Below are 57,671 nucleotides of genomic sequence, written 5' to 3'. Positions count from 1 at the left end.
CCGCCCCGAGCGCACGATGCCATCGGCCGGGACGCCGGCACCGGGACGCACGAGTACCATGTCGCCCTCGTGCAGCTCGGCTATCGGTACGTCCTCGACGCGCTCGGCTGCGCCCTCCCCGCGAACGCGTGCGGCAGTGCTTGGGAGCAGCTTCGCCAGCTCGCCGAGCGCGCCCTGAGCCTGCGAGATCGAGCGCATCTCGAGCCAGTGACCGAGCAGCATGATCGTGACAAGCGTTGCCAGCTCTTCCCAGAGTGGCATGCCAGGGAAACCGAGTACGACCGCCACGCTGAATGCGAACGCGACGCTGATCGCGAGCGCAATCAGCGTCATCATACCGGGCAAGCGGTCCCGAATCTCGCGGACAGCACCCTCGAGGAACGGCGTCCCGCCGTAGGCGAACACCGCGGTGCCGAACACCGCCGGGATCCATCTCGCACCAGGAACGTGCGGCGCCGTGTAGCCGAGCGCGTTTTGAAGCATGTGGCCCCAGATCAGCGTTGGAAGCGTGAGCAGGAGCGACAGCCAGAACTTGTCGCGGAACATGGCCACGCTGTGACCGGCGTGTTTATCGTGGCCGACGTGCGCCGCGTGGTCACCGTGCATCTCACGATGGTCGGCGTGCATCGCGGATGCACTGGCGTCGTGCGTCGGATGTGCGGACTCGCCCAGTTCGCGGCTATCGCGAGCTCCGGCATGGTCGCCGTCGCCTGTCAGAGGCTTGGTGTCGCCATCTGGCGAATGTCGGTGGACATGCTGATCACTCATCGGCGACCTCTCAGTGCGGCTCAGTGCGGCGTGATCTCCAACCACGATGTTTTACGCATCGATAAAACAACGTAACACTACGGACCGCGCCTCATCCAGGCGCGTAATGGGCGACGGTTGGCCGGCGCTGGGTTAGCAATCGCGGATGACATCGTCAAGCTGGAGTTCGGGCGATTTTTGTTACCGTAGCTCGTCGTGCAGATGGCCAAACCAACGAGTGATTCGGGAACGTCGATGGCGAGTAATCGGCAGCGGAGGCGAAATTGAATACGGATGGGCAATTTGGTGGCCTAGCATTCTCTCATTGGCGAGTCCCCGATTTTTTTGTTGCTGGACTAGATAGGCGCGTCAACGCATGCCGTAACAAAGCGTTTCCCGAAGTCGGTAAGCTCGACCCACCAGAATTTCGTGTTCAACCATTCCATGGGTCGTAACTCGAAGTCGCCAAGGACGATGCGCACCTCACCCTCAATCCGCGCGCGCTCGTCGTTGGTGCCCAGCCCACCGAATCGTGGGTCGTTCATGAGTTGAGCGGCGCTCTCAGCGCATTCCGTTAATGATCCATTAACCAGCCTATCGCTGGTCCACGTTCCCTCATGAACGAGCCCTAAGCGCACAACATTGTTGACATAGCTGCCGAGCCGTTCTGGATATGTGAAGTTGGTGGGCGAGGTAATTGTCGAGAACCACGGGTCGATCACTCGCACCGTATTAGCTGCATTACTTGCTTCGCCGAACCCGTTTGGTGATATCGACAGGCGTACGCCCGGGAAGATACTTCGTGAGGTAAAAGCTGCCACGAGCTTCGCTTCGTCGGCAGTGAGTTGGCTGATGATCCCAACGAAGCTCGGATGAATATCTGTCGCGGTGCGCACGTTGATCGCACTTGCCAACAACTTCGCGTACATCTCGCGTAGCTCGGTCTGGTCAGCGACGAGCGCTGCGGATAGAAGTAATGGGCCAGCAACATAGGCGGCTGGCTCTACCCGTTGGTCTATTGGGACGTCCACGAGGCGCCGATCAACTGACTCGAAAAGACGGTCTAGACCGGCGTGCCCCTTATCTACAAGGAATTGTAGCGGACGGAGAACGAGCTGTGCCACCGATCCCAAAGTGTCGCCGACAGCTTGAGCGCTCGGACGAGCAATGTCCTTATAGACCTCGACGCCTAGCGCGCCAGTCTGTTGGTCACCATGGTTCTCTTCCCGCGGATTGACGTGCCCGGCCAACGATGGTCTCAGGTTGTCTTGCACCACACTCGTGTGCCTCATTGAGAGAGTCCCTCGCATTTGCTGCCTCTCAACAATCTATAGCGGATGATCAGCACTCTGCGGCGGGGCCGGGTGCAGCGCATTTCGATGCACGTCTGGAGGAGGCTGTCTTGCTTGCAAGCTATGTCACACGCAACGTCATGCTCCCGTCTCGGGTCCAATGATGTCCGGGTGATGGTTAGCAAGCGGCACAAGCTACTGGCGCCGGTCAGCAAAAGATGGCATCAACTACCAGACTCCCAACTCCGACTGGGAGAACAAATTGTTTCGGGTTAATCATCGCGATACTACGATGACACTACACTCCTGTTGCGCCAACCTGCGGCGCCGGCCGAGCCGATGTTATCATGATTGCCTCCGCTGGCGAAAAGCCCGTCGTGAGGAGTGCGTTGTAGAGTTCCCGATACATAACAGCGAGCAACTGCGCCGTTTTGGGGTCTGACACTATCGAGAGCATCACAGAGTGCATGCGCCGGATGCTGGCCTCCCATGTCGCAAACTCGTCGGTCAACATGCGTGTCCTCCTTAGTAGTGAAATATGGCGATCGCAGGATTTGTACGACCTGCAAACGGATGCTGCGCTAGACGTACTGAAATCGGTGGGCTTTCGTCGGAGGTAAGAGAACATGAGAGAACAACGGTGGGCTGCGCTAGTTCGCTACCAATAAGGTTCCTCCAAGTACCGGCAGACCGATTCCATATCACTGACGGAACCCGACATCAGGATCTCAATGATGCTCTTTCCTGGGAACCGTCGCATGTTCATCCGGCGGCGGACGAATTCGCGCATGTCCACCGACTTGGTGGAGTGGGCATAGCGGTGGATCCCGACTAGGTACGCTGCGCGTGCGAAGGTCGCTGGATCGAATAGCACGGCGGTACTGCGCTCCCAGTACCAAACAACCTGCGGTGTGAAGCCAAGCATTTTGGCGCATTCCGCATCCGATAGCCTCCACTCTGCTGCGACAACGAAAGCGACGCGCGGATCGCGAAGTGCCTCCGATAAGCGCGGCGCCATTGGATCACAGTTCTCAGGGACGGGATAGTGATGACTCATGGGGGTGTTGGGCTTGAGCTATTGCCGGCAATACCAGACGAGTCGTGATTGTCGTCCGGTCGTCTCATAAGCGCGAGTGCGTATTTCACTTCACCTTGGGAAACTGGAAGTAGCATGCGAACAATACAGGCTGCCACCCTACGTTCAGAGCCGCTTACGAGGGTATGCACTACGTCGAGTTGTGAATCCATCAGGTTTGATTTCATGCGCTTGGATTCTCGATCGCTTTCTAACGAGCTTGGTTCGTCAATCCGACAGCGGTCGGATGTACCGGTTACAACTCGATACCTAAGACAGTAGCCAGTTACGACCCCTCGGATTCAATCCACTGCCCACCCACACTCTGCCAGGCGTTCCACGACTCGACTTCGCATCGGTTCAGATAGCGCGCGTATCCGTCTGAGAGTAGCGCCACGAATCGCTTTGATTGCGCGCAGGTAGCGATGCTTCGCAGCGTCCGCGCTGACCCCTAGGGTGCTTCCAGACTCGGCCCATGTCGCCCCGTAAACGATATGCTCCCAACAGAGCTGAGCCATATCCGCAGGCAGCGTATCGTACACTTTACATACAATGGCCTGTAGCTCCGCATGTGCACTTTGCTCCTCGGGCAAGGCAGACGAGTCGATATCGGTCGCCCAATGCGTAAATGCTTCTGCACAGCCGACCATTACTTGCATATCCAGCGTTTCGAACTTGAGACGCTCGGAGCGCCAATAATCCGCAATGACATTACGCGTGATAGCGAGCGCCCATGCCATGAATTGCCTATCCGATGTGGCTCGACATTTCTTGATCCGCGACGCAATCCGAATTAGAGCATCGTGCACAATGCTGGGAGTATCCTCAAGCGCGCGCACGGTGTTTGTGATCCGGCGTCGTACAAACGCAACGAGTGGTTCCTCTAGTTTGACAAGCAGAGCGTCCATCTCCAACGCATTCGCTTGTGCGTGATGCACGAGTGACAGAATCCCAGCAGCATCGCCAACCGGATAGTTTGACTCAACCTGAGTTGCGACCCGTGTACGATGTCGGTGTCCCGATGCGATCGGCGCCCGGCATTCCGCTGCTTCTGAAATCCCGTACGCTACATCGATCGATGGCATTAGCGGCACCGGTACTCCTCCTCGCGTGCGATCGGCTGTGAACCTGCTGCCTTTTACCTTCAATCGCTTTATACAGAACAAACAGACGCATGGGTGGGACGGGGTGATCTTTGTAGTAATACCACTCATAGTGTGTAGACCGATAGTATGCACGTGTTGGATGCTTGATGGATGGCCCGAAACACTAAATCCACTACCTCCCGAAGCGCACGCCATCCCACCCCCAGGGGATCCAGCACCAAGCGCGGAGGCGCACGTGGTTCCCCGACCCGAAGAGAGTTGGGAAACGTTCTGCGAGCATTCAGAGAGCGCCTAGCAATTTCTCAGGAGCGACTGGGATTCGCTGCAGACCTCCACCGTAACTACATTGGCTCGGCCGAGCGAGGTGAGCGCAATGTGTCGTTCGAAGGATTGGCTCGGTGGCTTGACGCTCTGGGGGTTTCGTGGGAGGAGTTCGGAACGGCGATCGACGCATCCGTACCGAGGAAAGGGCGATGGTAGCTGGAGGGGCTGCCCAAGGCCACGGCCCTGGAGCGCTCTATATGCACTATGCACCGATTTGGATGGCAGGTTTGATTACGACGGTGTGATGTTCGCTGTGACTCTACTGCGATTCGATCGCGTCCCCTCATTTGCTAACATCCGGCGATCTCTGCAACTGATCTCTGCAACTACTACATACACGTCATGACTCCTCCGTGGCCACTCACCGAAGAAACACTGCGCGGCTTGATAGCAGAAGACGAATCACGTAATGTCGAGTTCAAGCAGTCGGACTACGATTTGGCAGTGTCCGAGCAAAAGGGCGAATTCGTGAAGGATATCCTCGCTCTCGCAAACGTCACTGAGCGCGAAAGGAACAGTTACCTCCTCCTTGGGGTGGAAGATCGGCGACACGGAGGCCGGATACTTGGGATTGCTGACTCACTCGACGCAGATAGACTCACACAGATCATCGTCTCCTACACGTCACCATCAATAGAAATGCGTGTAGCCCATGTGACGTTGGACGAAAAGACCGTCGGCATCATCGGCGTGCTATGGACCGAAACGCACCCTTACTACGCATTACGCGATATTGGGTCCACACTATCATCGGTCGTTTACACACGTCGTGGAGCGACGGTGGGTCGGCTCAGCCTTCAGGAGCTCGAATATCTGATCCGCGCAAAGGGAACAAGAACAGGCAGCATGGTAGCACAGGATCCCCTTCAATGTGGCTTCGTGGATGGCGGGCATTGGGCGGGTCCAACTGGACTAGTTCTCCGGATCGTAAATGTCGCCGATACCATCGTAAACGAGATCCATCTAGTCTTTGATGTCGTATCGAAGGCCGACGCATCGATCTTTTACAGAGCCACGATTTTTACTGGGATCGCGCTCGAGCCGGAAGCATCGCGAGAAATCGAGCTCGACTTGCGAACGCTCTCCATGATGAAAGATGGCAAACAGATTACCACGGATTCGTCGATCGGAAGATGGCTCGATGTAACAGCCCGAATCCGCTACCGTGACAGATTCGGCTTCCTCCGAGAGATTCAGTCGGCGACTTTTCTACCCAACTGGTAGTCCAAGGCTTCAGCGTACCGTCGACTAATTCGTCGCCTGTCTTCCACTGCCGACAAAAACTTGCTCGACGCATCACGTAGTGACTAACCGGCCATGCTGCCGCGCACCGCTGATATGCAATCGCAGCGATGTCCGTCACCTCAACCGATTGCTTCCACGGCCTGCAGCAATTTCTGCCACCAATGCAAAGAACTCGGCGCGGCGCTCAGGCATTGTGTCAAACAGTGCCAGTCGTCTCTGGAGCGTTGTTCTTCGACAAACGAGCCCGCGCTTAGTCCACACCGTTGGCATTTCCCCCCAAACTGAAAAAAGAGTGGCTGGAGTTGCACCGATTTCAAACGCATATACGAATGCTGCAGCAAGCGCCTGATTGCTGTGTGTGGGTCGTCCCCCTCTCTTTGCCGGCGATTGGCGCGTCGTGGGGCGGGGCATGAGGGGCTCAAGAGCAGCCCACTCCGTCGGAGACAGATAGTCCTCCGGATAGGGCAATTGTCGGCCGGTACGCGTCAATCCCCGCCGCTGGATCACCAGGAGAGCGTCCTCTAGGACGGCACGCTCGGCGATTTCGCCTTTTTCACGGGCGATTTCAAATCCAGTGAATACTGGTTCTTCGGTCTCGGCATCGGCATGCATCAGTGTCGGTAACCACTTGGCCATGAACCCGGCCACATCTTCTTTCCCCAAGCTCTCAAGACACTCGGCTAGCAATCTACTGTTCGGCTCAGCTTGTGTACGCAACCTTGGATGGGGCTCCCCATGCGCCGCAGCACGCCCACCCTCAGCTTTGGTTGTCCCCAACCTTTCAAACGCCTGGAACAACCGCGTGCGAACCAAGTCACCTGCCTCCCCATGTGCAAACGTTAACAGATTCGCCCAACTTCGATCCAGCTTCTGGAGCACCTGATCCGATGTCGAACCGAGCACAGTTCGATCATTAACGACAAGTGCGCGGATCATCCACGTGACGCGTGACCGGCCGGCTGAAGAAAGTCTCTTCGTCGCTGGTTCGATGAGCGATGGATGCTCCGACGAGGTCAGTGCGCCGAAGTTCGTTAGGGTTGACACGATTTCATAGCCGCGCGATCCGCTCAACACATCATCGAGCGATGAGCCATCAACGAGCCGAGCGAGAGTTGCGATCGTATCCCGTGAACTGCGGCCTTCGACATGGAGCACCGAATAAGCCATAGCGATACCATCCGAGAGCACGTCGTAGGCCTTCGTTGGCGCTCGATCCGAGAGCATGTTGAGACGCCGGAGACGTCTTTCGCGTTCCTTGTCCCCGATCATTTTCCATTGCTCCTCATCCAGTATCCGGACAAGCACAGGGAAGCTCAATGATTGAGCGGCGTCAGCGCCCACTCCCCAATAATCCAAGGTGGCAAACAACTCTGCCCGGTACTTCTCGTATGCCGCTACATGCCTAGCATCTCCCCGAAGCGCGGCGCGCTGCAGAAGGATGGCGCGTTGGTTTCCAGCAAGGACGTCTCCCTTGCCAAGGCAGATCGGCGGTCCACCCCAGGGAAACTTGGTGGGATCAAGAACATACACCCACTGAAGCAACTCGGTGGCAACAACAGCCGCTGCCGCTAGGCCGAACTGACCGGAGTACGCACGTCCCTGAAGCGCCCGCGGATACCTGGAATCCCGTTGTAAGCTGCCCCAATCGTGGGACGGGATCAATTCGGCCGCCTCAACAAGGGCATAAACCGCATTGACTTCTGTCTTGGCGCCGAAAAACACCTTGATCTGCTTACCAAATACGGCGCTATCCATCAGAGCCCAAAACCTCGAACAGGATGAGCCCAAAACATACCTCAAACCACCATACAAGGCGAGACTAGCTCTCATAACACGTTGAGCGGCAAGGATCTGCGCATCTACGGCAATTGTTGCCGAGCCGAAATTCCTTACCCGGCCACGACACACAACCCCATGTCGTAGGGCCCTCCGTTCCACAACCGTTGATCGGTATCCTCTGCTCCTCTGCTCCTCGGTCATTCAAACGCGACTGCGGCGATACGGCGCGTCGTTTAGTCGCGCGAGCCCGCCTTCCCCGGCTCTAATTCGTCCCAGAGCCTCCAGCCGCGCAGGCGCAGGGGCAAGGATGAAAAAACACCAGCCGATAGTAGATGCGCTTAAGCCGAAGTCCACCACCGCACCCAAGAAGGGCCAAACGCCCGCCTCCGCCGCATACGTCCCCGATCAACGTCCGTCAGCAGACGACGCAAACCGTCACGCGGCTGAGCTGGTACACGCTTGCGTAACTCGTTGGGAACGGCGGCGTGCCGACTTCCAATCATTCAGGTGCATGGTCGACGGAGGCTCACTGTGTGATGCTGTGATACATGATCTCGACGCTATCGGTCAGCGGCTGGCCGATGAATGCTCACCATCCAGAACCAATGCCGTCTCCAATACTGACTCCAAACCACGATTAGAAACGCCTCTCCGAGATCGGTTTTGGACTATGCCAGAGTCGGTGCGTCTGTCGGCAACCGAACTTGCCGCAGCGCTGGGGAAGTCACGCAATTGGGTTTACCGACACACAAGCCCCCGGACAGGGCTCATTCAACTCCCATCTCGCAAAGACACCGGTGGCGCACTTGTATTCATCGTCGGTGAGGTCCGTCAGTGGCTTACTGCCTACGAGCGCATTACGACCCCGCTTGAAGATGTTCTCCCCTTTGCTCAACAACAAACCGCAGACAGTGGCATGCGGGAGACAAACCGATGAGCCGGCGTCGAAAGACGCCGGGCTGCATAGAGCGACGGGGCAACGCATATCGGGTCTCGCTATGCGTTGCGGGTAAACGTTGCCGATTTACCGTCAAGACAACCAATCGCGCTATAGCTGAGGCAGCTGCGAGGTCGCGGTACGCCGAACTGACCAATAATGCCGAGCGTGCGGAGAAGCACCGCACATTATCACCGCAGATCGCGACTGACATGCTGTCGTTGATACAACGTTACGACGACTATGATTTGGCGACGCGGAAACCGCAAACTCAACGTTGCTACAGAACCTCTCTTACACCGCTCCGTGCGTTTTTCGCATCCCACGACAACCCGGATTTAAGGCAAGTCACACCAGCGCTCGTCATCGAATACGCAACTTGGCGACGGAATTACCATCCCAACGGCACGCCCGGAAGACCACCTGCGAAACCGCGTACCAAAGACCGCGAAAAGGAACTAACCAACCGCCCCAAACGCGCGACCCCGATCGCAGAGCGCACCGTGCGCAAGGACCTACGAATATTGCGCCTTGTATTTAGGCGCGCAGAGATGGAGGAATTAAGGCGCGACAACCCAGTATCAAAGGCGATGCCGCAACTCCCAAAGATTCCCAAATTTCACCCAGTGATCCTTTCAGATCAGGAGTTATCGACGTTGCTAGTCGCGGCCGAGCACAATCCAATGCTATGGTTCTACACGCTACTCCTCAGCGAGTCAGGAGTCCGATGCGATTCGGAGGCGCTATTTCTCCGCTGGGAAGACTTCGACCTCAATGATGGCATGATCCACATCGCTACCGGCCGCGATGTCAATGGGATCGCGCACACAATGTCGCGACCAGGCAACCACGATACCAAGACTGAGGAGTCGAGAGTCGTTCCAATCACAGCGCACTTGCGAAACGCGATTATTGAGCACCGACGTTTCATGGATCAGCGTTACGGCTCCGAGGAACTGACATCGCCTTGGGTATTTCACCATACCACTACCGACCGTGGTATCTCGGCTGGCGATCGGATCCAGTGTTTTCGCAAGCCATTCATGCGCGCCGCACGCATCGCCAAGATCCGTCACGGATTTCGGCAACACGACCTGCGCCACCGCCGCGTTACCACCTGGCTTGGGGCCGGCCACTCCGCCCAGATCGTTATGCAGGCGATGGGTCACGCCGACATCCGCACTACGATGGGTTACTACAAACTTATCCCGGCGCACATGCGCCCACTGCAGCAAGAAAGTATTCGCGCACTGATATCGTCACCCGAGCCACTGAAGTAGAAGTACAGCTCAAGTTGCGCCGGTGGTTGAGATCCTATAGGGGTTCTCCCGAGATTGGAACTTGGTGACTGATTCTTCGGACGCGGTAAGAATCTCCGCGTCCGAAGAATCACGGCCATCCGTGAGAGCTCCCATCCCCACTCCAAACTCGCGTTTCCGCCCTCCATTGCAGCAGACGCGCGAGCCACGCGCACCCCCCACTGCCGCGATCGATTGTTTTCAAGGCCCCGAAAATCAGTCTAACGCCAGCCGTAAGTCATTTAACGACAACGGCATCCACATCTTTTGCCTTCCGCCATTCCGTCGTTTAGCGGACCCGAAATGTTTCTTACCGTTGGAAGCAACTTTAGATAGGCCGTAAGTACGGCCTATCTAGTGTTATTCCCAACCAGATGACGACGGCTACGCCCTGCGAGATCCGTTTTGCTCCCAGCGCCGCGGTAACCACTCGCGCAGGTGCACTCACCGTGGAACCTGAACAGGTCACGGGAGCCGATGCCAAAGAGATACAGACACCCACCGGATCGACGCGCATGCCAGATGTTCCCCGTTGGCGCAAGCAAGGTCATCGATGTCGCTTCTGCGCCTACACTAGCCTCCGATTGGAGTGACGCTTGGAGCCTCGATGCGCTCCTGCGCCTCGGTACACAAGTGAAGGCGATCGAGAAACGATGGATGCATGAGGAGCGAAAGACCCTAACCCAGTCATTACCGCATGCACGTCCCGCGAATGCGTCTGATATCCACGACGATCTATCAGATGGCGGCGACGAGGACAAGCAACAGCGAGTCGATGATACATGCGACGACCGAGCGGTATCGGACAAGAGCACCGAGGATTTTCCAGAGGCGCCTTCGTGACTATCGCCGCTGCCCCGCCAATCAGCTTGATTCCGGTTGCAGAGCGACACATTAGCGCCGTACTGCTCGAAGCTGCAGCGGATGTAGGCAGTATCGCAGATACGGATCGGCGTGCCTTCCTGGACGCTGCGCTTGACCTCCGACGCCACGCCGACACGTTGTTGCGAGCATCGGAAGAATCGTAGGTCAACTTCGCCCGAAACGACGATGTCGGCGATCAACAGACTCGAATATCCAAAATCATTATCCATTCCAACACTTTGACCAACGTATTGAGGCGCAGCGTTATGACGACCATCAATCTTGATTCCACTTTCGCCTACCCAATCCCTAGAACCACGGAAGAGCGAAAAGTCGCCGCGGCAGCTCGAGGAGTCATCATTATCGGACGCCAATCAGATCCACGCCAAGCGAAACTCAACCTAGGAAGCCAAGCAGCTCAGGTTCAATTCTCGCTAGAAGAGACAGATGCTGCTGGTATTCCCAGAAGCTGGATTAAACTCGTTGCGGCATGGGGTGAAACCGGTACGACTCGCAAGCCGCGGCCGTTCTTCGAACAGATCCTTGCACTGGTTGTTAACAACCAAGTCGGCCTCATTGTTGTTCAGTACTATGACAGGACGGGCCGAAACCTCGCTGACGAGGGTCGACTGCTGGAAGCTGCTTCAAAGCACGGCGTATTGTTCCTAATCAATGGCGACCTTCTTGATCCCCGGAAGGCACGCGACCGGCGGTCTCTGGCATCTGACGCCGTCAGCGCAGAGTTTGATAACAACACACGCATTGAACGTTTTGCCGGTGCCAAACTCGTTCTAGCGCGCTCGCTCGCCTTTCGCACTCGCCTTCCAACAGGATTAGTGTGGGCGTCCCCGCGAGACTCGCGCTATGTCGAGGCGATGAAAAATGCTGGGTTACGTCACTGGCTGGATCGAACGCCGGATCATCGTGTCCGATCGACCCGAGATGCTACTACGCTCTACATTTTGCCGTGGCCTGACGCCGATGTTATAGCATCGTTAGAAATGCGATTCAAGTGGCTATTCGAGCTGCGCTCGTTAATTGGCGTGTACGAGCGAATTGACAGTGGTTATCCCGGATGGCCGACGGCTCACGTCGGACAGATCCCATACATCAAGCAAACCGCGTTTTACGACCCCGATACACCAGTGATCTGGAATAAGCTGGACCGGTACAATCTCAAGGCCAGCCTTAAATCGCTCGCGTACTATGGCATTTACAGCGTCTATTCGCATCAACTTGCCTCGACTGAGACTGTTGCTCGTCGCCAACGCCGGAACAAAAAAGGCGTGGCCTACGGTCGTGCGATCGCGATCGCACGACCACCGCTTCCGTCGGCCATAGAGTTAATCAACTCATCCGTGTCCCACGAACCCACCAAATAGCAAAGCGAATAGCAGCGCGAAAGCAGCCCGATCGGCAGTCCACAACCATGTCCGTCAGTTCCTTTCTTATATGGAGAGCCCGATGTCTGACACTGATAAACCAGGCGATGTAAACACTGGAAGTACGTTTGCTAGAGGGATATCGGATGAACTCGGTTCCGTTCGGGTTGGTCCCGCTACCCCTATCACTCGCACGGTTATCGAGCAGGCAGGGCCCGGCAGAGCTGATCTAATAGATGGGGATCGTCTCGTCTGGGAGGCAGAGGCATTCCCGAGTTTTGCTCGGTCCGACGATTACCGTCTCGCTCGGCAGATTATGGGGACGCCGGAACGAGAGCCATGGGCTCGTAATGGTAGTACACCCGACGCGGTGCTCGCCGAGGTGCGGTGCGGTCATTCCAATGGCAAGGGTGGTCGCTGCGGCCTTAGGCTCACGCCAATTCAAGTTAAAGGCAAGATCTTCTATCTGAGCACCAGATGCACTGAGCGTGAGCCGCGCCATCGCTCTCAGACGACAGGAATAATAGAGGATGTTGTCATCCGTATGGCAACGGACGCGTATCAAGCGGCTACGATGGAATCCGCTATCCGGAGTGTGCGCACACGCACTGCCTCTATGCAGCTAAAGGTGGAAACGCTCCAACGCGAGTTGGCATCAGCAACAGACCGTTGCAATGCCGCCAGCGATAAAGTTCTCGCCGCGGAACACGCCGATGATGCCGCGGAAGCGAACCATTGGAAAGAACAAGTCGTACGGTACCGCCAGCAGCGGGCGATCGCTCGCCAAGCCATCGACGAGGCTCAGCTTATCCTCATGGACGCGCAAACTCCGCGACAACTGGAACAGCGGCTCGCCATCGTCAACTCAATCGCGACACGTCTGCCCGAACTGTTGCAGCATGCGACGGGGAACAAAGCACGCCTCCGTGAACTCCTCGGTGTATTGGTACGAGACGTATCAGTTCTCCATGTCGCCCAGCACATACTCCTGGTCGAAGCGACGTTCCCAAACGGCAGCTCGACTCGCCAACTCGTCCTGACACGGCGGTTGGTTTCATCGCAGCCAGAACGCGCCGCCGCTCTGGCCGGCATTAAGAATGGTAGAGCGCCAGAGACTCTCGCTCGGGAGCTGACGGCCGGCCAGAATCGAGGCAGTGAATCGAAGATAATATCGGAGAAATCAGCGTTCACGCTCGCTCTACTGGGTCAGTACTTTGAGTCAATCCAACCACGAACCACGTCGGGAGAAACTCTCGGTGCGATCGCAGAACGCGTGCGAAGCGACCTTGATACAGTTCGCCGCTCTGTGTTTAGCGGTGTCCTGGGACCCGCATGTGTTCAGCCCGACGGTGCCCTTCTCATATCGCCGACAGAACGAGAGCTTGAGTCAGGATTCCCCGAGTACGCTCGGAGGAGATCGGAGGAGCGGGCTGGCTGGCAGTCAGGTGATGCTGTGTCGCGTCCGGTTCTCGAAAAATATTTCGGCATTCCAGCTGGAGCCACAGAGTATCGCCAGCGGGCAGACCCCTCACTGCGCACGGTTGATCTTACTGGTCGCTCCTACTATCGCCTGTCAGGCTTCGGTTTTCCCCTTGACTCCGAACGTCCTGATATCGCCCGAGACATGGGCCGGAGCACATATGCCTCCGCTGATATTGCCGCGGCCGTACTAGCTGCGGGCTATCCTGAAGCGGAGACAGGCAATTTCTACCCGAAGGCTGACCTTATTGGAATCCTCCGTCGCAAGGGCTGCCGCGCCGGATACTCAGCGGTACGCGATGCGAGAATATCAGGCACTCTACTATCCATCCCATGCCGCATCGGGTCGATCATTGGGCGCGGAGGGCGACGACTCAGCTATCTGGTGTGGTGCCCCAGGTCGGTGACAGACGATCCAACCGATGAGAATGTGCGAGGGTGGCTTCGCGGCAAGTGTTCTCCATCGACACCAGCGCGCAGGTAATCATGTGAGGCGTCCGCATGCGTTGGGACAGAACGAGCGATCACGCCGTGGTTTGTCATCGTATTGATGATGGATTGCTTCAGCTACGCGCAGCATGGATGAGAAGGCTATCTGTGTTGTAATGAAGGCCACGTCAACGCCGGTGAAAAACACCGAGTCTGATCGGTACAAGCACGAAAAGTTATGTCGAATCTTCAGTCGAATCTTCATGAGAATGGTCAGCATGCAGCGGATCCAACGATTGCGCACATTGCTCAGCCCATGCGATCCATTCATTGCGAGACATTCCCGCTAGAATTTTCGCGTCTGGTGGCTGCGCCGCGTTGCGCACTGCCGCGATAAACTCGCGCATTTGCTGTGCTTTGTTCCAGTCCGCCGCCTGGCGTTCAAATTCCATTTTCCGCGCAGCCTCCGCTGCCTCTCGCTGTAGCTCGAGTGCACGACGTTGTGCGGCTTCACGTCGTAGCCGTTCTTCTTCCTGGAATCGAAGGTTTCGCTCCCGATTTTCCGCCGCTACGGTCACCAAGCCGACAAGAAATGCATTCAACTGCCTCTCGATAGGGTCGCTCTCGGTCTCGTTCCAGCTCCGGTGGACACTGTGGCCCCACGAGTTGCGGATCACGAGTGAGAGTCGACCTGACGGGGAGCCGTAGTGCGTGGAGTGCGACAAGACGGTTCCGGCGGGATAGTGGCGCTCGCGTTCTATGCGCTTCTCCTCCTCAGAGCGCTGCCGGAGTTTTTCACGAATCCCAAACGGCACGCGTTGGTCTAGGATCGTGACGTAGCTCTTCTGGTCATCACCGGTGCCGAGCGACACAATCCAACCGCGTTTCTCGCACGCCTTCACGAATGCGTCCATGACACGAAGCGCTCTAGGCACGCTCGGTTTGGTGACTCGCACGTCGAGATACTGCTCGCGCCACATAATGACGTACTCGCCGGGCCATGGCTTCGCACGACTCAGGATTTCGTTCGTTTTCCGGACCAGCGGGTGCGGTGAGCGCAATTGGTCCGAGACCACGACCCGGTTTTCGGGCGCGCGCTCAAAAGCAATCTGCTCGTCGACTACCGTAGATGTCGGTGGTGGCGGTGGCACAGGACTGGTGTCGAACACCACAGGGTATTGCGAGAGTTGCGACGTCGGAGCAACCGCCGGCAACGGAATCCGTCGCACATGCTTGCCGGTCTCAATTTTTCGCCAGTAGCCGCGACCTGGGACAGGAATTTTGAACTTTCGGCAGCGCTTCGCGAGTGCGACATCGGAGAGTCCAAGCGTTGCGGCGACGGACCGGATCGGCTGACCCCACACGCGCTCATAAAGTTCCTCGCGAGTGAGCTGCACCAGATGGTCGAGAGACGGCGGAGCAGATAGAGGCACTCTCTGACAATACCACGAGCAGTCGCGGGGCGGAACGGGTCACTATGGGCCGCCGCCGCCGATGGCGTTACGCCTTCGGCGGTGAAGAGATCAGCCAAGCGCAGTTCGGCTTGACGGCGTTTCACTGTTTAACTGATACACTACACGGACACGCTCTGCCGATACGCTTCGGAGTGGCCGTTCCTCTTGCTTGGACGGGGACTTTCTCCTTGCTCTGCCCTGCCGCCCGATGAACCAAGCGGCCCCTCGGACGTCGAAGCCTGCATCCTTGCGGCAACGCTTGTAAGCTCCGAGGCGGGGGGGGGGGGGGCGGTCGCGACTGCGATTTATGGTGCGGCTACAAGACCCGGGCAAAGCCGAGGTCGCCGCTCATGAAGCGTTTGCTCGGCTTGAAGTGGGATCCTGCCTATAGATCTATAGTATATCACGGGTAATATACGGAGTATTTCCGTATTTCTTCCGAGTCTATTGCGTATATATCCCGTGGTCGATATTATTAAGAGGATTTCTTTTTCTGACTTGGAGGGCGCATGGCCCGATCAGCAACACAACGCCTCGACATCAGCGTGACGGACGCAGCGACGGTGCAGAAGGCGCAGCGTCTGGCGTCGCTGCTTGCAACTGGGAACGCGGACCTATTCCGCAACGCACTGGAGATGTTCGACTGGTGTGTACGTGAGGTTCGCGCTGGGCGGCACATCATGGCTACAGAGAGCGATCACGTGGAAGGCGCGCGTGAGCTCCTCATGCCGCTCCTTGAGTCGGCGCGTCATGAGCATGGCCCGCTCGTGCTTCATGCGGCCGCGTTTGATCGGATTGTGGAGATACTCGAGCAACCACCCGCGCAGCCGACTGAGGCTTTGCGGACGTTGATGGCCGAGGCCTACCTCGCGCCTTCTTACGCGGAGTAGGTGCAGGCCGTCGTCGACAGCCGGCGTGGCATGCCGACGACATCACTGGCAGTACTGAGACGTACGACATGATCATACGACCGATTGAGAAGTCGGATTCCAAGGGCGGGTTCTGCTGCGGCAGGCCCGCTCTCGACGTGTTCTTCTCGAAGCACGCATGGGACAATAACCAGGCGGGCGTCGCGCGCGTATTTGTGATGCAGGATGACGCCGGATTAGCGGGAGACCGCGGGGCTGTCATTGGTTACTACACGCTCTCAGCGAAGGAAGTGGCGCGTGAGCGCTTGCAAAAGCCGTTGCCCCGCTCACTTCCCAAGTATCCCCTGCCTGTCTTTTACATCGGGTATTTTGCCATCGCCGAGCAGTACCAGAGGCGAGGACTCGGACGGCAGCTATTAGCGGACGCGTTGCGGCGGTGTCTCGAAGCCACACAGGACATCGGAGCGGTCGGTGTACTTCTGGACTCGCTCGACGACCGGAGTACTGCATTCTACCGCAGTCTCGGCTTTGAGGAGATTCCGCGTGCTCCCGACACACCGCTCGACGGACCACAGCCAATGTTCCTTGTCATGGCGGCAATCGCAGCGGCGAAGCCGGCGTCCTCGTAGGAATGCTCTGGCTCAATTCGCAGTGTCCGAAGTTTCTAGAATTCGCTCGAAGTTGGGTACACCCAGGGTACATATCGCCGCATATGGACGCATCGCATCCTCATGGATCGCAAGAAGCCCCCACGATTGGCCCGGGCGTCGCGTGGTATTATCGGAGAGATTAGCAACGGATCGCAAACCCCGGTCGAAACCTGCAAATCTCCTATTCGTCGGTTCGATTCCGACCGGTGCCTCTGAGCAAGTGATTGTGCCTGTCCCTCAACTCCACCCCCAGGGACATGGCAGGCCCAATTTGGCACCATGGTCAAATATGCCCGTATAAACATCTGACGGGTGACCAACGAGGCTTTCGTTCGTTACTACAGAGATAGGCCACATGTGGCAATACTAGTAACTACGAAATGCCAAAGCTCCTTACGTCAACTGACAGATGCCTGAGGCATCCGTCCCGATCCGAACTGCGAGCAATTGCCGCCCGCATGCGCCCGGCGCGCTCTCGGCGCGGCTTTACGATGTTCGAGCTGGTTCTCGCGCTGACGATTATCGCAATCACGACCGCGATGGCTGCGCCGCGCGTGAACGTGATGCTGCGACACCAGAAGGTCGATCGTGCGAGTCAGGTCGTCGCTTCTGATATTCGCGCAGCATTTACATCGGCCGCCCGTGGTAGAGTCCCGGTTCGTGTCGACTTCGTTTTCACGAGCCGACGCTACGCGATCACCAATCGCGTAACCGGCGATACCATCATCCAGCGCGACCTGAGCACCGGAGATCTTGGCGTCGGCAGTCTGGACGGATCCAACGCGTCGCTCCAGGTATTCCCCAGCGGCATTGCGACTTCCCCCGACACCATCCGCATCGGTGATGCCGCGGCGTATGTTCGGCGCATCGCCATTTCTCGCGCCGGCGCAGTGAGGGTGCTCCCGTGAACCAACGTGGCAATCAACGCCTGATGAGCATCGATCGTGCTGGCTTCTCAATTCTGGAAATAATGATCGCGCTCGTAGTACTGACCGTCGCTGTGATGTCGCTGAGCACCGTTTCGCTCGCGGCTGCGCGTCAGGGCCGCCGCATATCGGGCCGCTCGTTCGAGATCGGATTGCTGACCCAGGAGATAGATCGTGCGGTCGCAGCTCCAATCGAGAGTCTCGCCGTCAAAATCGGACAGACACGGTTGGACACGCCTGTCGTGGCCGCCCCGTGGACTTACGCTCGTCGAGTCACGATCAGTGGTCGCGCAGATTCACTCACGGTTGGCGTCGCCATCCTCCCACTCAGTCCGTTGCAGCGCCCCGACAGCATCTCCCAGACAGTACTTCGTACGCGCTGACGGTAGCCATACAATGAAATCACCGCTTCAGTCCCGGCGTGGCGTCACGCTCATCGAGCTCATGATCGCACTCATACTCCTTGGGCTCGTTTCGACATCACTGATGCAGATCATTCGAAGCCAGATACATTTCGCCGACGCACAGGGCAGTGCCAATCAGGCACGGTACATATCACGCGCCAGCTTGAATCTGCTGCTCTCCGATGTTCGGATGGTGGACGCGGACAGCGGCATCGTTATGGCGACTCCGGATTCGTTCACCGTTGTGGCCCCCTATGCTACGGGGATCGTGTGTGGCACGAGCGCTAGCGGAACCGCATCAGTAATTGCACTGCTGCCCTACGATAGCGTTGCGTACGCCGAAGGAGGCTATTCGGGATACGCGTACATCGATACCACGACCACAGGCACTGCATTCCGCCAGGTATACCAGTACAAGTTCGGCGGCCCGCCACCCACCACGCTCGATTCCGCCACCGTCGCTTCGTCGGCGCCATGCAAAACGTCGAACGATGTAGTGCGCATCTTCCAGTCGAGTGCCGTCGCGGTTCAACCTGTCGCGCCGGTGCAGGCCCAGTACCAGGCGGCCATGCTGGTTCGGCGCATCACGTACGCGTTTCGCCCATCCAGTTCCGTGACAGGGTCTCGCGGACTGTTCCGAACCGTCCTCAACGGAACTCACGGCTCCGAGGAAATTGCCGCGCCGTTCGACACCAGCGCGCGATTCATGTTCTACCTCAACACAGGCGCCAAGAGTGCTTCGGTAGCGGGAGCTTCGCTGAACGCCATTCGTGGGATTGAACTGCAGCTGAACGGAAAGAGCGATCACACGGTGCAGGGAGCTTCGCGTCCGGAAGCCGCCCCAATGACGACAGCAATCTTCTTCAAGAACAGGCCCGTCAAGTGACCAACCATCGCGGATTGCCCAATCCCGTCACGCGGGGCCGTCGCGGCTCTGCGTTGCTGACTGCGTTGCTGGCCGTCGGAATCATCACTGTCGCTGTCATGGCCAGCCTGTCGCTTGTGGGCACGGAGCGCCGCTCGGTGGACGATCAGCAGCTCCAGGCTCGTGCCCTCGGCATCGCGCAACAAGGACTGGACGCATATCTTCGCCATCCTGAGAATCCTGCGTTTCGGCCCTCCCGCCCCATACACATGCCGCCGCTCGATAAAGATACGGCGTGGGTGCCGGTCAACGTCGCGGCTGGCGATACGGCGATCATCATTCCGCGCCTCTTCCATACCTCGACCGTGGCAACGAGCGACACGATGTACGTGATAAGCTCGCTCGGGCGACATGGTGGCGGGATGATTCGTGGAACGCCGATTGCGCAGCGCGCGGTCGCAGAGATCGTTACGTGGACCGGCGCGACGCTGCCGGTCAAGGCTGGATGGATGAGTCTCAGCGGACTCAACAAGAACGGTGCTTCTGGAACGCTTTCAGGTATCGACGACTCTCCAACTCCATGTCTGCCCGGCGGTAACCTGGCAGGCGTCATGGTTCCTGCGTCACCGGGATATACTGGCTCGACAACCCCGCTCTCAGGAAATCCGCCACTCGACAACACGACCCTCGGCGGTACACCTCAGACGGCTGCCGCGTACGTGGCCGGCCTTGGGATCGATTGGGCCGACTGGTCCCAGGGTCTAAACCTGCCGAACGTGTGGCGAACGTCTGATCACGGTGGTGCATTTCCAAGCTTCAGCGACCCGACGTACTATCCCATCGTGTACGTGAGCGGTGATGTGCCCATGCTTCCAAGCGGCCGCGGCCTGCTGGTTGTCAGCGGTAACATGACGATGAACGGCCTGACTACATGGAACGGCATGGTTCTCGTCGGAGGGACGGTGACCGCGAACGGAAACGACAACATCGAAGGTAGTGTGATCAGCGGTCTCAATCTGGTCACTGGATCACCGGCGGTTGCAGCCGGTTCGATCGGAAATGGAACCAAGACGATCGTGTACAACTCCTGCGAAGTCAAGAAGGCGCTGGCGGGTACTCATGCGCTCGTGCCGAGGCGAGGGACGTGGATGGACAACTGGAAGACGTACTGACGAACGACGTGATGCTGCCTGGTCAGTTCGGGAAGGATCGCGCGCGTCGGTTCAATTCCCGCCGGTTGCTGCGAACCGTCACTCGGTAGACGCAGTCGCGAATTGGACCGGAATCGAGATCCGCGCAACCGTCTTCTCGTCCTTCCGGCCGACGTCGAACGACTGTGCCGTACCAAACAACTGCAGCAAGCGGTCGCGCACATTCCGAAGGCCCACACCGTGAGACTCGTCAGGATCGCTGACCGGAGTTGCAGCTGTGGCTCCGTCATCCCAGACCGACAGCACGAGTCTGTCCTCGACACGCTCCGCGTGCACACCTATGGCTGCCGCCCCATCCGACGCCGCTCGGCCGTGCCGAATCGCGTTCTCCACGAGCGGCTGCAACAGAAAGCTCGGTACGGATACAGTCCTGAGTGATTCGGGAACGTCGACATCGAAGGCGAGCCTTCCACCAAAGCGCACCTGCTCGACGCCGACATACCGGTTCAGCAGGTTCAGCTCATCTTCCAGGGGACCGCTGTCAGGTGCGTCATCGCGAAGCGCGTCTCGCATCAACGCGCTCAACGCAAGCAACATCGTCACCGATTCCGACGATCGTCCAGCTCTGACGAGCATCGCGATGGTATTCATCGAATTGAATAGAAAGTGCGGATTGAGCTGCATGCGCAACATGCGCAGCCGCGCCTCCGCAAGCTGCGTCTCCAGTTGTGCAGCTGCCAGCTCGCGCTCGCGATACCGGTCGTAATACGTGAAGGCATAGATGGCTCCCACCACTTCGCCGTATATGAGCAGCCGGCCTGTGAATCCATTCGCGAGCGAGTCGACGATCAGTTGCCAGAGCGCGGGGGTCGGTCCGCTGAGACCAGTCCCAAGCACCGTACGCGCTCCCATCTCGAGCGCGGCTTGCAAGGTCACCCACGCCAGTGCGATCGCTACATGTTCGGCCACTCTCACCATGCCATGCGCGCGGTCGGGAAGGCGATGCAGTATCCACACGAGTGCGGGAGTCAGTATCGCTGCGGCGTACCAGAATGGCATCTCCATCACCGCGGCGTGCCGCCACGGCATCGGACTTCCTTCCGCAATCATCATTGAATGATGATGCGCGCTACCGATAAGGCCGAGTACTGTGGCGATGGAGAATGAGACAAGCGCAGCGGTGATCGCAGTACGATGTATCTTCACGTCCGTTCTCCCAGCGCCTCGAACAACGCCGATCTGTAAGTTCTGCCGATACGAACGCGAGCACCGTCACGCAACATGCCGACGTGCTCGCCGTGCGGGAGCAGGTCCACACCGGTCACGAAGTCGATGTTGACGAGCGCCGATCGATGCGCTCTCATGAACAGGGAAGGGTCGAGACGGCGCTCCAGCTCTCGCATGGTCATGCGCACGAGCAGCGCACGACCTTTGGAATGCACGCGCATGTAGTCGCCGTCCGCCTCGATCCATGATACGTCGGACAGCTTCACGACGACGAGCCTGTCTCCGACACGGGCGGAGATACGTGTGAGATAATCACAATCATCTGAAAGGCCGTCAGCGAGCACTTCCTTCAGTCGTGCATGCATGCGTGCGTTCGCACCTGTGTCGATCGCCGTTCGAACGCGCTCGACGGCCTCGGCGAGCCGTCGTTCATCTATCGGCTTGAGCACGTAGTCGATCGCCTTGACGTCGAACGCTTTCGCGGCGTAGTTCTCGTGCGCGGTTACGAAGACGACGTGTGGACGCGAAGCGGCGGGGATGGAGCGCACGAAGTCGATACCTCCTTCACCTGGCATCTCGACGTCGACGAACATCCCGTCGGGCAGAGCGCTGCGTACGCCGCGGCGCGCCGCTTCGGCGCTCGCAAATGAGCCCACGACTTCGACTGACTGCTCGGCTGCGAGCAGAGCGCGGAGACCATCACGCGCGATCGGCTCGTCTTCTACGACTATGAGACGCATGCAATACCAATATGTGGGAGACGCATTCCTCGCAAGAGTGAAGCTTGCACCGAGTCAGACCCTTCGAGAGGGTGCGATGGTTGCCCCGGGGACTGTCGCACCGACTCGTCGTGGAGGAGCGTCGTTCATCCACATCCCTGCGTTATTCATCGCATTTGCAATTGTGAGAGCCCGACACGGGTTGAATCATTGACTCCGATGCATCGACCACCCCACACAGCCAGATCATGATTCAATTCCTGCTTCTCGCATCGCTGTCAGCTATCGCCCCGACCAGCCGTCCAACACCCAAGCCGGACATACTCGTCACGGCGGCGTGGCTCCGTACCCACGTCAACGATCCGAATCTCGTCGTCCTCGATCTCACGATGTCTGGCATGGATTCGCCGGATCCGTACGAATCCGGTCACATACCAGGCGCGCGAAAGCTTGATTTTCATTCCATCTTCACGGGCGACGGCAGCAACGGTGCTCTGACGATGCAATTGGTGCCGGCGGATTCGCTTCGGAAGGTCTTCGAGACGCTTGGCGTGTCGGACGGGAGCACCATCGTGCTTTACAGCACGTCGCGATGGCTGAGCCCGGTCGCACGAGCCTACGTTACTCTCGACTACATCGGACTCGGCGATCGTACGCACATCCTCGATGGTGGATATGACGCGTGGAAGGCCGCCGGTGGAGCGTCTGCGATGACCGCCCCGAGCTTTGCGCGTGGAAGCCTTCACGTAACAACGCGCAAGGATGCGGTAGCGGACGGTGCGTACGTTCGAGCACACCTCGCCGACGCGAGCATGACGATCGTCGACGCACGCGCTCCCGAGTTCTACAACGGCTCGGCGAAAGGTCACAGCGCGGCTCGGGCCGGGCACGTACCAGGCGCCCGCAATGTCTATTTTCTGACCCTCGCCGACAGCGTAACGAACGTCTATCTCACACCGGAACAAGCCCGCGCCCGGTTTACCGCCGCCGGCGTGTCGCTGGACAAGCCGGTCGTCGTCTATTGCCACATCGGACAGACTGCCAGCGTCGATTACGTGCAGCTCCGGCGTCTTGGCGTGCCGGTTCGCCTGTACGATGGCTCATTCGAGGATTGGAGCCGCCACAGCGACTATCCGGTCGCCTCCGGCGTGGATCCGTAGCCGGATCCGGGTCACGCCGCCCTGCCCACGTAGTACCTTTCAACACGGTTGCTTGTCCGGAGCAATCAGAACGAGCCCACTCCGGCTCCTTCCATCCCTCCGCCGAGCCCTCGATGCCAATCCCTCTCGATCCAGCGTTCCCCGCCGACCATTCCGTCATAGACGAGTTCAACCGGCACGAAGAGAAGCGCGACTACTGGTACGGCCGCGCGCGCGCGATCGAGGAGCAGGGCGGCGGCAGCACCGCCGACTCCTCCCGAACGACCGCGCGGGAATACAGAAATCGTCTGGACAGCGATGACCGTCGTCTCAGCGACGCATACAGAAAGGCGTATGCGAGTGACATTCACCGCGTGCTCGCGGGCAACTAGCTCCGCGGGATTTCGATTTCGTTTCCCGTTCGCCGTCGTTTACAGTCCGCTCATCGCACGCTCGCGCAACTTCGGCGACATGCGGATTCGCTCGTGTTGACAGGCTCCGGCGTCCCGATTACGATCAGAGTACAACTGATTTCGTGGTGATTTGCCGCCAATTGCCGCCACGTAAAAAAATGAGCTAAAACGCGAGATAGCCCGGGCGACAACACGTAGCCCGGGCTTTGTCGTTGCCAGCGGTGAGTGCTCGGACAGACTCTCACTGGCGGTGCAGCGAATCGTGTTGGCGGCCTCACGGAACAACCGCCATGACACGCATCGATTCATTCGCAGCAAAGCCGATCGCGATCTACCACGAGCATCCGGACTGGTTCCGGCCGCTCTTTGCGGAGCTGGATCGCAGAGAAATTCCATATGCCAGACTGGACGCCGCCGCTCACACGTTCGATCCTTCCGAACGGACGGCACCGTACTCACTCGTCGTAAACCGCGCGAGTCCGTCCGCATATCTGCGTGGCCACGCGCAGTCCACATTCTACACACTGCACTGGCTTCGCCACGTCGAGCGGTTGGGCATTCCGGTCGTGAACGGCAGCGAGTGCTACTCTTACGAACTGTCCAAGGCGACCCAGCTCGACATCCTCGAGTCGCTCGGCTTGCCGTACCCGCGCTCGCGCGTGATCAACGATCCGGCGCAGGCTGTTCGCGCCGCCGAGGGGCTGCGTTATCCGGTGCTCGTGAAGGCGAACATCGGCGGAAGTGGCGCGGGTATCGTGAAGTATGAGACCGCTGAAGCGCTCGAGCGTGAGGTAGCGAGCGGGAACGTCTTTCTGGGTGTCGATGGAACCGCACTCGTGCAGGAGGCTGCACCACTCCGTGACGGTCACATCACGCGCGTAGAGACACTGGGCGGGAAATATCTGTACGCGATAAACGTCTTTCCGGCGACCGGGTCGTTCGATCTCTGCCCGGCCGACGCGTGCCAGACCACCAATGGCGTCGAGCTCGTGCGTGGGGCCTGCGCGGTGGACGCACCGAAGACCGGCCTCCGCGTCGAAGGCACCACTCCGTCTGCCGAGATCATCGCGCAGGTCGAGCAGATTGCGCGCGCCGCCAATCTCGATGTCGGCGGGGTCGAGTACCTCGTGGACGATCGCGATGGCAAGCACTACTTCTACGACATCAACGCACTCTCGAATTTCGTCGCCGATGCGGAGAACGTGATTGGCTTCGACCCGTTCGTGCGGCTCGTTGATTATCTCGCGGAGCGCGCGGGCTTCGTAGCGGAAGAGGTGGCATGATGCGGTATGGATACTGGATGCCGGTGTTCGGTGGCTGGCTGCGCAACGTGGAAGACGAGAACATGCAGGCGTCGTGGGATTACGTCTCGCGGCTCGCGCGCAGAAGCGAGGAGCTCGGTTACGACATCACGCTCGTCGCGGAGTTGCTGCTGAACGACATCAAGGGAATCAATGCACCGTCACTGGATGCGTGGAGTACCGCGGCCGCGCTTGTGGCGGTGACGCAGACGCTGGAGGTGATGGTCGCCGTTCGTCCGTCGTTTCATCCGCCTGCGCTACTTGCGAAGCAGGCCGCGACGATCGATCGCATCTCGAATGGCCGTCTGTCGCTCAACGTGGTCTCGGCGTGGTGGAAGGACGAGGCGCGACGTTACGGCGTCGCATTCGACGAGCACGATGACAGATACGCGCGCACGTCCGAGTGGCTCGACGTGGTGAGCGCTGCGTGGAGCGAGGAGAAGCTCGATTACAGCGGCAAGTACTACACGATCGACGAGCTGGTTCTCGAGCCGAAGCCCGTTTCGCGTTTGGAGCGTCCGCGCCCCACGATCTACGCCGGCGGCGAATCGGATGCGGCGAAGCGCATGATCACGCGACAGTGCGATGCGTACGTCATGCACGGAGATCCGCCCGAGCGAATCGCACCGAAGATTGCGGACATGCGTCGCTTGCGCGAGCAGGCCAGCGACGCGCTCGGCGTCGAGCTTCCACCGCTGCAATTCGGCGTTGCCGGCTACGCGATCGTGCGTGACAGCGAAGCTGAAGTACGCGAGGAGGTCGCGCGCATCACGACGGTATCACCTGGCACTCCGGGCTACGGAAACTATGCAGACTGGATCGCGAACACCAAGCTGGAGCAGCGCGTCAGCATCGAGGATTACTCCGTGTCGAATCGCGGTCTTCGTGCCGGCTTGACTGGAACGCCCGAGCAGGTCGCGTCCCGCGTGGAAGAATTCGCGGATGCTGGTGTCGATCTCCTGCTGCTTCAGAGTAGCCCGCAACTGGAAGAAATGGAACGGGTCTCCGCGCAGGTGATAACGGCCGGGGCGTCTGCCGCAGCTCACAGTGCGAGCGGAGTGGCCGCATAGCGACGCAGCAGGGGTGAGAATACGGTGCGCCGGAATCAACCGGCGCGCTATATTCTCCTGGATGTCCAGCACGAATGCATTACCCACTCTCGCTGCGCAGAGATACGTCCAGCCACTACGTGAGGGAGGCTCGCTTCCGGCGATAGTGGATACGGACGACGGCATGTTCGTCGTCAAGTTTCGTGGGGCGGGACAGGGTGCGAAGGCCCTTGTCGCCGAGCTCATCGGTGGGATGTTGGCCGACACGCTCGGTCTTCCAGTGCCGTCGCTCGCACTCGTGCACATCTCGGAGACTTTCGGCCGCAGCGAGCCGGATCCGGAAATCGGCGAGGTACTGCGGAAGAGTCATGGTATCAACGTCGGCCTTCGCTACCTGGACGGCGCGTTCAACTTCGATGCGACCGCGGCGGGTGAGCTCATACCCGTTCCTCTTGCCACCCGGATCGTCTGGCTCGACGCGTTTCTGACTAACCCCGATCGTACCGCGCGCAATACCAATCTCATGATCTGGGAGCGCAGTCCGTGGCTCATCGATCATGGCGCCGCGCTCTATGCCCATCATGATTGGCAATCCGTGGACACCGCGCGCATGCAATCGCCATTTCCGCTGGTTCGTGACCACGTGCTGCTGACGCACGCGGACGACGTGAGCGCGGTGGATGCCGGGATGGCCGCGATGCTCGGCCGGGATGTGTTGACGAACATCGTCGCTCGCGTTCCTGACGGTTTGCTGGAAGATGATGCGTACAGGGCTGACGGGGATACCCCCGCTGCGGCGCGCGCACGTTACGTCGAGTATCTCACGACGCGTCTCGCTGCTCCACGCGCGTTCGCCGAGACTGCCGGGAGAATGCGAGCGGAGCGGCTCACCGATGTCCCGCGTCAACGGACCGCACGCAGGTGATGACGCCATGACGACACCTGTGCGCAACATCCCGTACAATTTCGCAGTGCTCCGTGTCGTGCCGCACGTTCACATCGGATCGTCGGTGCCGGTCGGCGTCATACTGCACGCGCCAACCGCTCAGTTCGTCGGGATGCGCGTGCTGGCTGAGCGCGCCGCACTCTCCGCGCGCGCGCCACACGTGGATGTAGAGTTGCTGATGCGCTACCTGATGACGTACAGAGCGGTGTGCAATTCAGAAGGCGAGGGCGGGACACTCGCCTTCGGGTCTCCGTCCGAGCGATTCCACTGGCTCACCGCTCCGCGATCGGATGTGATCCAGAGCGGTCCCGTGCACGAGGGTGTTTGCGCCGATGTCAACGCGGAGCTGGACGCGCTCTTCCTCGAGCTTGTCGTGTAACTGAATTGCGGCTATTCGCGATGCCTGTAGGATGCGACTGTGACCGCGATTGCCGAGCCGATGATCCATAGCGGCATGGCCAACACCCACGTCCCCATTCGCATCGTCGCCATTGTTTCCCGCGTCACTCCGACGGTGACGCCTCGCGCTCCGTCGGTGACCGCTCCGAACAGCGCGGCGTTGAGACCGTATCTCCCGTCGGTGATAGTGTTGAGCGCACGGGCGAAGTCCTCCATGCCGAACGACTTCAGCACTGCGAGCAGTACGCCATAGCCGATGAGAATGCCGCCAATCCAGCGCCATGGATGGTCGCTGCCAATGACTGCGATGGACGTCAACAGATAGCCAAGCGTCGGTGCGGTGAATGCCACCGCCCATTCCCATGCTGGTGTCGGACGCTGCCAGGGCTGCTCCCCGGTGATCATCGAAACTGAATACGCGACAGCGATGATGAAGAGGAGATACAGTATCGTCGCGATCATCAGCCATCCCCAACCGGACAACAGCTTCACCACCGTATGCGGCCCCCGCGCGACAGGCATGGACCAGTGGTAGGAACGCCGTGCAGGATCCTCGCTCCGCCACACACCGAACGGGATGAGAAGGCCAACCAGAAACATCGGAATGGCGCCTGAACTATTGTAGCTGAATCCCATGTGCGCGTTCGGTGAATGATCACCTTGCGCGAACCGTACGGCGGAGACGATGATGAGCGCGCCGAAGAGGATCAACGCTGCGACAAAGAAGACCCCCTCCGTCCGCAGCGCCAGCCCCACCGCGCGAAATTGCTCGGTCGCCACGGTCCGCGACGACGGCGTTGGATGCAATGATGTGGATGTCATCGTATGTCAGTCGTTCGGGTTCAGAAGTGCGAGCGTTGCATCGATCAGTGAAAGGCGGGCTACCTCGCGCACCGTTCCGCCCGAGCCCGTCAGCATCTGAACTATCTCGGCTTCCGGACCCCACACCGTCCACTGCACTTCGCGCGGCGCGGCCACACGACGGAGCACTGTGCCGTTGAGCGACGCTACACCGCTCCAGCCGTCAGGTACCTCGACGCGATATCGGCGCAGACCGGCGTTCAGATCGTCGCGCGACATCTGCGCGCGCAGCTCCCCGTTCCGCAACACGCCGATGTGGTCCGCCAACCCTTCCACTTCCTCGACGTGATGCGTCGAAAGGACGACGGTCGTCGGTGATGCGGCAAGATGGTCTGCAAGCACGCCGAGCGTCTCGTCGCGCATGAATGGATCGAGACCGTCGGTCGGCTCATCCAGCAGCAGCAGCGGCGGCCGATGTGCCAGCGCCATCGTCAGGTGAACGCGACGTGCTTGCCCCTTGGAAAGCACTCCCATCTTCCGATCCGTGCGAAGATCGAACTTCTGCATCAGCTTCGCGGCGTAGTCCGCGTCCCATGTTGGATAGTACAGAGCGTGATGCTCGAGCAGGCGGCCAACGCGCATCCATCCATATCCCCAAGTGGGAAACTCGGGCACGTAGCCGACGTTCGCGCGCACTTCCGGCGCGCGTTCGCGCGTGTCCAGGCCGAACACCTCCGCAGCTCCCTGCTCGGTGCGCACCAGATCGAGCAGTACCTTGAGCGTCGTGCTCTTGCCAGCACCATTGGGTCCAACCAGCAGATACACGGCCCCTGTCGGAACCTGCAGCGTCACGTCGTTCAGTGCTACCTGATCACCAAATCGCTTGGTAAGTCCTCGTGTATCGACGGCGAGCTCGCCGTCGCGGAGTCGCGTTGGTAGGGAGCTCGTCATAGTGGTTCCTCTTGCTTGCGTTGGGCTTCGTAGCTTCGGATGGCGTCGACGAGCTCATCCACGCCGAGCCCGTTGCGTCTCGCGTCGTGCAGAGCTCGCCGCGCGACCCCTTCAGCCAGTGTGCGACGCTCTACTCCATCCGTGTGGCCGGGTGAGGCATACGTCCCCTGTCCTCGGCGCACGTAAACCATGCCCTGCCGCTCGAGTTCACGATAAGCCTGGCTCACGGTATTCGGATTCACTCGCAGCTTGACAGCGAGGTCCCTGACCGATGGGAGAGGGCCGTCCGGCGCCAGCGTGCCGAGAACGAGCGCACGTCGTACCTCATCCACGATCTGGATGTAGATGGGTCTGGTGTCCTGTGGATCCAGCGAGATTAGCATAACAGCGGTGTTATGGTGTACCAGTTGCCTAATACACTATATGTCACTCAACTGCCTGTCAAGCTCGACTTTCTCTCTCGCGAATTTCTTTGGCCCGGCGTTCCCTCGCCCGCTTGATCATCCCGGGGACGAAGGAGAGGAGGATCAGGAGTGCGCCGGCGATCGACGCGTGGAACAACGCGGTGCGGCGGGCGCCGGCGACGCCGGACAGCAGGGCGTCGGCGAAGTAGGTGTAGGCGGCAGTCACCGGCAAGTCGCCGATCATCGTGCCGGCCACATACGACGCGAAATCGAGCCCGACGAGGCCGCAGGCGAAATTCAGGGCGTTGAACGGCAGCACGGGTATCAGCCGCAGCCGCAGGACCGTGGAGAAAGCGTGGGCATCTGCCAGTTTCTCGAGGGCGTAGATCTTTCGTCCGCCGATGCGCTCGACGGCGTCCTTGCCGAGAAGTCTGGCGAGCCAGTAGCCGCCGATCGCGGCGATCGAGGCCCCGATCCAGTTGAGGAGCGTGCCCAGCTCGAAGCCGAACACTGCTCCGCCCGTAAGCGTAAGCACTGAGCCGGGCACGCCCAGTGTCCCGGCAACTGCATAAACCAGCAGGAATAGCGGCACAGCATACGGGGCATCGCGCAGCGCCCGCGCACGCTGGGCAAATTTCGTCATCCCCCCGTGCGACAGCCCAAGATGGCGCGCGACGATGAACGTCGCGGCCAGTATGACGACCAGAAGCGCGAGCTTGGCGCTCGCTTTGACTGTAGCACGTTGCATTGATGACCAATATGCACGACAATTCCACCGCTTTTGTGACTGGATCGGTTCCTGTTACAGCGGAATTTCATTCGAGTGAGACATCAGTAGATGAATAGAATGATAAAACGATCCCTCGGCACGACCGGCGTAATGGCCATTTTCGGGGCTCTTGCCTGTGCATCCGCGGGAATTCCGCGCCAGCCGGTGGCGGCCGGTGCCCCAGTGGCAGAATCGCAAGTGCGGGCGGTGATGGCGGCATTGGCCGACGACTCGATGGAAGGGCGCATGACCGCCTCGCGTGGCTCCGCCAAGGCCGCGGCATTCATCGCGGGGCAAATGAGGTCGATCGGGTTGGTTCCACAGGGAGATAGCGGCTATTTCCAGCGCGTTCCGATCGCTGTCACGCGCCGGGCCAACGGCCAGGAGCGGCTGACACTGGCGGCGAGTTTCGCGGCACTCGACACCTTTCCGGCCGACCACCGCAAGCTCGGAGTCAACGTGGTGGGGATGATCCGTGGAAGTGATCCGGCTCTATCCCAGGAAGTCGTCCTCGTGGACGCTCACTATGACCACCTCGGAATCGGCAAGGCTGTTGACGGCGATTCGATCTACAACGGCGCGGACGACGATGCATCCGGCACGACGGCCGTTGTGGAGATTGCCCGGTCGATCGCGGCTGGACCAGCACCGCGGCGCACCATTCTCTTTGTCGCTACGACGGGCGAGGAGGTTGGCCTGCTGGGTACTCGCTGGTTCATCCAGCATCCGCCGGTTGCGCTCAAGGCGGTCGTGTCTAATCTCGAGATCGAGATGATCGGTCGTCCGGACTCGTTGTCAGGCGGCGTGGGACGCGCATGGCTGACGGGATACGACCGCTCGACGATGGGGCCGATGTTCGCAGCCGCGGGCCTGCCGATTGGTCCCGACAAGCGCCCGGACCAGCACTTCTTCGAGCGAAGTGACAACATCGCTTATGCGGAGATGGGTATTCCGGCGCACACGATGTCGAGCTACAACATGCACACGGACTACCATAAGCCGTCGGACGAGCTGTCGCGCGTCGATTTCCATCACATGACGCGCGTCATTCAGGCGGGTGTGAAGGCGGTAAGGATTCTGGCGGATGGCCCGCTGCCGCACTGGAATCCCGGCGGCCAGCCGGCGCCTCGCTGAGGCGCCGGCAGCACGGCACTCATGGTTTGACGTAGCGATACAGATTGTCGATGCGAATTGCGCGATACGCTGCGGTGGCGGCCACGCCGGGCGCGGAGTTGAGCTGCATGCGATTGACGAGCGCGCCGCTCGGTGCGACTTCATCGACAAGTCCGAAGTTGGTCCACGCAACTACCGTATTGCCGTTGGCGAGTCGCTGCACCGATCCCGTGAACTGATTGAATACGGACGGTTGCGGGACATATTGCCACACCATCGTCGCCGTCTTCGCCGATTCATCCACTGCGTATTCGACTGCCCGTGAAGCGCCGGGCGTGTTGGACACGCCGTTGTCGAACAAGAGGAAATGGCCGTTCGGTAGCACACGCACTGAATGTTGTCCGCTGAAGCCGTTTTGCGGATCGTTGATGAACGTGAATTGATTGCGCGCGCCGCCGAGCTGCCAGAGGACCTTGTGTGTGTTCGGATCGATCTTTACGATCGCGCCGAGGTTGCGGAACGACGCGATTATTCCGCCGTCGAGATCGAAATCGATTGAGTTGGGGTGATCGATGGACTGGTCATTCAGTGGAGGGTCGACCTTGTCGTCATGGGTCCAGTATGACCATCCCTGCATGAGCGTGTCGACCGCGCCAGTTGCGCTGATTCGAATGAGCTGATGCCCCGCGACCTGGTCATCGGTGTCGCCGCCATATGCCGACTGATCGATGTCGCGGATGTCGTATCCAAACAGATAGTCCGCAGTGCGCGCTCCGTTTGCGTCGCTTGTGACGATCAGTTCGTGACCGTCGGTGTACTCGCTGCCCGTCGCTGTGATGCTCCTTACCGAGTCGCCTTTGGGGGTTATCTCGACAAATGCACCCGGGTCTGGATCTCCTCCTCTCGAGTTGCCCACATACACGGTCATGTCCCCGTTGCTCTGCTGCTTCGCTTCCTGCACGTACAACGGACCGCAGTCATGATACCAACGGATGTTTCCGGCTCCATCGAACGCGATAAGGTAGCCGTGACCCGCGATGCCGGAGATGGCGGTGAGTGTGTAACCGGATGTGGGCGGCGTGCCGGACACGAGCGTCATGCTTACGCCGGCAAGTGCCTGCGGTAACGGTGGAGATGTGTATGACGCGCCGGGCCCGAGCACTGACGTCGCGCCGCGACGTGCTTCGAGCATGATGGTGTAGGACGTCCCTGCGCGCAGACCGATCAGGGAGAGTGTTCCCTGCCCAGCCCGGGACCATGGTGTCACTCCAACGTCGCTGCTGTCGGATGAGGCGTAGTGCGCGCGCACTGAATCCGCGGTGCCTTGCATGAAGCCGACTTCAGCGGCGTCGGGAAGGTCTGGATTGGTGTTGATCATCCTGACGGCGAGCGGCGCAGGCGGTTCCGTCAGGCTGGGGTCGGCATACCTGTCACTGCAGCCGACCGCAGAGGCGAGAATGGCTGCACTGGCGAGTGTGAGGCGGACGGTCGTTATCGTGGTCACGGAGCGGTTCGTTGGGTTTTGCGTTTGCGCGCATTCGACGCCAGCGGACAGCTTACATTAGGCTGTTAATGAACTATTTATGCTTTGTTAATGCGGGTTCGGACGCGGCCATCAAATCCGGTCACCATTCATGAAATGCTGAATCGCTCGGCTTATTCGGGAACATACTTTGTTCTCGGAGTCGTTCTGCTCGCGTCGCTTATCGCCTCGGCTGGAATCGGCGCGTTCACGTTCACCCCTTCCGAGATGGTGCGATACGTCGGTGAAGGCTTTGGGTGGATCAGGACGACGCCATCCGACACGCTCAACCGCAACGTATTTCTTCAGCTCAGATTGCCGCGCGTATTCCTCGCGGCACTGACCGGAGCGGTGCTGGGGGTCTCCGGCACGTTGATGCAGGGAATATTCAGGAATCCGATAGTCGAGCCAGGACTCGCAGGGACTTCCGCCGGTGCGGCGCTCGGCGCATCCCTGGTGTTCGTGTTTGGAACCACGAGCGCGCTGGCCCGGCCGCTCGGATCGCTGGCGGTGCCCGTGATGGCATTCGTCGGCGCGTTCGCGGCGACCATGCTGGTGTACCGCGTTTCCACCTCGTTCGGAAAGGTCAACGTCTTCACGTTGCTGCTGGCTGGCATCGCAGTGAATGCCGTATGCGGAGCAGGCACCGGTTTTCTCTCGTATGTCGCACGCGATCCACAGGCGCGCAACATCACCTTCTGGAACCTTGGCACTTTCACGACGGCCGACTGGCGCGGTGTCGTGATGGTGGCTGCAGCGTTCGCTGGATGCTTCGCCATTTCCATTCGACATGGAAAGTCGCTCAATGCGCTCATGCTGGGTGAGGACGAGGCTGCCTTTCTCGGCGCGGAACCCGAGAAACTGATCCTGCGGCTCATCATAGTCAACACGGTGATGGTTGCCGTTGCAACTGCGATGGTTGGTGTCATCGCTTTCGTTGGACTCGTGATTCCACACGTGTTGAGAATGCTCAAGTCTTCCGATTACACATTCCTGATTCCTGCGTCCGCATTGCTGGGTGCGGTGATGATGTCTGTAGTCGACATCGTGGCGCGCATGATAATCCCACCGGCGGAGCTGCCGGTCGGGATCATAACGGCGGTTGTGGGCGCGCCGGTATTCCTCTGGATTCTGCTTCGGCAGCAACGGCGCGGCGCGGCGAGCTTTTATGGTTGAGGTGGTCGGAGCCAGCTATCGCGCTGGCGGCAATCTGATTCTCGACGATGTCACTGCGCGTTTCCGTCGTGGGCGCTTCAACGTAATTCTGGGACCGAACGGCGCCGGAAAGTCCTCGCTGCTCAAGATCGCTACCGGACTGTTGCGGCCCTCGGCCGGCCACGTCACGTACGATGGAAGATCTGTGCGCGATTTTGGACCGGCCGAGCTGGCGCGGAGGCGTGCGGTGCTGTCGCAGCACGTCGAGCTCGCCTTTCCGCTGCCGGTGCGGGATGTCGTTCTGATGGGGCGGTATCCGCACTACGGTCGCTCTCCGGGGGCTCACGACGTCGAGATCGTCGATCGCGCGCTCGAGATGGTGGGAATGCTCGACCGGCATGCGCAACACTATCCTACGCTGTCCGGCGGCGAGCAGCAGAAAGTGCAGCTGGCGCGCGTACTCGCGCAGATATGGAGCTACGACGGTGCGTCGGCTCACAACTATCTCTTTCTGGATGAACCAACGGCGAGCCTCGACGTTCACTACCAGATTCATCTGCTCGATGTTGCGCGTGAATTGCTGGCGCATGAATGCACTGTCGTTGCGATTCTTCACGACATGAACGTCGCGTTCCACTACGGAGATGCATTCTTTCTAATGGAAAATGGCCGCCTCGTAAAGGAAGCCGACGATGCCCGGGAGCTCTCTACCGAGCTCATCGAGCGGGTGTTTCGGGTAACTGCGCGACGGATTCCGGATCCGGCTGGTGGTGAAGAGATGTGGCGCTTCACGCTGTAGGACTGGCGACAGCGTGACGAAAAAAAGGGGGCTCTGCGAATGCAGAGTCCCCTTTCACTTCGAACCACGCGGCTGTGCTACTCGTAGCGCAGTGCGTCGATCGGGTTGAGCGAAGCTGCGCGACGCGCTGGCCACACGCCGAACAATATTCCGACGACGGCGGAAAACGCGAATGCCACGAGGACCGCGCTCACCGAAATCGATGCGTTCCAGTTGGCGATCTTCGTCATCGCCAGTGCGCCTCCGCCTCCAATCAGAATCCCGCCGATACCGCCCAGCATGCAGAGGACCACGGCCTCTATAAGGAACTGGAGGAGGATGTTCAATCGTGTCGCGCCAAGGGCCTTGCGCACTCCGATCTCACGCGTGCGCTCCGTCACCGATACGAGCATGATGTTCATGATGCCGATTCCGCCCACAATCAGACTGACCGCTGCGATGCCGGCAAGCAGGTACGTAAACGTCGCCGTCGTCTCCCCGAGTGTGTTGAGGAAGTCGGCCTGACTTCGAATGTTGACGTCGCTCTCGGCGCCCGGCCGGAGCCGGTGCGCACGCGCGAGGATCGACTGCGCCTCGGCCATCGTCGCCGTTACCAGCGAATCGTTGGGAGCGAGCACATTGATCGTACGTAGCTGATCTCTGCCATAGATGCGGTAGCGCATCGTCGTGATGGGGATGAGGACTTCATCATCGGGGTTGCCGAATCCGGTGCCCTGACCCTTTGGTGCCAGAGTTCCGACGATCCTGAACTGGATTCCCTGGATTCGGATGGTCTCGCCAATGACCGACTCGCCATTCGTGATACCGAGGTCCTGAAGTACGGCGTCACCGAGTACCGCAACCAGCTGGCTGCCCTTGTCCTCCGCGTTCGTGAACATGCGTCCGGACGCGACGGTGTAGAGGCGAACCTGCGGGTAATTCAAAGTGGTACCGATGATGTCGGTGCTGGTGTTCTTGTTGAGATACTGAACCTGCGCCGTCTTCTGCATCTCCGGCTCGACCTGCGTGATGAGCTTCGCGTTCGTCCGGAGTGCTTCGGCATCCGCCATCGTCAACTTCGCGCGGTCGGTGCTCGATGCGAGACCGCGCGAAAAGATCTGTCCCGGCGAGATCGAAATCAGAGTTGTTCCGAGCGCGGATATCCGCGCCTTCACTGCCTCCTGGGCTCCATTTCCGATCGCCACCATCGCAATGACCGCTCCGACGCCGATAACCACGCCGAGCATCGTGAGCACCGAGCGCATCTTGTTGGCTCGGAGTGCGGTCATCGCGATCGATATGGTTTCTCCAACGGGCATCATCTTGGACGTCCTCCTCCTCCCGCTCCACCAGCGGCTGGTCGGGTCGTATTGCTTCCACCTGGCAATGCACCACCAACCATCGACCTTGCGCGCGCGCTGGACTTGTCGCGTGACGCCTGGAGAGCTATGGTGGCGAGAAGCCCGACCTCATCGCCTTCCTTCAGTCCGCTGATCACTTCGGTGTAATCGAAGTCGCTGACTCCGAGTCTTACCATCCGCGGCGACCATCCCGTCGGCGTCTTCACGAATGCTACGACCGGTGCGCCAATGGCGCCCGATCCACCGCCCGCGAACGCTGCGCGCAGACATGCACGCGCCGTATCGGCCGAGACGCTCGCACTCTTGTAGATCGCTTCCGTCTTCTTGTGGGCTGTTGCCGAATCAATCGTGCCAGCACGGGTCTGAGCGCGTACAGAGTCGAGCAGGGCACGCGCATTGACCTTGTTGAGCTTGGCCATTACGCCGGTGCAGACGGAATCCGGCACCGTGATGCCGCCTCCGAACCCACCGCCACCACCACCGGCACCACCGGCACCGCCGGCTCCGCCACCGGCACCGCGACCACCGCGACCTCCACCGGCACGCGCACCGCCTCCACCACCCGCGCCACCGGCACCACCAGCTGCGCCAGCGCCACCAGCGCCAAACCCGCCGCCACCACGGCGCACACCGAGCGCGTCCATCGTGTCCTGACTGATGCCAAGCTCTGCGCCGATATCGACTGCGTCCTTCATGCTTCTCACGGCGTCGTTCGGTACTGCGATCACGTTACGCCGTTGCTGCGTTATGATGGAAACTTCGCCGTTCATGCCTGGGAGCAGCGCCAGATCCGTGTTCGGCAGAGAAACGAGAACCGGGAACATGGTAACGCTGTTCTGGATGACAGCCTGCGGCTGAACCTTCTCCACGGTGCCGGCGAACGTGCGGCCGGGAAACGCGTCGATCGTGACCGAGACCGGCATGCCTTCGTGAACGTTGCCGACGTCGGTCTCGTTGACGAGCGCCTGCATGCGAACATGGTGCAGATCGGCCACCGTAAGAATCGTGCTACCACCACCAACGTTCGATGTGGCCGATGAAACTACCGTGCCGACAGCCGCGGTCTTGCTGATGACCGTACCGGAGACCTGCGACCGGAGCGTTGCATAGTCGAGGTTCTGTTGCGCGGTGCTGAGCGCGGCCTGCGCGGCGACCAGTTGCGACGTTGCGTTGGCCGCATTGATGATCGCCGTCTCGTGCTCGTCGGCCGTTATCACCTTCTGCGCATACAGGTCATTCGCGCGCTGCAGCGCGGCCTTGGTAACTGTGACGTTCGCCTCCGCGGCAGCTTCAGCTGACTTGGTGCGCTGGTAATCGTTGTTCAGAGTGCGCGTGTCGATCTGCACCAGCAGATCGCCCGGTTTGACGACCTGGCCGATCTCTACCGGCATCTTCATTACGAGGCCCGATGCCTGAGATTTCACTGGCACCGTATCTTCCGGCTCTACGGTTCCCGTTGCCTGGGCCGTGACGATGATATCGCGACGTCCGATCGCAACGGTGGGAACCGCTGCCTGGTCATTCTTCTTCTTGCTGCAAGCGCCGATTGACGTTACCGCCAATGCGAGGAGCAGCTTGGTACGTCCGTTCATCGTGTGACTCCGTTCGATCCGGTTGTTACGGTGACGAGTGGCTGCCCAATGAGTGCTTCGATCTGCGCCGTTGCCAACCGTACTGTGTTGCGCGCGGCGATGAGGTTTGCTTGTGCCTGGTTCAATGTCGTCTGAGCTGTTAACAAGTCCACGATGGTTGATAGTCCGAGATTGTACCGCTGCTGCACCACGCGCAGGTTTTCAGTTGCCGCGGCGATCGACGCCGTCTGCACAAGGATCTGCTCCTGTCCGAGACGAAGCGCATCGATGAACTGCACGGACAGTTGCTGTGCTGCCAGCTTGGCGTCCCGTAGCGTCGCCGCAGCGTTGGCCTGATTGATGGCGGCGTTCGCCAACTGTCCTTCCCTCTGGAATCCATTGAAAATCGGTATGCTCAGTGAGAAGTTGAGCTGTCCGGTATATATGAAAGGGTTGTTGCCAAGCCCGTAAGCTCCGGCGCCGCTCCCGCCACGTGAGTAGTTCGCGCTGAGTGTCGGGAGATACGCGGCGCGTGCTGCCTTGCGCCGCTGTTCGGCGGCCGCCAGCAGATAGACGTCCTGCGCAATATTGGGTGCTGCCTCCGCCCGGGCGACAACTGCGGCGCTGTCGATCTGCACCGTGTCGCGCGCTGTTACTTCCGGATCGTTCAGCGCAGCCGACAGTGGCACGCTCGATCCGACCAGTCGAGTGAGCGTCGCGTTGGCGTCGCGCCTCGCATTCTGCGCACTGCGAAGCGCCAGTTGTGCATTCGCGATTTGCACGACCGCGGTCAGCGAATCGGACGCGGTAGCGGCACCCGCTACAACGCGCCGGCGCGAAGCATCCAGTTGCTGGACCGCCTGCGCCAGCTGGGTGCGTGCTGCCTGTTCACTCTCGAGCGCCGAGAGCGAAGCGTAGAACTGCTGCTCCACGTTCAGCGCGATTGTGAACGATTGCGTGACCTCGGCTTGCGTGGCCGCCGCCGCCTCGGCCTTCGCAGCCTGAAGGTTCGGAATGTTCTGGAAGTTGAACAGCTGAGCGCTGAATCCGAGCGAGTTGTTGTAGTTCCATTTATCGCCGGCAATGGTTACAGTCTCACCCGCCGAGTTCACGCGCGTAAGTGATCCGGCACCCGTGAACTGGCGACCTGCGCCAAAGCTCGCCGTGATGCTTGGCAGGAACGCGCCGTAAGCCGTGCGAACAGCCACCTTGCCAGACTCCACACTTCCACGCGCGGCGACAGACGCCGGCGAGTTCTGCTGCGCGAGCCGGATGGCCTCCGAGAGCGTGACTGGCTGAGTGCCAGTGCTCACGGAATCCTGGGTCTTGGTGGCGCCCTGTGCTCCTGCGGCGAAGACGGGAAGGACTGCGGCTCCCAGAACAAGAAGAAGTCGGCCCCCTGTCCACCCCGCGGTCCTGACGCCCCAACGGCCGGAAATTCCTCTAGGCTGCAATTGAATTGTCATGAAAGTTGTTTGTACCGGCCGCGGCGGGCACTGTGTGCCGTCGCTGCCAGTCTAGCAGCGTCCGCCGGCCTCTGCGTTTCCGGCCTTCCGCCGGAGAGGTCGAAAAAATATTCGACCTCTTCTAACATCATTACAGGTTGCTACGCCAAAACGTTTGGAATTGCCTTCCGGCCGCAGATGTTCCCCGACCCTGAGCTGGCTCCGCGGCCGCTGCGCGATTTATGCAACGTGGGATCGTGAACCACATTCGCGCCCCGGGCGCTCATGGAGTGCATGGCCACATGGGTACTGGTATTGATCGCAAGCAGGCACGGACACGCCGCCGCCTGACAGACGACCCAGCACAAGCTTCTGAAGTTCCTGACGCTCACAACGCGCCAGCTCCCACTCCCCCGATCTACCCGAAAACCTCCCGTGAGTTCGAAGCCGCACGTACGGCCCTGGAGCTCATTTTCGGGCCGCCGGAGGAACGAGCCTTCGCTGTCCAGTTCTGGAATGGCGAAGTCGATGGCAGCAACGATCCTACGCCCGCCTTCACCCTCGTGCTGAACCATCCCGGCACGCTACGCCGGATGTTGCGTCCGCCCTTCGAGCTTTCCATCTGCGAAGCCTTCATCGCAGGCGATTTCGACGTCATTGGCGATATCGAGCGGGCCACCGCGCTCGAAAGCGACCTGAGGGGCGGCCTTTCCAGTCCCTTCCGCCTCGCAAGGATAACCCGCGCACTGCTGACTCTCCCCGTGGGCGATACGCCGGCTCCGCATCCGGTCGTCAGAGCGCCCGAGTCCGGCGCTCTCCATACCCCCGAGCGTGACGCGGCAGCCGTCAGATCTCATTACGACGTCGGCAACGACTTCTACAAGCTCTGGCTTGATAAGCGAATGGTCTATTCCTGTGGCTACTTCACGCACGCCGATGCATCGCTCGACGACGCGCAGGAGGCCAAACTGGAGCACATCTGCCGAAAGCTGCGGCTGAGCCCTGGAGAAAGGATGCTCGACGTCGGATGCGGCTGGGGCGGTCTCATAATGCATGCTGCCGAGCACTTCGGCGTCAGCGCCGTCGGTATAACGCTCAGTTACGAACAGGCGGCATACGCACGCGAGCGAATCCGGGAAAAAGGTCTCGAATCGCGCTGCACGGTCGAGGTGCGCGATTATCGTCATCTGACTGCAGATCAAGATTTCGATAAGATTGCGAGCGTCGGCATGGTCGAGCACGTGGGACGCGCCAAGCTGCCCGTGTATTTCGAGCGGCTCTTCAAGTACCTGCGGCCCGGCGGCCTGTTGTTGAACCACGGAATCGTCCACGCCGGTGGCCAGCGGAAATCCAAGCTTCGCGATCGGGTTTTCGAGAGGCTCTGGGGCGACAACGCCTTCATCAACACGTACGTGTTCCCTGACGGCGAATTGCCGGAGCTGGCAGAAGTCGTCGCGACCGCCGAGGCCGCCGGCTTCGAGACGCGCGATTCGGAGTCGCTGCGCGAGCACTACGCGCTCACGTTGCGCAAGTGGGTGCAGAAGCTGGAGGCCGAGCGTGATGCCGCGGTGGCATCCGCGGGAGAGGAGATCTACAGAATCTGGCGCCTGTACATGGCCGCCTCTGCATATGGATTCGCCTCCGGACGCCTGGCGATAGATCAGGTGTTGCTGGCCAAACGCAGGGATGACGGCAGGTCGGAGATTCCTCTGACTCGAGCTGACATCTATGCGTAAGGAGAAACGGTTACACTTGATGGCATGAAACGTCGCCCTCATGGCATCCGGCTCGTCTCCATATGCGTCTCACTTGCAATTGTTCCAACCGCGTCAGTTGCCGCGCAACAGGTTGCCGCGCAATCGGTTGCGCTGCAACCTGCCGCGACGCGGACCACAAGTGATACATCAGCCCCTCACACTGGTATCCTGAATCGGCGCGACGCGATCACGGCGGCCGCTTTCGTGCTGGGCACGGCGGCCGTCATGCCGTTGGACCGCCACATTGCAGTCGAATCACAACGGCAGTCGCTTCAGAACAAAACCGCACTCCGGCACACAATGACCGGCATCCGTGTGCTCGGCGAGCCAGGGTCGATCATCATCGCTGGCGCCACGTACGTCTACGGACGGGCGGAAGATTCCCCACGCTCGGCGGAGCTCGGCCTTCGTACGATCGAGTCCATAGGTGCAGCGGGACTCACCACAGTGGTCATCAAGGCGTTCGCCGGCCGTGGTCGCCCGTACGTCAGCAGCGACACGAATCCGCACTTGTACAAATTCGGCCGCGGATTTCACGACGACAACTACACGTCGTTCCCATCGGGCCACGTCACGACGGCGTTCGCGGCAGCGTCTGCCGCAAGTCAGGAGATCGGATACCTGTGGCCGCACGCGTCCCACCTGTGGACGCCCGTGCTGTTCACGTCCGCGTCGCTTGTCGGAGTTGCACGGATCTATGAGGACAAGCATTGGGCAAGTGACGTCGTCGCCGGCGCAGCAGTCGGAACTCTGGTATCGAGGGTGGTGGTCCGCTACGCGCGCGCACATCCGCGGAATGCCATCGACAGATGGCTGCTTCCTGTTGGTGTGTCGCAGATGAGCGGCGGACGCGGGATGGCCGTTGCCTGGAATTACAAATGGTAAGGGCGCGTACGATACGCGCCTGATCTCAGGGCGTATTCACCAGCGCAAACGTCAGCTCGTCCGCAATCTCCGCGATGAGCTTCGTCGTCGGCCTGTACCCATGACTGCTCTGGGTCTCGATTCTCACCATCACCGGCTTCGGACACGCCTGCGCCGCCTGTAGTGCCGCTATGTACTTGTACGTGTGACTCGGCACCACACGATCGTCATGGTCCGCAGTAGTTGCAAGCGTTGCGGGATAGCACGTGCCGGCCCGGATGTTCTGCAATGGCGAGTACTTGAGCAACACGGGAAACATCGTCGAATCGGATGACGATCCATATTCCGTGGCCCACGCGGCGCCACCGGTGAACCTGTCGTAGCGCAGCATGTCCATCACGCCGACAGCAGGAAGCGCGACAGCGAACAGGTCGGGGCGCTGCGTTGTAATCGCGCCAACCAGCAGTCCGCCGTTCGAGCCACCCTGCATGATCAGCCTGCGTGGCGACGCGTATCGCTCCGCAACGAGATATTCCGCTGCGGAGATGAAGTCGTCGAATACATTCTGCTTCTTCGCGAGCATGCCCGCCTCGTGCCACGTCTCGCCATATTCACCGCCGCCGCGAATGTTCGCGGTTACGTAGATGCCGCCACGCTCGACCCATGCCGGAATTGCAGGGCTGAACGCTGGTAGTACGCTGACGTCGAATCCGCCATACGCGTACAGAATCGTCGGATGCGATCCGTCCAGCACTGTTCCCCTCTTCATCGTGATGAAGAGCGGTATCTTCGTTCCATCCTTCGAGGTCGCAAAGACCTGACGTGTCTCGTACGCCGCCGGATCGAACGTCAGCCTGGGTTGGTCGAACGGTTTGGTCTCGCGAGATTCCACGTTGAACCGGTATACGCTCGTCGGAACGAGCGGCGACGTGAATGCATAGAACATCTCCGGCGTATCGTTCCGTGCGCTCAATCCACTCACCGTACCGACTCCAGGCAATGGAATGGCGCCGAGTGGTCTGCCCAGAATATCGAAGATTCGTACGATGCTCTTCACATCCTCGAGATACTGAACGACGATTCGGTCGCCGGCCATTGTCGCCGATTCGATGGCGAAGTTCGATTCAGGAATTACGGTGTGCATGTGCGCACGGTCTGCCGTGGCGAGATCCAGCGATACGACACGACGGCGTGGCGAGCCATCGTCGGTCAGAATGTACGCGGTAGAGCCGACGTTGCCGATGACGTGAAATTGTGCCAGATCCTGGCTCACGATCGCAGTGAGTGGAGTGCTCACCTTCGGATTCATTGGATCAGCCAGATCCGCGAAGTACAACCGGTTCCTGTTGTCGGCGCCCGCGTTTGCGGTGCAGAACACGTAACGGCCGTCCTCACTGACGTTGCATCCCACGAAGTAACGGACGAGCTCCCCGCCGCCAAGTATCGCGCGGTCGTCCACCTGCGACGTGCCCACGGTGTGATAATAGACCGCGTGCCCCGATAGCGCGGCCGATAGCGCCTTGCCCGCAGGTGGCTCCGGATAGCGCGAGTAGAAAAATCCGCGGCCATCGCGCGTCCATGAAAGATCCGAGAAACGCACCCAGCGCAGCGTGTCGGGTACATCCTGACCCGACGCAAGATCGCGAATGTGAACCGTGCGCCAGTCTGCGCCACCCTGCGCAAGCGCGTAGGCCAGATACCGTCCATCGGGCGACGGCGCCCATTCCTGCAATGCGATCGATCCGTCAGCCGAGAGCGTGTTGGGATCGAGCAGGGCCTGTGCCGCGCCATCCAGACTGTCGCGCACGTAGAGAACGGCCTGGTTCTGCAGACCCGCGTTGCGCTGGTAGAAAAGTCGCTTGCCGGGAACCAGTTGCGGCACCGTCACGCGTGCGTAGTTGAACAGCTCCGTCAGTCTGTTGCGCAGTGTGTCACGCAACGGAAACTGCACCAGGAAGGAGTTGGTGAAGTGATTCTGGTCGCCGATCCACGCTGCCGTTTGTGGACTGTTCAGGTCTTCCAGCCAGCGGTACGGATCCGGAACTCTGGTTCCGAAGTAATCGTCGGAAACCGTGCCGCGATGCGTCTGGGGATATTTCACTTGCTGTGCGTTGATTGCTGGTGCCGCGGCGCCGCTGCCGAGGAGCAGTGATGCAACAAGAAGGCGGAAGGACACGATCGTCGTTTCCTCAGGCCGTCGTTCCCGCCACCGCGGGAGACGTATGTTGCAATTCGGTACCATGGATGCGCCACACCAATGAAGCATACGCTCCGGCGCGGCGGGTGTGAAGCCGCGCCGTACCATCGGCGCCTAGGCGCTCTTCTTCGGCCGCGCTGCAGTCTTCCTGCGCGCTCGTGCTGCACGCGCTGGCTTCTTCTTGCCTTCCGCAAGACTCTCACGCAGACGAGCCATCAGGTCGAGCACCTTGTCATCGTCCGTGGCTACGGTTGTCGTCCGCACACCCTTCACCTTCTTGCCGCTCATCTTCGCGCGAATGATCTTCATGAGATTCGCGCGGTATTCGTCCGTGTACTTGTCAGGATCGAAATCGGCTGCAAGGTTGTGCACCAGCTGCTCCGCCATGTGGAGCTCCTGAGGCCGCACGTCGGTACGCTTGGGGAAGTGAAGCTCGCTGGTCTCCACCAGCTCGTTCGCGAACCGCATTATCTCCAGCATCAACGCGTCGCCGCTCGCCTTGATGCCCACGAGATGCTGTGTGTTGCGCATCACGATCTTCCCGATGCCCACTACGTTCGTGTTGCTGATTGCAGCACGCAGTAACGCGTATGGCTTTTCGCCACCCTTGGTGGGCGTCAGATAGTATGGTGTTTCGAAGTACCGCGGGTCGATCTCACCCTGCTCCACGAAATCGAGAATCTCGATCGATGCCGATTTGCCAAGCGCCGCTGCCTTGAAATCCTGGTCGGTGAGCACGACGTACTGCCCCTTCTCGAACTCGAATCCCTTCACGATGTCGTCCCACGCGAGTGGACCCTCTCCCTTTGCGGAAAAGCGCTCGTACTTTACCGGAGAGAGGTCCTTCCTGTACAGAAGGCGGAAGCTGACGTGGTCTTCCCGCACGGCCGGACGCAGCTCGACCGGAATGTTCACGAGACCAAAGCTGAGTGACCCTTTCCAGACGCTAGCCATGTTACCCATCTCCTCGTGAAGGCCGGTGAAGCCCGGTCCTTGCAAACGAGAAAGGGAGCAAGACAAGTGCCGAATGTAGAATACAATATTTGTGATTCTCTACTGACTAGAACGACTGTTCGATCAACCGCAAACCGAACTCCATGACAACTCGATCGGCCGCTACCACGCTCGCGACAATCCTGTTCTCCGCGACACTGGGCGCTTGCATGCCGGCCCCCAATGTCGCCGCGACCCCGGCCGCAGCACCGGCGACCGCACCGGCTACTGCCACCGCGCGCGATGTCCAGTGGTCCCGGGTGTCCGCCGAGCACACTGCGATCTTCATTGAGACGTATCGTGCGGCCGCCGACAGGCTCGTGTCCCTCGCCGCCGGCCGTGCTCCCGGGTCGTGGGGCGTGATTCTGGACGCCGACGAAACCGTTCTCGACAACTCGGATTATGAATTGGCGCGCGTACCCTTCGACGGATCGTTCGACGCCAACGCATGGGATGCCTGGGTAGCGGCCGGACGTGCGCCGGCACTTCCCGGCGCCGTTACGTTCACCAGCCGCGTGCATCAGCTGGGCGGCAAGGTAGTGATCGTCAGCAATCGAAGCGACAAGGGGTGCCCGGCCACCCGCGCCAACCTCGATCGGGTCTCGGTCAAGGCGGATCTGGTTGTGTGCAAGACCGACAAGGATGACAAGAACCCGCGCTTCGACGCCGTCCAGAACGGAACCGCGTCGCCCGACTTTCCGGCGATAGCAGTCCTCGAATGGATTGGCGACAACATCCAGGATTTCCCGCACCTGTCCCAGGCAATTCGGAATGAGCCGGAAAGTGCCTTCGCCCGATTCGGAGACAGTTTCTTCGCTCTTCCAAATCCGATGTATGGATCATGGCAGAACAACGTTCTCAAGTAGTCGCGGCGCTGCCATGAGCCGGACTGTCAACGGCGCCGGTGCGGGGCTCGAGCCCATGTACGCCGGTGTGGGTCACGAAATCCCCACCGGCCGGAACTGGGTTTTCGAACCCAAGTACGACGGCGTCCGGGCACTCGCACAGGTGACAGCACGCGGTGTGCACCTCACCACCAGAAACGGAAACGACAAGGCGCGGCAGTTTCCCGAAATCACTGCCGCGCTCGCCGAGCTCGGGGTGCGACTTGGGCAGCCATTCACAATCGATGGAGAGATCATTGCGCTGGTGAACGGTGAGCCCGCTCGGTTCCAGGCCCTGCAGAGCCGCATGCATCTGAAAGGCGCCGATGACATCGCGACCGCGACTCAGCATATGCCTGCTGCACTCGTCGCCTTCGACATCCTGAGCGATGATGGCAAGGACCTCACTCGGCTGCCATGGACCGAGCGTCGCGAACATCTCGAATCACTCCTTGCCGAGCTGGCGACGACCAAACGCGGCCGTGCCGCCGATTCCGTCGCCCTGCACTTGCGTCTCTCGCCAACGAGACGAGACGGCAGCGCGATGCTTGAACGCGCACGCGATCAGGGCTGGGAAGGCGTCATCGCAAAACGCACCGACGCGCGTTACACGCCTGGTGCTCGATCCGACGCATGGCTCAAGCTCAAGATCGACTTCGAGCAGGAGTTCGTCGTCGGCGGCTTCACCGCGCCACGCAAGAGCCGCAAGGACATCGGCGCTCTTCTGCTTGGATATTTCGATGCTCGCGGCAAGTTGATCTACGCCGGCCACATGGGCGGCGGCTTCACTCGCGATGGCCTCCGGGAGATGCGCCAGCGCCTCGACCCGTTGATCCGAAAGACATCGCCGTTTGAAACGGAGCCCAGAACGAACGAGCGGGCGACGTGGGTAAGGCCGAGCGTGGTCGTCGAAGTGAAGTTCAGCGAATGGACCGCCGACGGCCGCCTTCGCCAGCCGATATTCCTCGGCGTGCGCGACGATAAGCCTGCCCGCAAGGTTACCTACGAGCCCGAGAGCATACAGCGGCGCATCGTTGGGTAACGGTTGAAACGCGTTTGTGGCGCGGGGAATGCGCTATGCTCTGATGAATCGTGATAAGGAGAATCAAATGCGCATGAAGGCAGTTGCACTCGCTCTCGGTTTGATGTGTCTGGGGGGCGCCGCGGCGTGCAGCCGCGCATCCTCATCTGGCGCTGGCGGCGCCGCCGCACCGGCGGAGGTTACCACGCTCAAGGTGGACAATCAGGGTTCGCTGGACATGGACGTATATGTCGTTCGCGTCCCCGCCGGTCAGAGGATTCGCCTCGGTACGGCGACCGCTGCGACGGTTACGAAAATGACGATCCCATCCGACGTCCTGATCGGCGCGAACACCTCGCTGCGCTTCATTGCAGACCCGATCGGCGGAATTCGTCCGTCGGTCAGCAGCTCCATCCTCGTGACACGTGGCGATGAGGTCACATTGCAGATCCCGCCCCGGTAGTGCACGGAGTCACGTCGCATGGATTGCGACATGCAGCGCAGTATATTCAGCGGCGGTACGAAAATCACTCGTACCGTCGTTTTTTGTGCGACGTTTACCGTCACCGCCAGCTGCCACGAGCAATCGAAATGAGCAACGCCACACTCCCCACGCGCGACGCCGCAGTTGCGCTGATGTACGAATACACGCCGTCGGAATCGCTTCGGAAGCACATGCTTGGCGTGGAAGCGGCCATGCGAGCCTACTCCACTCACTACGGCGAGGATGTGGAACGATGGGGGCTCGCCGGGCTGATGCATGACTTCGATTACGAGCGCTTTCCAAACGCGAATCGGTCAGCGACGGAAGAACATCCGAGCGAAGGCGTGAGAATCCTGCGCGGACTCGGATACCCTGAAGATGTTCTCGACGCGATCATGGGTCACGCAGCGTACACTGGCACACCGCGGACCAGTCTGATGGCGCGCACGCTCTTCGCGGTTGATGAGCTTACCGGCCTCATCACCGCGACAGCCCTCGTCAAGCCATCGAGGTCCGTGCACGACGTCGAGCCTCGCTCGGTGCGGAAGAAGATGAAGGACAAGGCGTTCGCGCGCGGGGTGAGCCGCGAGGACGTCATTCAGGGCGCACAGGAGCTGGGCGTCGACCTCGACCAGCACATTGCGTTCGTGCTTGCAGCTCTACAGGGATCTGCCGAGGCGATCGGTTTGCAGGGAACCCCGGCCGCCTAATCGCGCGGATTGCTCGCCCACACCGTCATCTCGGTTATCATCGCGCGGTCGTCCTGTGCAAGCATGCCCACGATGGCGGCCGCGATATCCGAGCCGCGCAACTTGCTCGGATTGTCCACGCGGGCTGTCCCGCGGGCGCGATGCGCGAATTCGGTCAGCACCTCGCTCGGATTGATCTGCATCACACGGATGTTGCTCTTCCGCAGCTCCGCGCGCCAGCATTCCGTGAGCGACGCAAGCGCGAACTTCGACGAGGAATAAGCCGACCCGTTTGCCGAGCCATGTGCCGCCGACGTCGATGCGACGTTCACGATGTTGCCATACGATTGCTTGATGAAGTGTTTGGCCGACTCCCGTGCGGCGAGCGTCGCGCCGAGCACGTTCGTCTCCCATACAGATCGCATGTCATCGACAGTTGTCTCTACCAGCGGCGCAAAACGGCCGAACCCGGCGTTGTTGATGAGCACGTCGTAGCCCCCGAGCGCGTCGATCACCTTCGGAATGAGCGCGACGACGTCCGCTTCATGGCTCACATCCGCGACGAATGGGCTGGCGCCGATCTCACCGCCAGCCTTCTCGATACTCGCGCGGTCCCGACCGCAGATTGCCACTCGTGCGCCCAATTCGGCCAGCGCGAGTGCCGTTGCCTTTCCAATTCCGCTCGACCCGCCTGTGACGAGCACCCGCGCCTTGGCAATGTTCATTGTAATCCTCTCTCCATCGATGGTTGGACTGATACATCATGACAGCTCCGCCGGCCGATTGCGGCAGGCAGCGTATGACATCATTGTAAGTTTATGTGATTGCCGGCGACGTATGCACTCCCGAGCCGGCACAATTGTAGCTTACTCGACTCGACATGCAGAAGAACCAATTCGAAGATACGGTAATCGCCGGCGGCGGTCCCATCGGGCTCGCGTGCGCGATTTCAGCCAGAAAGTGCGGGATCGATCCGCTCATAATCGAGGCCGGCGCCATCGCCGATTCGATCGTGCGCTACCCCATCGGCATGGGATTCTTCACCACCCCCGAGCTGCTGGAGATCGGTGGCCACCCGTTCGTCGCGGCTGGACAGAAACCCACTCGCGAGGAAGCTCTCAAGTACTATCGCGGTGTGGTACGTACCGATAAGCTGCGCGTGCGGACCTACACGAAGCTCGTGACCGCACAACGCGTTGGTGATGTCATCAGGTGCACAGTCGCAACGCCGAGCGGAGAAACTGTGATCGACTGCAAGCGCCTCGTGCTCGCGACCGGATATTTCGGTGAGCCCAATCTCATGGACGTACCCGGCGAGTCGCTTCCGTTTGTCCACCACTATTTCGACGAGCCGCATCGCAGTGTCGGACTGGACGTGGTGGTCATCGGCGGACGCAACTCAGCGGTCGAGGCAGCGCTCGAGCTGTTTCGTGCCGGCGCTCGCGTTACGCTGGTATATCGCGGCACCGTGTTTCCGGCAAGCGTCAAGTACTGGGTCAAGCCCGACATCGAGAACCGCATCGCCGCTGGCGAGATCTCTGCGCGGCTTGGCGCAACGGTGTTGCGTATCGAACAGGGCGCCGTGATCATACGCAATGCCGAGGGATTGGAGGAGGTGCTGCACGCGGATCGTGTGTACGCACTTACGGGATTTCGCGCGGACTTCGCGCTCTTTCGGCGACTGGGTATCGAGCTGGAGCCTGATACCGAACGTGCGTCGGTGAACCCAGACACACTCGAGACCAACGTGCCCGGCATATACATGGCTGGTAGCATCGTTGCCGGCCGATATACGTCCGGCATATTCATCGAGAACGGCCGCTTCGATGGCGACAAGATCTTCCGCTGCTGACGGCGAGGACGAGCGCGCACTGCGTGTGAATGACAGGCTCGCGATCCCGCGCGCCGAGCTCGGCGTCCGCGCGACACGAGCATCGGGCGCGGGCGGCCAGCACGTCAACAAGACATCCACGCGCGTCGAGATCACCTGGAACGTCACCGCTTCGCAGGCTTTGAGCGATGACGATCGTGCGCGTCTCATCACGCGCCTCGCTTCGCGTTTGAGTGACGACGGTGAACTCCGCGTGGTAGCGAGCGATACGCGCAGTCAACTGCAGAATCGCGAGCTGGCCGAAACGCGTCTCGCTGACATGGTGCGGCGCGCGCTCGTCATTCCCAGGGCGCGCCGGAAGACGCGGCCCAGCCGCGCGGCGAAGCAGGCGCGGCTCGACGACAAACGCAAGCTGTCCGAGAAGAAACGCGTGCGTCGCAGCAATGCCGACGACTGATCCCCTGCGACGTCCGTCCGACTCACGTTCGACTGAACCAACATCGTGACCAAACAGAAGCGTTTTGACAGCGGCTACTTCGACAAGTGGTACCGCCACCCCAGTCATCGTGTGGGAACGACCGCCGATCTCAGGCGACTGATCAATTTCGCCGTCGCCGCCACGGAGTACGTGCTCGCGCATCCGGTCCGATCCGTGCTGGATGTCGGCGCTGGTGAGGGACGCTGGCAACCGGTACTCAGAACACTTCGTCCGTCGCTACGATATCAGGGCGTCGATCCGAGCGAATATGCTGTGCGTCGTTTCGGAAAGCGCCGCAACATAGTGCAGGGAACCGTGGATGATCTGCCGCGGCTCGTCCCCGATCGCAGCTTCGACATGGTTGTGTGTTGCAGCGTCATCAACTATCTGCCGCGTGATGTAATGATACGCGCAATTCGCAACATCGCCGACCGTACCGCGGGACTCGCATACCTGGAGATATTCGCGTCGGAGGACGAAGTCGAAGGCGACACGGAAGGCTGGCATGCCGAATCCCGCGCGTCGTATCGGCGTATCATTCGTGACGCCGGTCTCGTTCCCTGCGGACTGCATTGCTACATCCCGAGGGAGAATGTGTCGACGCTCGTGGGACTCGAGCGCGCCTGATGCTCGGGATTCTCAGTATCGGGTGCCGTCGCCGATGCCGTATTTCGCGCGCAGCACGGCGAAATGCTCGGCCAATCCCTCACGATACTTGTCTCCCACATTCCGGCCGTGGGAGTAGCTCGCGCGATAACGCGCGGCCAGCTCCGGAAACTCCTGCTCGATGAACGGCAGATAGCGCAGCCGCGCGCTTCGGTCGAGTCTCAGGGCGCACGCACCGATCCGGACCGCTCCGGCCTCGGCGACGCGACGCACGAGCTCGTCCAGCGCGGCCGGATCGTCGGTGATGCCGGGAAGAACCGGCATGCAGTTCACCCCCGTCTCGATCCCCGCGTCGCGCAGACGTGCAATCGCACGTAGTCGTGAATCCGGCGTCGGCGAACGCGGCTCGATCCGTCGTGCGAGCTCGCGATCGACCGTGATGAGCGAGATCTGAACGTGAATGCGTGAGTGCCGCGCAATACGCCTGAGCAGATCCACGTCGCGTGTGATCAATGGACTCTTGCTGATGATCACGATGTTGAGGCCGGGGTGCTCCGCCAGCACTTCGAGAATCCGGCGTGTCACGCGAAAGCGCCGCTCCGCCGGCTGATACGGGTCGGTCGCCGAGCCGATGAGTATCGTGTCGCCGTTTATGAGACCGAGATAGCGCTCGCCACCTGTGCGGAGCGCGCGTGCAAGAATCTCAGGCGCGTCCCGCTTGACGAAGATTCTTCGCTCGAACGCCAGCCAGGGAGCCATGCTCTCGAAGTCGTCGGAGAGCCCGTCTTCCAGACGATCGTGGTCCGCCGCGCGCTCCATCACGTAACGGTGCGCGTACCTGGCGTAGCAGTAGGTGCAGCCGAACGCGCAGCCGACGTACGGATTCACCGACCAGAAGTTCATCCCGGTCGCTTCCGGAGCGTTGAGAACGGACCGCGCACGCGTGGCGAAATACCGTATGTCGCCCTGCTCCCCCAACGCTGGCAATAACTCGAACGATCGTTCGACATCCGGTGGAAACAGCGGGAGCTGCCGTCCTCCAGTCCTGAGCCCTGGCATGAGCGGAAGTATACCGAATGGATACCGAAAGCGAAACGACTCGGTGGCGGCCGGTCGTAGATTATTCCGTATGATTCCATGGCCATCGCTTACCATCGTCTGGTCGCACCGGCGTGCTGCGATCACCCGCTCGATCGCGCTCGCGATAACGTTCTGGGTTACCCTTGCTTCGGGCGCTCAGGCTCAGTGGAGCACCCGGAATCCCGGGACCGACGCCTCGTTTCGAGGCATGAGTGTCGTCGACAGCAACGTCGTCTGGATCAGCGGAACCAGAGCGACGTTCGCGTGGAGCAACGATGCCGGGCGAAGCTGGCATCCAGGCAACGTCGCGGCGGCACGGTCGTTCGATTTTCGCGCTGTCCACGCATTTTCGCTCGATACTGCGCTGCTGATGGTGTCGGCCCAGGACACTGCGCTCATCTACCGGACGACCGATCGCGGCAGGACCTGGACGCTCCAGTACCATGACGAGAGCAAGGGCGCCTTTCTCGACGGCATGGCCTTCTTCGATTCGCGCCATGGGCTGGCGGTCGGCGATCCGATGAACGGCCGCTTCGTGATTCTCGAAACGAAGGACGGCGGCCGGCACTGGTCTCGTATTCCGGACGCCGGACTCCCGCCAGCGCTCCCCGGAGAAGGGGCGTTCGCCGCAAGCGGGACCTCGCTGGTCACATGCGGACCCAAGGACGCATGGCTGGGCACGGGCGGCGCAGCGTCGTCACGCGTCTTCCACTCTTCTGACGGAGGCCGGAACTGGTCGGTCGTGGAAACGCCAATCAAGGCGGGTGTCGCAGCAGCCGGAATCTTCTCACTCGCCTGTCGTGACACGCGTCATCTCGTTGCGGTCGGCGGCAATTACGCCAAGCCGGATGCTTCTGCCGTCACCGTCGCACGCAGCGACGACGGCGGTTCGACGTGGATCGCCGCTGCACCTCAACCGTCGACCGGCTTTCTGTCCGGAGTGGCGTATCTCGACGCACGGAAAACCGGCAAACAGTTGATCGCCGTCGGGACCGAAGGAACATCGTTCTCGCTCGATTCCGGCGTCACCTGGTCGCGCCTCGACTCGCTATCGCTCAACGTCGTAATGTCGGGACCTGATGGTACTGCGACGGCGGCTGGTGCTCACGGAAAAGTCGCGATTCTCAGTGGCTTGCACACCGGGGTAAAGATCGGGAAACGTTTGCCGTAGCAAATCCGAATGTGCCTCGCAACGGCGCGCGTCTTGCTCCACCCATGGTCAACGGGACCTGTCGTGTCTTGAGTACGGGCCCGGCCACAGCTACGAACGGAGACTTGTAACATGTCGTGGATTTGGTGGATCATCGTGGGGCTCATCGCCGGCTGGGCAACCGGGCGAATCATGAAGGGCTCCGGTTATGGCCCGATCATGGACATTGTTCTCGGTATAATCGGCGGTGTAATCGGCGGTTGGATAATGACGGCGCTCGGCGTTGGAATGGGTGGCGGTATCATCTGGTCGATAATCGTCGCGATAATCGGCGCGGTGATACTGGTCTGGATCGTTCGTCTGATTACAGGAAACCGCACCGCAGTCTGACGCTTGTTGTCGTCCGCGAGTATGAGGACGACGATTGCATGAAAAAAAAGTCCGGCGCTCGGTAAGCGCCGGACTTCTTGTGTCCGCACTCCTTGCTAGACGAAGAACGACACGATCATCGCGAGAGCGGCAACTCCCATCAGTACGGCTGTTGCCCATCCCAGAACGTTGAGCAATCTACCATTCTTGTAACGCCCCATGATCTTCTCATTGTTGCACACCATGAGAATGATCACGATCAACGGCGGTGCCAGCACTCCGTTCATCACGGCGGACCAGACCAGCATCTTCATCGCGTTGAACTTGGTCAACGCGAGCACGGTGCCCATTCCCATCGCAATCGCCATCACGCCGTAGAACACGCGCGCACCGTCGGGCTTCTCATCCATGCCGCCCTTGAATGCACCCGCTTCTGCGATGGCGTACGCCGCCGAGCCCGCCAGCACCGGAACACCCAGCATTCCCGTTCCGACGATCCCGAGCGCGAAGACCCAGTACGCAAGTGGCCCCGCAAGAGGACGCAGCGCAATTGCCGCCTGATCGGCGCTCTGCACGTCGGTAATGCCGGCTTTGTGAAGCGTTGCACCCGCCGTGAGGATTATGAAGAACATTATGACCTGCGACACGACCATCCCCGACTCCGTATCGACAGCTGCGTCTCTCAGCTCGCGTCCTGTGCGGCGCATCTCTCCGCGCCTTCTCCGCATCGGAAATCGCGCCCGCATGTGCTCTTCCTGCTCCGCCACCTGCGAGGCCTGCCAGAAAAAGAGATACGGTGAAATCGTGGTACCGAGAATTGCCACGAACGTCATCAGGTATTCCCTGTCCCATCTTATCGATGGCAGGAACGTTCCCTTCAACACGCCGAGTATGCTCGGATGGGCGAGCACGGCGGCGATTACGTACGCGAACAATGCGAGTGCGAACCACTTGAGCACGCGCGCCATGGATTCGTATGACGCGAATATCAGCAGCGCGAGTATCAGCGCCGCAAACACTGGCACGAGAATCACGCGTGGAATGCCAGTGAGCAATTGCGCTGCCGCTGCCATGCCGCCCAGATCCGCGGCTATGTTCAGCGTGTTCGCCACCACGAGCAGCATGCACGCGAACCAGAGCAGGCTTCGTGAGTAGTGGTCCCGAAGCGCCGTAGCGAGCCCGGACTTGGCGACGACGCCGACCCTGGCGCACATCAGCTGCACTGCGATCATCATTGGCAGGCCGATCAGTGCCGTCCACAGCAGGCCATATCCAAATGCTGCTCCGGCCTGCGAATACGTGGCGATGCCGGATGGATCGTCGTCCGCAGCGCCGGTAACCAGACCAGGACCCAGCTTTCTGAGGAACGCCTTCGGTCCGGTATTGCGTATCTCGATATTGGGCAGGGTCGTCACGTGGCCCGCCCTGTGCCCGTGCCTGTGTTCAGGTTGCTCTTGCGCCATGGTGTCGGGTTGGGCCGCGGCTGCGGCGTTATCCTGTGGAGTTTGTTACGTTGTCCAACCTTTCCGCCTCGACTGCGTGTGCATACGATTAGCTGAATGAACGACAGCGACGCGCCATCCAACCTCTCATCCGACCCGCTGAAGTCGATCGTTGCGGCCAACCAGGGGTCGGATCCGGCGCTTCGACTCCGAAAATATGCCGCGATGAGGCAGACTCCGTTCTCGTTCATGCGCGGAGCGTGCCAGTTGTTCTATGCTGCACTCCCGCAGGTCGAGACGCTCTCCGGCGCGCCTCCGGCCTGGTTGTGCGGCGATCTCCACGTTGAGAACTTCGGGACCTTCAAGGGGGACAATCGCCTCACGTATTTCGACGTCACGGACTTCGACGAGAGCGCGCTCGGCCCGTTGACCCTGGATCTCGTCAGGTTCCTCGCGAGCATCCATGTCGGATCGGACGAATGGGGGGTATCGCCAGATGATACGGACGCGCTCGTCCAACGCTCGCTGGTCGCATATTCGACCGAGCTATCGCTCGGCAAGCCTTCCTGGATCGAGCGCGAGAGCGCGCGAGGAACGGTCAAGCGTCTGTTCGCGCAGGTCGCGGGCAGGTCCCGCACGGAGCTGCTCGGTCGCTACACCACACGCAAGGGCAAGCGCCGCCGAGTGCTGATCGATGGGCAGCACACGCTTGCTGTTACCGCCGAGGAGCGCGCTGGCATCGAGCACATGATGGAAAGCATCGCTGACGCCGCGCGTGATCGCGAATACTTCAGGATCGTCGACGTGGCGCACCGTATCGCCGGAATCGGGAGTATCGCCTTTCCACGCTACATCGTGCTGGTAGAAGGGCGGGGCTCACCCGATCGCAACGTGCTGCTCGACGTGAAGCTCGCCCACGCTTCGGCGATCGCAACGCTTCGTGCCCACGGTCAACCCGCGTGGCGCGACGAGGCGGATCGGATAGTCTCGGTTCAACGTCACTCGTCCGTCGTTGCCCCGGCATTTCTCTTTTCCGCAGAGTGGAATGGCGGCAGCTACTGCAGCCGCGAGATGCAGCCAGAGGAAGATCGTGTTCGCCTGCACGAGTGGGCCAGACAGCCGAAGAAGATCGGCGAGGCCATCGTACAGATGGCGTCAGTCGCCGCGTGGCTGCACTTGAGAGGCGGCGGTTGGCTCGGATCTGCACCAATCGAACAACTGTCGGCGTTCGGGCGCGAAACATCCTGGCGTGACGCCCTCGTGCAACTGGCGCGTGATGCCGCCGAGCGGACTGAGCGTCAGTACGCCGAATTCTGCAAGGCGTACGATGACGGGTACTTCAGCGAGCAGACGGCCACCGGGTAACGGCGTCGCCGCGGACGCTGCCTACGCAGCCAGCTCGCTTTCCGAATACGCCGAGATCAATTCCTCGACACGGGCAGCATCGCCCGAGATAGCACCCTGCTCCCACCATGTTGCGACCTCTCGCGGGATCACACCAGACAGTGAATGCTCCGCGCGTTCCGCAATGAACAGCACTTCGCTCATCCGATTCGCTTCGGTGGGAACCGGATCGCGATGATGCGTCGATATCGCTGCCGCGACGGAATCACCGAGTCCCCAGTGCAACACAGCTATTCCGCCCAACGGCTCGTGCAACTCCTTGAGCACGCGCGATACCACGCTCTTCTGCACGTTGACGTCACGCCGCGTCTCATGTCTCAGCGCACCGATCACGTCGAATACGATCAGCTTGCCGGCGTCATGCAGTAGCGCGAGCGAGAAGCACTCGTCCGGAATCAGTCCGAACCCACGTCCGATTGCCCGCGCTATGGGCGCCGTACGAACGAGATGGTCGCGCACCTGAATCACCATCTTCTGATATTCGCCGCCGGGCCTGCACAGCATTCCTTCCAGCATCACGCCCAGCACGACGTTGTGGACGCCGGATGCGCCAACCCGCTGCGCCGCATGACGCAGCGATACGACAGTGCTGCCGGTCGAGTAGTAGGCCGAGTTCGCGTAACGCAGAAGCGCCTGCCCAAGCGTCGGATCCTCCTCGACCACTCGAACGAGCTCGGCCATGCCGATATCCGGATTGCGTGTCTTGGCCAGGGCGCGCTGCGCGGCTTGTGGGGCCTGCTTGATGCTGGTAGCCGGCGACGCCTTCATGTCGCGCAATAAGCGCACAGTGTCATCCGTGCGTTCCTGCGAGGTAAGGGACGCGGAAATCGCGTCGATCCGCGACGCGACCTCTGCGGTGAGCTGGTCAATCATGGAATCGGTACGGCAAAGTCACGGATAAAGGACACCCATTTGAGTATCGGCGCCTCCCAGCCCAGGCTGTAGAGCCGCCTCGGCGCCATGGGACGGCTCTCCGGCCCGCAAGAGAGACGACCGCCGCCCCGTAAACGTCAAGTTTCGTCCACCCAGGCCGACCATTGAAGGGGTGAGGAGAGCCACTGCTGGCGGCCCCCCTCGATCCTC

At 60.3% G+C, this 57,671-nt stretch carries 53 protein-coding genes and 1 riboswitch (1 of these 54 cut by a window edge); of the genes, 30 read left to right on the top strand and 23 right to left on the bottom strand.

Annotated elements, in window-relative coordinates:
* The 4 genes from V4529_08015 to V4529_08000 form a co-directional block, all read right to left on the bottom strand.
* Positions 1–546 carry the 5' end (the start) of a heavy metal translocating P-type ATPase gene (locus V4529_08015; protein ID MES2358279.1) on the bottom strand. 1,404 nt of this gene lie to the left of the window's left edge, so the window shows 546 of its 1,950 coding nt (coding positions 1–546); its start codon is at positions 544–546; its stop codon lies beyond the left edge, outside the window.
* Between the two features lie 557 nt (positions 547–1,103).
* Positions 1,104–1,997 (bottom strand): DUF4393 domain-containing protein, encoded by an 894-nt coding sequence (locus V4529_08010; GenBank protein ID MES2358278.1) that lies wholly within the window; start codon positions 1,995–1,997, stop codon positions 1,104–1,106.
* A 340-nt stretch (positions 1,998–2,337) separates the two neighbouring features.
* Positions 2,338–2,553, bottom strand: coding sequence for a hypothetical protein (locus V4529_08005; protein MES2358277.1), 216 nt, complete (start codon positions 2,551–2,553; stop codon positions 2,338–2,340).
* 863 nt (positions 2,554–3,416) lie between these two features.
* Positions 3,417–4,199, bottom strand: a complete 783-nt coding sequence (locus V4529_08000; protein MES2358276.1) for a sigma-70 family RNA polymerase sigma factor — start codon at positions 4,197–4,199, stop codon at positions 3,417–3,419.
* A gap of 171 nt (positions 4,200–4,370) precedes the next feature.
* Between V4529_08000 and V4529_07995 the strand changes: the two genes are divergently transcribed.
* Together V4529_07995 and V4529_07990 are read left to right on the top strand one after the other, a co-directional pair.
* Positions 4,371–4,700 carry a helix-turn-helix transcriptional regulator gene (locus V4529_07995; protein ID MES2358275.1) on the top strand — a complete coding sequence of 110 codons (330 nt, stop codon included), beginning with the start codon at positions 4,371–4,373 and terminating at the stop codon, positions 4,698–4,700.
* A 186-nt stretch (positions 4,701–4,886) separates the two neighbouring features.
* A complete protein-coding gene (locus tag V4529_07990) occupies positions 4,887–5,768 on the top strand; it encodes an ATP-binding protein (GenBank protein MES2358274.1) in 882 nt (293 codons plus the stop codon).
* Between the two features lie 135 nt (positions 5,769–5,903).
* On the opposite strand, the gene V4529_07985 is transcribed toward V4529_07990, so the two are convergent.
* Positions 5,904–7,544, bottom strand: a complete 1,641-nt coding sequence (locus tag V4529_07985; GenBank protein ID MES2358273.1) for a hypothetical protein — start codon at positions 7,542–7,544, stop codon at positions 5,904–5,906.
* A 1,704-nt stretch (positions 7,545–9,248) separates the two neighbouring features.
* Positions 9,249–9,674 (bottom strand): hypothetical protein, encoded by a 426-nt coding sequence (locus V4529_07980; GenBank protein ID MES2358272.1) that lies wholly within the window; start codon positions 9,672–9,674, stop codon positions 9,249–9,251.
* A gap of 1,259 nt (positions 9,675–10,933) precedes the next feature.
* Here V4529_07980 and V4529_07975 point away from each other — a divergent pair.
* On the top strand, positions 10,934–12,049 hold the full coding sequence (locus V4529_07975) for a recombinase family protein (protein ID MES2358271.1): 1,116 nt from the start codon (positions 10,934–10,936) through the stop codon (positions 12,047–12,049).
* Between the two features lie 2,144 nt (positions 12,050–14,193).
* On the opposite strand, the gene V4529_07970 is transcribed toward V4529_07975, so the two are convergent.
* On the bottom strand, positions 14,194–14,871 hold the full coding sequence (locus tag V4529_07970; protein ID MES2358270.1) for a hypothetical protein: 678 nt from the start codon (positions 14,869–14,871) through the stop codon (positions 14,194–14,196).
* Positions 14,872–15,920: 1,049 nt separating this feature from the next.
* Here V4529_07970 and V4529_07965 point away from each other — a divergent pair.
* From V4529_07965 to V4529_07940, 6 genes are all read left to right on the top strand, one after another.
* Complete coding sequence (locus V4529_07965; protein ID MES2358269.1) at positions 15,921–16,301, top strand: hypothetical protein; 381 nt, start codon at positions 15,921–15,923, stop codon at positions 16,299–16,301.
* 68 nt (positions 16,302–16,369) lie between these two features.
* Positions 16,370–16,909: a GNAT family N-acetyltransferase gene (locus V4529_07960; GenBank protein MES2358268.1), complete on the top strand. Its 540-nt coding sequence runs from the start codon at positions 16,370–16,372 to the stop codon at positions 16,907–16,909.
* Positions 16,910–17,310: 401 nt separating this feature from the next.
* Positions 17,311–17,838 carry a type II secretion system protein gene (locus V4529_07955; GenBank protein ID MES2358267.1) on the top strand — a complete coding sequence of 176 codons (528 nt, stop codon included), beginning with the start codon at positions 17,311–17,313 and terminating at the stop codon, positions 17,836–17,838.
* Between the two features lie 23 nt (positions 17,839–17,861).
* A complete protein-coding gene (locus V4529_07950) occupies positions 17,862–18,239 on the top strand; it encodes a prepilin-type N-terminal cleavage/methylation domain-containing protein (GenBank protein MES2358266.1) in 378 nt (125 codons plus the stop codon).
* 13 nt (positions 18,240–18,252) lie between these two features.
* Positions 18,253–19,146 carry a type II secretion system protein gene (locus V4529_07945; protein ID MES2358265.1) on the top strand — a complete coding sequence of 298 codons (894 nt, stop codon included), beginning with the start codon at positions 18,253–18,255 and terminating at the stop codon, positions 19,144–19,146.
* Complete coding sequence (locus tag V4529_07940) at positions 19,143–20,297, top strand: hypothetical protein (protein ID MES2358264.1); 1,155 nt, start codon at positions 19,143–19,145, stop codon at positions 20,295–20,297. Before V4529_07945 ends, V4529_07940 begins: the two co-directional genes overlap by 4 nt.
* Positions 20,298–20,375: 78 nt before the next feature.
* On the opposite strand, the gene V4529_07935 is transcribed toward V4529_07940, so the two are convergent.
* Both V4529_07935 and V4529_07930 read right to left on the bottom strand, forming a co-directional pair.
* Entirely contained in the window at positions 20,376–21,482 is a 1,107-nt protein-coding gene (locus V4529_07935) for a histidine kinase (GenBank protein ID MES2358263.1), read from the bottom strand.
* Positions 21,479–22,243 carry a LytTR family DNA-binding domain-containing protein gene (locus V4529_07930; protein ID MES2358262.1) on the bottom strand — a complete coding sequence of 255 codons (765 nt, stop codon included), beginning with the start codon at positions 22,241–22,243 and terminating at the stop codon, positions 21,479–21,481. Before V4529_07930 ends, V4529_07935 begins: the two co-directional genes overlap by 4 nt.
* Before the next feature lie 227 nt (positions 22,244–22,470).
* Between V4529_07930 and V4529_07925 the strand changes: the two genes are divergently transcribed.
* The 6 genes from V4529_07925 to V4529_07900 all read left to right on the top strand — a co-directional run bounded on the left by V4529_07925 (position 22,471) and on the right by V4529_07900 (position 27,449).
* A complete protein-coding gene (locus V4529_07925) occupies positions 22,471–23,382 on the top strand; it encodes a sulfurtransferase (protein MES2358261.1) in 912 nt (303 codons plus the stop codon).
* Positions 23,383–23,495: 113 nt separating this feature from the next.
* On the top strand, positions 23,496–23,753 hold the full coding sequence (locus tag V4529_07920) for a hypothetical protein (protein MES2358260.1): 258 nt from the start codon (positions 23,496–23,498) through the stop codon (positions 23,751–23,753).
* 133 nt (positions 23,754–23,886) lie between these two features.
* Positions 23,887–23,960: riboswitch (SAM riboswitch) on the top strand.
* A 104-nt stretch (positions 23,961–24,064) separates the two neighbouring features.
* Positions 24,065–25,057 carry a hypothetical protein gene (locus tag V4529_07915; protein MES2358259.1) on the top strand — a complete coding sequence of 331 codons (993 nt, stop codon included), beginning with the start codon at positions 24,065–24,067 and terminating at the stop codon, positions 25,055–25,057.
* On the top strand, positions 25,057–26,145 hold the full coding sequence (locus V4529_07910) for an LLM class flavin-dependent oxidoreductase (GenBank protein ID MES2358258.1): 1,089 nt from the start codon (positions 25,057–25,059) through the stop codon (positions 26,143–26,145). The genes V4529_07915 and V4529_07910 overlap by 1 nt, the downstream gene beginning before the upstream one ends.
* Positions 26,146–26,206: 61 nt before the next feature.
* A complete protein-coding gene (locus tag V4529_07905) occupies positions 26,207–27,049 on the top strand; it encodes a HipA family kinase (protein ID MES2358257.1) in 843 nt (280 codons plus the stop codon).
* 7 nt (positions 27,050–27,056) lie between these two features.
* Entirely contained in the window at positions 27,057–27,449 is a 393-nt protein-coding gene (locus V4529_07900; protein MES2358256.1) for a DUF3037 domain-containing protein, read from the top strand.
* A gap of 11 nt (positions 27,450–27,460) precedes the next feature.
* Here V4529_07900 and V4529_07895 read toward each other — a convergent pair whose 3' ends face one another.
* The 4 genes from V4529_07895 to V4529_07880 are packed head-to-tail and all read right to left on the bottom strand — an operon-like array spanning position 27,461 to position 30,373.
* Positions 27,461–28,291: a hypothetical protein gene (locus V4529_07895; GenBank protein MES2358255.1), complete on the bottom strand. Its 831-nt coding sequence runs from the start codon at positions 28,289–28,291 to the stop codon at positions 27,461–27,463.
* Between the two features lie 6 nt (positions 28,292–28,297).
* Positions 28,298–29,221 carry an ABC transporter ATP-binding protein gene (locus tag V4529_07890; GenBank protein MES2358254.1) on the bottom strand — a complete coding sequence of 308 codons (924 nt, stop codon included), beginning with the start codon at positions 29,219–29,221 and terminating at the stop codon, positions 28,298–28,300.
* Entirely contained in the window at positions 29,218–29,604 is a 387-nt protein-coding gene (locus tag V4529_07885; GenBank protein MES2358253.1) for a GntR family transcriptional regulator, read from the bottom strand. Before V4529_07885 ends, V4529_07890 begins: the two co-directional genes overlap by 4 nt.
* A 58-nt stretch (positions 29,605–29,662) precedes the next feature.
* Positions 29,663–30,373: a TVP38/TMEM64 family protein gene (locus tag V4529_07880; GenBank protein ID MES2358252.1), complete on the bottom strand. Its 711-nt coding sequence runs from the start codon at positions 30,371–30,373 to the stop codon at positions 29,663–29,665.
* Between the two features lie 99 nt (positions 30,374–30,472).
* On the opposite strand from V4529_07880, the gene V4529_07875 reads away from it, so the two are divergent.
* Positions 30,473–31,528 carry a M20/M25/M40 family metallo-hydrolase gene (locus V4529_07875; GenBank protein ID MES2358251.1) on the top strand — a complete coding sequence of 352 codons (1,056 nt, stop codon included), beginning with the start codon at positions 30,473–30,475 and terminating at the stop codon, positions 31,526–31,528.
* A gap of 19 nt (positions 31,529–31,547) precedes the next feature.
* On the opposite strand, the gene V4529_07870 is transcribed toward V4529_07875, so the two are convergent.
* Entirely contained in the window at positions 31,548–33,011 is a 1,464-nt protein-coding gene (locus V4529_07870; protein MES2358250.1) for an aryl-sulfate sulfotransferase, read from the bottom strand.
* Between the two features lie 135 nt (positions 33,012–33,146).
* Between V4529_07870 and V4529_07865 the strand changes: the two genes are divergently transcribed.
* Together V4529_07865 and V4529_07860 are read left to right on the top strand one after the other, a co-directional pair.
* Positions 33,147–34,205: an iron ABC transporter permease gene (locus tag V4529_07865; protein ID MES2358249.1), complete on the top strand. Its 1,059-nt coding sequence runs from the start codon at positions 33,147–33,149 to the stop codon at positions 34,203–34,205.
* The gene (locus V4529_07860; GenBank protein MES2358248.1) at positions 34,198–34,983 is read left to right on the top strand and encodes an ATP-binding cassette domain-containing protein; all 786 of its coding nucleotides are present in this window, start codon (positions 34,198–34,200) and stop codon (positions 34,981–34,983) included. Before V4529_07865 ends, V4529_07860 begins: the two co-directional genes overlap by 8 nt.
* Positions 34,984–35,060: 77 nt before the next feature.
* Here the strand turns inward: V4529_07860 and V4529_07855 are convergent, their stop codons facing one another.
* Genes V4529_07855 through V4529_07845 form a run of 3 tightly spaced genes read right to left on the bottom strand, consistent with a single transcriptional unit; the run spans position 35,061 to position 39,360 of the window.
* Positions 35,061–36,251, bottom strand: a complete 1,191-nt coding sequence (locus V4529_07855) for an ABC transporter permease (GenBank protein ID MES2358247.1) — start codon at positions 36,249–36,251, stop codon at positions 35,061–35,063.
* A gap of 29 nt (positions 36,252–36,280) precedes the next feature.
* The gene (locus V4529_07850) at positions 36,281–37,915 is read right to left on the bottom strand and encodes an efflux RND transporter periplasmic adaptor subunit (GenBank protein MES2358246.1); all 1,635 of its coding nucleotides are present in this window, start codon (positions 37,913–37,915) and stop codon (positions 36,281–36,283) included.
* Positions 37,912–39,360, bottom strand: coding sequence for a TolC family protein (locus tag V4529_07845; GenBank protein MES2358245.1), 1,449 nt, complete (start codon positions 39,358–39,360; stop codon positions 37,912–37,914). Before V4529_07845 ends, V4529_07850 begins: the two co-directional genes overlap by 4 nt.
* Before the next feature lie 281 nt (positions 39,361–39,641).
* Between V4529_07845 and V4529_07840 the strand changes: the two genes are divergently transcribed.
* Positions 39,642–41,075 (top strand): cyclopropane-fatty-acyl-phospholipid synthase family protein, encoded by a 1,434-nt coding sequence (locus V4529_07840; GenBank protein MES2358244.1) that lies wholly within the window; start codon positions 39,642–39,644, stop codon positions 41,073–41,075.
* 24 nt (positions 41,076–41,099) lie between these two features.
* The gene (locus V4529_07835; protein MES2358243.1) at positions 41,100–41,981 is read left to right on the top strand and encodes a phosphatase PAP2 family protein; all 882 of its coding nucleotides are present in this window, start codon (positions 41,100–41,102) and stop codon (positions 41,979–41,981) included.
* Positions 41,982–42,006: 25 nt separating this feature from the next.
* Here V4529_07835 and V4529_07830 read toward each other — a convergent pair whose 3' ends face one another.
* Both V4529_07830 and V4529_07825 read right to left on the bottom strand, forming a co-directional pair.
* Positions 42,007–44,136, bottom strand: a complete 2,130-nt coding sequence (locus V4529_07830) for a prolyl oligopeptidase family serine peptidase (GenBank protein MES2358242.1) — start codon at positions 44,134–44,136, stop codon at positions 42,007–42,009.
* A 135-nt stretch (positions 44,137–44,271) separates the two neighbouring features.
* The gene (locus V4529_07825) at positions 44,272–45,111 is read right to left on the bottom strand and encodes a Ku protein (protein ID MES2358241.1); all 840 of its coding nucleotides are present in this window, start codon (positions 45,109–45,111) and stop codon (positions 44,272–44,274) included.
* A 143-nt stretch (positions 45,112–45,254) separates the two neighbouring features.
* On the opposite strand from V4529_07825, the gene V4529_07820 reads away from it, so the two are divergent.
* The 4 genes from V4529_07820 to V4529_07805 all read left to right on the top strand — a co-directional run bounded on the left by V4529_07820 (position 45,255) and on the right by V4529_07805 (position 48,249).
* On the top strand, positions 45,255–46,016 hold the full coding sequence (locus V4529_07820; protein MES2358240.1) for an HAD family acid phosphatase: 762 nt from the start codon (positions 45,255–45,257) through the stop codon (positions 46,014–46,016).
* A gap of 13 nt (positions 46,017–46,029) precedes the next feature.
* Positions 46,030–47,076 (top strand): non-homologous end-joining DNA ligase, encoded by a 1,047-nt coding sequence (gene ligD / locus V4529_07815; GenBank protein ID MES2358239.1) that lies wholly within the window; start codon positions 46,030–46,032, stop codon positions 47,074–47,076.
* A 67-nt stretch (positions 47,077–47,143) separates the two neighbouring features.
* Positions 47,144–47,518, top strand: coding sequence for a hypothetical protein (locus tag V4529_07810; GenBank protein ID MES2358238.1), 375 nt, complete (start codon positions 47,144–47,146; stop codon positions 47,516–47,518).
* A gap of 128 nt (positions 47,519–47,646) precedes the next feature.
* The gene (locus V4529_07805) at positions 47,647–48,249 is read left to right on the top strand and encodes an HD domain-containing protein (GenBank protein MES2358237.1); all 603 of its coding nucleotides are present in this window, start codon (positions 47,647–47,649) and stop codon (positions 48,247–48,249) included.
* Here the strand turns inward: V4529_07805 and V4529_07800 are convergent.
* The gene (locus V4529_07800) at positions 48,246–48,953 is read right to left on the bottom strand and encodes an SDR family oxidoreductase (GenBank protein ID MES2358236.1); all 708 of its coding nucleotides are present in this window, start codon (positions 48,951–48,953) and stop codon (positions 48,246–48,248) included. The genes V4529_07805 and V4529_07800 overlap by 4 nt on opposite strands.
* Positions 48,954–49,108: 155 nt before the next feature.
* Between V4529_07800 and V4529_07795 the strand changes: the two genes are divergently transcribed.
* The 3 genes from V4529_07795 to V4529_07785 are packed head-to-tail and all read left to right on the top strand — an operon-like array spanning position 49,109 to position 51,164.
* On the top strand, positions 49,109–50,080 hold the full coding sequence (locus tag V4529_07795) for a YpdA family putative bacillithiol disulfide reductase (protein ID MES2358235.1): 972 nt from the start codon (positions 49,109–49,111) through the stop codon (positions 50,078–50,080).
* Positions 50,055–50,516, top strand: a complete 462-nt coding sequence (gene arfB, locus V4529_07790; protein ID MES2358234.1) for an alternative ribosome rescue aminoacyl-tRNA hydrolase ArfB — start codon at positions 50,055–50,057, stop codon at positions 50,514–50,516. Before V4529_07795 ends, arfB begins: the two co-directional genes overlap by 26 nt.
* Before the next feature lie 45 nt (positions 50,517–50,561).
* Entirely contained in the window at positions 50,562–51,164 is a 603-nt protein-coding gene (locus V4529_07785; protein ID MES2358233.1) for a class I SAM-dependent methyltransferase, read from the top strand.
* A 12-nt stretch (positions 51,165–51,176) separates the two neighbouring features.
* Here the strand turns inward: V4529_07785 and V4529_07780 are convergent, their stop codons facing one another.
* Positions 51,177–52,202, bottom strand: coding sequence for a radical SAM protein (locus V4529_07780; protein MES2358232.1), 1,026 nt, complete (start codon positions 52,200–52,202; stop codon positions 51,177–51,179).
* Positions 52,203–52,272: 70 nt separating this feature from the next.
* Here V4529_07780 and V4529_07775 point away from each other — a divergent pair, with 70 nt between their 5' ends.
* Both V4529_07775 and V4529_07770 read left to right on the top strand, forming a co-directional pair.
* Positions 52,273–53,394, top strand: a complete 1,122-nt coding sequence (locus V4529_07775) for a YCF48-related protein (GenBank protein MES2358231.1) — start codon at positions 52,273–52,275, stop codon at positions 53,392–53,394.
* A 111-nt stretch (positions 53,395–53,505) separates the two neighbouring features.
* On the top strand, positions 53,506–53,763 hold the full coding sequence (locus V4529_07770; protein MES2358230.1) for a GlsB/YeaQ/YmgE family stress response membrane protein: 258 nt from the start codon (positions 53,506–53,508) through the stop codon (positions 53,761–53,763).
* 95 nt (positions 53,764–53,858) lie between these two features.
* On the opposite strand, the gene V4529_07765 is transcribed toward V4529_07770, so the two are convergent.
* Positions 53,859–55,157: an Nramp family divalent metal transporter gene (locus tag V4529_07765; GenBank protein MES2358229.1), complete on the bottom strand. Its 1,299-nt coding sequence runs from the start codon at positions 55,155–55,157 to the stop codon at positions 53,859–53,861.
* 144 nt (positions 55,158–55,301) lie between these two features.
* On the opposite strand from V4529_07765, the gene V4529_07760 reads away from it, so the two are divergent.
* Positions 55,302–56,549: a DUF2252 family protein gene (locus V4529_07760; protein ID MES2358228.1), complete on the top strand. Its 1,248-nt coding sequence runs from the start codon at positions 55,302–55,304 to the stop codon at positions 56,547–56,549.
* 21 nt (positions 56,550–56,570) lie between these two features.
* Here the strand turns inward: V4529_07760 and V4529_07755 are convergent, their stop codons facing one another.
* Positions 56,571–57,461: an HDOD domain-containing protein gene (locus tag V4529_07755; GenBank protein ID MES2358227.1), complete on the bottom strand. Its 891-nt coding sequence runs from the start codon at positions 57,459–57,461 to the stop codon at positions 56,571–56,573.
* Between the last annotated feature and the right edge of the window lie 210 nt (positions 57,462–57,671).

This window comes from Gemmatimonadota bacterium (assembly GCA_040388625.1).
GTDB lineage: Bacteria > Gemmatimonadota > Gemmatimonadetes > Gemmatimonadales > Gemmatimonadaceae > Fen-1247.
This window is presented reverse-complemented; position numbering and strand designations above follow the sequence as displayed.

Coding starts and splice junctions, on each gene's coding strand:
- V4529_08005 (MES2358277.1), bottom strand. CDS start 2,553: ATGTTGACCGACGAGTTTGCGACATGGGAGGCCAGCATCCGGCGCATG.
- V4529_08000 (MES2358276.1), bottom strand. CDS start 4,199: ATGCCATCGATCGATGTAGCGTACGGGATTTCAGAAGCAGCGGAATGC.
- V4529_07995 (MES2358275.1), top strand. CDS start 4,371: ATGGCCCGAAACACTAAATCCACTACCTCCCGAAGCGCACGCCATCCC.
- V4529_07990 (MES2358274.1), top strand. CDS start 4,887: ATGACTCCTCCGTGGCCACTCACCGAAGAAACACTGCGCGGCTTGATA.
- V4529_07985 (MES2358273.1), bottom strand. CDS start 7,544: ATGGATAGCGCCGTATTTGGTAAGCAGATCAAGGTGTTTTTCGGCGCC.
- V4529_07975 (MES2358271.1), top strand. CDS start 10,934: ATGACGACCATCAATCTTGATTCCACTTTCGCCTACCCAATCCCTAGA.
- V4529_07970 (MES2358270.1), bottom strand. CDS start 14,871: ATGGACGCATTCGTGAAGGCGTGCGAGAAACGCGGTTGGATTGTGTCG.
- V4529_07965 (MES2358269.1), top strand. CDS start 15,921: ATGGCCCGATCAGCAACACAACGCCTCGACATCAGCGTGACGGACGCA.
- V4529_07960 (MES2358268.1), top strand. CDS start 16,370: ATGATCATACGACCGATTGAGAAGTCGGATTCCAAGGGCGGGTTCTGC.
- V4529_07955 (MES2358267.1), top strand. CDS start 17,311: ATGCCAAAGCTCCTTACGTCAACTGACAGATGCCTGAGGCATCCGTCC.
- V4529_07950 (MES2358266.1), top strand. CDS start 17,862: ATGAGCATCGATCGTGCTGGCTTCTCAATTCTGGAAATAATGATCGCG.
- V4529_07945 (MES2358265.1), top strand. CDS start 18,253: ATGAAATCACCGCTTCAGTCCCGGCGTGGCGTCACGCTCATCGAGCTC.
- V4529_07930 (MES2358262.1), bottom strand. CDS start 22,243: ATGCGTCTCATAGTCGTAGAAGACGAGCCGATCGCGCGTGATGGTCTC.
- V4529_07925 (MES2358261.1), top strand. CDS start 22,471: ATGATTCAATTCCTGCTTCTCGCATCGCTGTCAGCTATCGCCCCGACC.
- V4529_07920 (MES2358260.1), top strand. CDS start 23,496: ATGCCAATCCCTCTCGATCCAGCGTTCCCCGCCGACCATTCCGTCATA.
- V4529_07915 (MES2358259.1), top strand. CDS start 24,065: ATGACACGCATCGATTCATTCGCAGCAAAGCCGATCGCGATCTACCAC.
- V4529_07910 (MES2358258.1), top strand. CDS start 25,057: ATGCGGTATGGATACTGGATGCCGGTGTTCGGTGGCTGGCTGCGCAAC.
- V4529_07905 (MES2358257.1), top strand. CDS start 26,207: ATGTCCAGCACGAATGCATTACCCACTCTCGCTGCGCAGAGATACGTC.
- V4529_07900 (MES2358256.1), top strand. CDS start 27,057: ATGACGACACCTGTGCGCAACATCCCGTACAATTTCGCAGTGCTCCGT.
- V4529_07895 (MES2358255.1), bottom strand. CDS start 28,291: ATGACATCCACATCATTGCATCCAACGCCGTCGTCGCGGACCGTGGCG.
- V4529_07890 (MES2358254.1), bottom strand. CDS start 29,221: ATGACGAGCTCCCTACCAACGCGACTCCGCGACGGCGAGCTCGCCGTC.
- V4529_07885 (MES2358253.1), bottom strand. CDS start 29,604: ATGCTAATCTCGCTGGATCCACAGGACACCAGACCCATCTACATCCAG.
- V4529_07880 (MES2358252.1), bottom strand. CDS start 30,373: ATGCAACGTGCTACAGTCAAAGCGAGCGCCAAGCTCGCGCTTCTGGTC.
- V4529_07875 (MES2358251.1), top strand. CDS start 30,473: ATGATAAAACGATCCCTCGGCACGACCGGCGTAATGGCCATTTTCGGG.
- V4529_07865 (MES2358249.1), top strand. CDS start 33,147: ATGCTGAATCGCTCGGCTTATTCGGGAACATACTTTGTTCTCGGAGTC.
- V4529_07860 (MES2358248.1), top strand. CDS start 34,198: ATGGTTGAGGTGGTCGGAGCCAGCTATCGCGCTGGCGGCAATCTGATT.
- V4529_07855 (MES2358247.1), bottom strand. CDS start 36,251: ATGACCGCACTCCGAGCCAACAAGATGCGCTCGGTGCTCACGATGCTC.
- V4529_07850 (MES2358246.1), bottom strand. CDS start 37,915: ATGAACGGACGTACCAAGCTGCTCCTCGCATTGGCGGTAACGTCAATC.
- V4529_07845 (MES2358245.1), bottom strand. CDS start 39,360: ATGACAATTCAATTGCAGCCTAGAGGAATTTCCGGCCGTTGGGGCGTC.
- V4529_07840 (MES2358244.1), top strand. CDS start 39,642: ATGGGTACTGGTATTGATCGCAAGCAGGCACGGACACGCCGCCGCCTG.
- V4529_07835 (MES2358243.1), top strand. CDS start 41,100: ATGAAACGTCGCCCTCATGGCATCCGGCTCGTCTCCATATGCGTCTCA.
- V4529_07825 (MES2358241.1), bottom strand. CDS start 45,111: ATGGCTAGCGTCTGGAAAGGGTCACTCAGCTTTGGTCTCGTGAACATT.
- V4529_07820 (MES2358240.1), top strand. CDS start 45,255: ATGACAACTCGATCGGCCGCTACCACGCTCGCGACAATCCTGTTCTCC.
- ligD (MES2358239.1), top strand. CDS start 46,030: ATGAGCCGGACTGTCAACGGCGCCGGTGCGGGGCTCGAGCCCATGTAC.
- V4529_07810 (MES2358238.1), top strand. CDS start 47,144: ATGCGCATGAAGGCAGTTGCACTCGCTCTCGGTTTGATGTGTCTGGGG.
- V4529_07805 (MES2358237.1), top strand. CDS start 47,647: ATGAGCAACGCCACACTCCCCACGCGCGACGCCGCAGTTGCGCTGATG.
- V4529_07800 (MES2358236.1), bottom strand. CDS start 48,953: ATGAACATTGCCAAGGCGCGGGTGCTCGTCACAGGCGGGTCGAGCGGA.
- V4529_07795 (MES2358235.1), top strand. CDS start 49,109: ATGCAGAAGAACCAATTCGAAGATACGGTAATCGCCGGCGGCGGTCCC.
- arfB (MES2358234.1), top strand. CDS start 50,055: ATGGCGACAAGATCTTCCGCTGCTGACGGCGAGGACGAGCGCGCACTG.
- V4529_07780 (MES2358232.1), bottom strand. CDS start 52,202: ATGCCAGGGCTCAGGACTGGAGGACGGCAGCTCCCGCTGTTTCCACCG.
- V4529_07775 (MES2358231.1), top strand. CDS start 52,273: ATGATTCCATGGCCATCGCTTACCATCGTCTGGTCGCACCGGCGTGCT.
- V4529_07770 (MES2358230.1), top strand. CDS start 53,506: ATGTCGTGGATTTGGTGGATCATCGTGGGGCTCATCGCCGGCTGGGCA.
- V4529_07760 (MES2358228.1), top strand. CDS start 55,302: ATGAACGACAGCGACGCGCCATCCAACCTCTCATCCGACCCGCTGAAG.
- V4529_07755 (MES2358227.1), bottom strand. CDS start 57,461: ATGATTGACCAGCTCACCGCAGAGGTCGCGTCGCGGATCGACGCGATT.